We start from the raw sequence: 57,244 nt of genomic DNA, 5'->3' as shown, positions 1-57,244 counted from the left end.
CTGACGCACCTGAAGAAGGTCTGGGTGTCCGGCCAGCAGCTCAACATGCGCAAGCTGGAAGAGGGCGAGGCTGCGGCGTCGCCATCCAAGCCGCGCTTCCCGCGTAGTGGCAAGCCGGCCGGTCGCCCGAATGGGCCGAACCGTCCGATGGACCGTGCTGGTGCGCCGCATCGCAAGGGTCCGCCCAAGCCGCGCGGCGAGTAAGCGCAGCTGACAAACCGGCTGCGTGTGGCCATTTGGCCCGCGCAGTCGGTGTCTGGAGTCGATATGTTTATTGACGCATACCGATTCCCGCGTCTTGTTCTTCAATAAGCGTCCATCGCCAACCATGCTTTGTTAGTCATGCTAAGTCCGTGAGGCAGTTGTGCTCGCCGGGTGCGCATTGCCATACAGACTCGGTCGTTGCGGCCGCTACTGCCTTCAGGCGCCCACTGGGCGCCTGAATCGCATTGGGCAGCGGCGGGGGACGAGGATGGCGATGGCGCAGGCGGCACGCGGCAAAAGCGGTGGTCGGACCATGCACGTGATGCGCGGCTGGCTGACACTTCCCTTGGCATTGCTGATCGGTGTGGCTGTCGGCATGGCAATGCTCTCGGCGCTGATGATCGAGGTCCAGTCCGGCGCCACCGCCTGGATCGTCGGCCAAAGCCATTGGTCCAACGCCCAGCAGGAGTCGGTGTACTGGTTGGAGCGCTATCTGGTGAGCGGTGATCCGGCCGACCTGCAGGCCGCCTGTCGCGCACTGGAGGTACCGCTGGGCGATCGTGCGGCGCGTCAGGCGGTCGAACAGCCGGTGATCGACTGGGACGCGGTGTACGCCGGTCTCGCCGCAGGGCGTAATGCCCGCCAGGACATGCCGCAAATGGTACGGCTGTACCGCTACGGCCAGGTGTTTCCGTATCTGAGCGAGGCGATCGCGCTGTGGAAACACACCGACGCCGACATCCTGCAGCTGAGCGTACTGGCCGACAGGGCGGCATCGGCGCAAGCCACCAGCCGGCCCGATCCGCGCGCGCTGCAGAACCTGCGCGAGGACCTGCATCTGCTGGATGCGCGCATGCGCGGCGATGCCGAAAAATTTCAGGCCTTGCTGATCCGCTGCGCGCGACTGCTGCACGATGTGATGGTGTTCTGCAGCGTAGCCACCTTGCTGCTGGTGCTGACCACCTGCGTGCTGGCGATGCGCCGCATCCGCGATTATCTGCTTTCGCATGAGGGCCGCTTCCGCACTGCGTTTCAGCAGGCGGCGCTGGGCATGGTCAAGTTCGACCTGCGCGGTCGCGTGCTCGATGCAAACACCTCGATGGCCAATATCCTGCGCTACCGGCCCGAAGAACTGCAGGCCTGCACGCTGGCCGAGGTGATGCATCCGGACGATATCGCGCTGGACAGCCGCGGCATGATCGATTGGCCCAGATTGATGCAGTCCGGCGAACTGCGCTTTCTGCGCGCCGACGGCGGGGTGATGTGGGGGCGCTGGAGCGCCTCGCTGGTGGAGCCGGGCCCGGAAGAACCGACGCTGGTGCTGGCGGTGATCGAAGATGTCTCGCATGCGCACGAGCTGGCCGACGAAGTGTCTTTCCACGCGCGCCACGATGCCTTGACCGGCTTGATCAATCGCCATGAGATCGAACGCCGGCTGCTGCGCCTGATCGAACCACCGCAATCGCCGCAGCTATGCCACGCGCTGTGCTTTGTCGACCTGGATCATTTCAAACTGGTCAACGACACCTTCGGGCATGCGGTCGGCGACAAATTCCTGTGCCACTTCGCCGACGTGATCACCATGCAGCTGCGGCCCGGCGATTGGCTGGGGCGGCTGGGCGGCGACGAGTTCGCTATCCTGCTGGCCAATACCGATCTGCTGCAGGCGCAGGCCTTGCTTACCCATATGCACGGTGTGCTCGGGCAGCCGTGGAGCCATCAGGGCGGCAAGCCGTTGACGCCCAGTTGCAGCTTTGGCGTGGTGGAAATCCGCCAGGGCGCCAGTGATCTCAACGCCTTGATGACCGCCGCCGATCTGGCCTGTTATGCGGCCAAGGAAGAAGGGCGCAACCGCATTCGCTGTTTCGACGAAAACGATCTGGCGCTGGCGCGGCGCCGCCACGACGGTGGCTGGATCAGCGCGGTGCAGCAGTCCATCGCCGAACAGCGTTTGCTGCTGTATGCGCAGAAAATCCAGGTGCTGAGCGACCCGGGACGCCTGCAGTACGAAGTGCTGGTACGCATGCGCGCGCGCGACGGCCGCGTGCTGAGCCCAGGCGAATTTCTGCCTGCGGTGGAGCGCTATGGCCTGGGTCGCATGGTCGATGTGCATGTGCTGGAAACCTTGTGCGCACAATTGGCGGCCAACCCGCTGCATGTGGCGAGACTGGATCTGTGCCATGTGAATCTGTCGGCGCAATCGATCGCGCAGCCGGATTTTCTCGACTTCGTGTGCGCGCTGTTCGAGCGCTACCCCACGCTGGTGCCCAAGCTGTGCATGGAGATCACCGAGACCGCAGTCATCGGCAATCTGGAACAGGCGCAGCGCTTCGTGCAGAGCGTGCGGGCGCATGGGTGCCATGTGGCGCTGGACGATTTCGGCAGCGGTCTGGCCTCGTTCGGCTATCTCAAACAGTTCACCGTGGACGTGCTCAAGATCGATTGCGGCTTCGTGCGCAATTACGCGCACGACGCGGTGGATCGCGCCGCAGTGCATTCGATCGCGCAGGTCGGCCTGGCGCTGGGGATCGAAGTGGTGGCCGAAGGGGTGGAGTCGGAAGCCGATATCGCCGGCCTGCGCGAGGCCGGCGTGGGCCAGGTGCAGGGTTTCAGCCTGCATCGCCCATGCCCGCTGGACGAACTGGTGCAGGCCTCCATGCCGTTGATGGCGGTGCCCGGATAGCGGCAACGGCTCACGATTGCCGATAAATCGCCGATAATCGGCAGATGACAACTCGACTCAACAAATACATCGCCGAAACCGGCTTCTGCTCCCGCCGTGAGGCCGATCGGCTGATCGGCGAACGCCGCGTCACCGTCAACGGCGTGCCTGCCGGCACCGGTGCGGTGGTGGGTGAGGAAGACAGCGTGCTGGTGGACGGCCAGCCGCTGCGCACCCGCGCTGCCAGCAAGCCCGGTGGCCGCAAGCATGTCTATATCGCGCTCAACAAGCCGGTCGGCATCACCTGCACCACCGAGAGCTCGGTCAAGGGCAATATCGTCGAATTCGTCGGCCACGAGCAGCGCATCTTCCCGGTCGGCCGGCTCGACAAGGAGTCCGAGGGGCTGATCCTGATGACCAGTAACGGCAACATCGTCAACGAGATCCTGCGTGCGGAAAATCGTCACCAGAAGGAATATCTGGTGGCGGTCAACAAGCCGGTCACCGACGAATTCCTGCGTGGCATGGCACGCGGCGTGCGCATCCACAACGAGACCACGTTGCCGTGCCGCACCGCGCGCATCGCCAAGTTCGGCTTCCGCATCGTGCTGGAGCAGGGCTTGAATCGGCAGATCCGCCTGATGGCCTCCGAATTCGGCTACCGCGTCACCCAGCTGCGTCGGGTGCGCATCGACAACATCAAGCTGGCTGCGCTCAAGCCGGGGCAGTGGCGCAACCTCAGCGATGCGGAACTGCGCGGCTTGCTGCCGCAGCGCACCGAGTGGTGACGCCGCAAGGCATGGGCTGAACGGAAGCGACACGGTGTCTCGGGTAGTCCGGCGCACCCCGATAGTCGAGCTTGACGCGCTCGGTCATACTTTCGCCGCAAATAGCCAGCTGGGGAGCGGGCAGGTGATCAAACCGGAATTGCCGGACAACGAGGCCGAGCGGCTCGCAGCGCTACGCCAGTACGAGGTGCTGGATTCGCCGCCTGAGCGCGCGTTCGACGATCTCACCATGATCGCGTCCACGCTGTGCGAGACGCAGATGGCGGCCGTGGTGTTGGTGGACGAAGACCGCCAGTGGTTCAAGTCTGCGCATGGCGCGCCACGCGGCGAAGCGCCGCGCGACATCTCGTTTTGTGCGCACGCGATCCTGCGCCCGGATGAAGTGTTGATGGTCGACGACACCTTGCTCGACCCACGCTTCCACGACAACCCGATGGTGACCGGCACTTCTGCGGTGCGCTTCTACGCCGGTGCACCGTTGGTGACCAGCGAAGGGATGGCGCTGGGCTCTCTGTGCGTCTTCGACCAGAGCCCGACGCATCTGCGCGATGAGCAGCGTAACGCCTTGCAGGCGTTATCGCGCCAGGCCTCGTATCTGCTGGAGTTGCGCCTGGCCGGCAAGCGCCTGCGTCAGCAGTTGCATGAGCGCGAATGGTACGAGCAGCAGATGGCCGGTTATTACGCGCAGATGGATGCGTTGAACGCGGACCTGGTCGAACAGACCCGTACCGATCCATTGACCGGCTTGCCCAACCGGCGTGCCTTTGCGGCTGCATTGGCGGCGGCGACCGAGCAGACGCGTGCGGCAGGCCAGCCGTTGTCGGTGGCGTTACTGGACGTGGACCACTTCAAGACCGTCAACGACGTGCATGGGCACGACCAGGGCGATGTGGTGCTGCGTGAGCTCTCGGCGTTGTTGCGCGCGCATGTCGCCGGTGCCGGCACCATCGCCCGTTACGGCGGCGAGGAATTCGTGTTGCTGCTACCCAATGTGGATCTGCTGCAGGCGCGCGTGCAATGCGAATATCTGCGCCAAAGCGTGGCGGTGATGACGATCGCGCTGCCGGTGACGGTAAGCATCGGCGTGGCAACGCTGCATCCGCAGGAAAACGTGGAAGCGGTGATCAAGCGCGCCGACCAGGCCTTGTATGCGGCCAAGCGCGGCGGGCGCGATCAGGTGGTGGCGTTGGGGTAGGGCGCTGCTGCTGCGCGCGCGCCGATGCTTCATCGATAATGCCTGTCGCGGCCTGGGCCGCTCCTACGATGGGGTTCGATGGGAGTTGTCGACGCTCGGATGCACTGCGCTGCGCAGTCACTCGACGATGTTCTTCGCTTCTGCGGTGCCGAGCAGTTCCGGGTGCACGATCTTGCGCCGGCGTTCCAGCATGGGATGCAGGAACACCGCGCCGAGAATGATGGCCACGCCCAGATAGAACTGCAGGGTCAGCTCGCGCTGTTCGCCCAGCAGCGCGATTGCCAGCACGATGGCGTAGACCGGTTCCAGGTTGGTCACCAGCTGCACCGAGTAGGCGCTGAGATGGCGCAAGGCCACCAGTGCCAGTGCAAACGGCAGCAAGGTGCAGGCCAGCGACAGCACGAGCAGCAGCACGCCATCGTGCAGGCTGGGAATAATCAGCAAATTGCCATGCAACGACGGCAACAGCAGCGGCATTGCCGGTGCCAGCAAGGTCAAGGTCAACGTGCCGGCGCCGAGTTCCAAGGCAGTGACGGTGAGCGGGTCGGCATGCGTCACCATGCGCTTGTTGAGCGAGCCGAATAACCCGACAAATACCGCCGAAATCGCGCCAACCACCACGCCGGCACGCATGCCATCCGGCACGCCGCCGACCACCAGCGCCACGCCCGGCAACACCGCCAGCCCGAACAGCAATTCGCGCGGGCGGAACGGCCGCTGCGTCACCCACGGCTCGATCACTGCGGTAAACACCGGCGCCAGCGCAATGCAGGTCGCTGCCACCGATGCATTGGCCAACTTGATCGCGCCGTAGAAGGTCAGCCAGTGCAAGGCCACCAGCGCGCCGATGCCGCAATAGCCCAGGATCACCCGCGCGGACAGGCCGCGCAGTCCGCGCCAGACGCGCGGCAACAGCGCCAGCGCCACCACCACGATCAACATCCGCCACCACACCAACGGCAACGCCGGCAGCGTGATCAGCTTGCCCAGGATCGCGGTGATGCCCCAGAGCAGGACGCAGAAATGGATTTGCAGTTGCGCCTTGCGCAGATCGGTCGTGGGCATGCGCCATTGTCGCCTAATTCGTCATGCCGCCAAACACGCGCCGCTTGCGCGCCAACCACGTCGAGCGGCCATGCACGCGGGTTGCTGACGGCGGCACGCGCTGGCGGGACTAGCGCGAACCCAGCGTCTGCAACAACGCCATTGCCGCAGCCGGATTGCGCTCCTTCGCAGCACTGATGAAAAACACGAACACCTCGCGCGGTGTGGCTTTGGCTTGAGACTCGGCATCAATGTGCGGTAGATCCGCCGGATCCTCGCCACGCCGCCAGGCCTGGATGCGCTCGGCCCAGCGCGCCAACGCCGGCGCCGGATAACCTGTGGTGAGACGCGCCTGGCTGCGCATCAAGCGCGCATAGACAAAATCGGTGGACAGGTCGGCAAAGGACGGATGCTCCTCCGAATCGGTGAACACCGTGGCCACGCCGTGCCGGCGCACCAATGCCAGTAGCGAGGCGTCCACCGCGTCGTGATCGCGGATTTCCAGCACATGCCGCAGCACGCGCTTGCCGGCGCGTTTGGGCAGCAGCGACAGAAAACCATCCAGATCCTCGGCCTGCAGGCGATGCCCCTGCTCGAACTGCCACACCAACGGGCCGAGCGTGGCGCCAAGCTCGGCAATGCCACCGATGAAGTCTTCCACCTGCGCCTTGGTGCCCGCCAGCTTGCGCGATTGGGTGATACGGCGCGGGGCCTTTGCGGAGAACACGAATCCCGGCGGCACCTCATCGCGCCACTTCGCGTACGTCGCCGGCTTTTGCGCGCCGTAGTAAGTGCCGTTGATTTCGATCGCAGTGACGTGGCGGCTTGCGTATTCCAGCTCGCGCCGTTGCACCAACCCTTGTGGATAGAACATGCCGGCACGCCACGGCGCATACACCCAACCGCCAATGCCGACATGGATGCCATCGAGCGCGGGCGGGGGTGCGTCAAATAGGTCGGTCATGGCGGGCTCCACAGTGGCGTAATGACAGCCACGTGTGCCCAGCTGCGGGCAGATCGAGGCATGCCTGGCTGGATGATAGCGTCGCTGGGCTTGCAGGGATGAAGGCCGCTGCGGCCAGGGACTGTTGGGCGCGCATGTGGCATGCACGGGTGATCAAGTTGGTCGGGTGACGTCATGCATCGTTGTGGCCATTCAAAAAAACGGCGCCGCGCACTTGCAAGGCGTAAGCGCCGCAGACACACCCTTCTGCCTTCCAGCCGACCATCGGCTTACACGGACGCTGCCATGCCGCTACCATCGGATATCGCCGCTTGAGATCGCACCGATGACCTGGACCACGCCCGATCTGTGTGACCGCTTCCCCGAGGTGCATGTCGCCGAGCCGCTGTTCCGCCACTTCGGTGGGCGTGCGGCGTTTTCCGGGCCAATTGCGACGGTGCGCTGTTTCGAGGACAACTCGCGCGTGCGCGAATTTGCCGCCACGCCTGGCGATGGGCGGGTGCTGGTGGTGGATGGGCAGGGCTCGTTGAAGCACGCGTTGCTGGGCGACCAGATCGCCGCGCAGGCGGTGGCCAATGGCTGGGCCGGCGTGTTGATCCATGGCTGCGTGCGCGATGTGGAGATTCTCGCCACGCTGCCGCTGGGCGTGCTGGCGTTGGGCGCCTGCCCACGCCGCACCGAGCGACGCGATCTGGGCGATGTGGAGGTGCCGGTGAATTTCGCCGGGGTGGCATTCGTGCCGGGGCATTGGCTGTACGCCGATGCCAACGGCGTGTTGGTGGCACCGCTGCCGCTGTCGCTGGACAGTGCAAGCGGATCGATCTGAATCAGAACAATGGGAACGTAGCAGTGACCTTGAACCGATGGCTGAGTGGAGGCGTGCTGATGCTGGCAGGCGTGATGACGACAACGCAGGCAGCCGAGCTTCCGGCCGGCATGCAACAGTTCGATGCGCAGATGGAGCGCGTGCGCAAACAGTTCGATGTGCCCGGGATTGCGGTGGCCATCGTCAAGGATGGACAGGTGGTACTGGAGCGCGGCTACGGCGTGCGCGAGATCGGCAAGCCCGCGCCGGTGCAGGCCGATACCTTGTTCGCCATCGCATCCAACACCAAGGCGTTCACTGCGGCCTCGTTGTCGATGCTGGCCGACGAGGGCAAGCTGTCGCTCGACGACAAGGTCATCGAGCATTTGCCGTGGTTTCGCATGTCCGACCCGTATGTCAGCGGCGAGATGCGCGTGCGCGATCTGCTTGCGCACCGCAGTGGGTTGAGCCTGGGCGCGGGCGATTTGTTGTTCTGGCCAACCACCAGCTACAGCACCGAAGAAGTCGTGCAGCGCCTGGCCAAGGTGCCGTTGAAAGGCGGTTTTCGCGACCGCTACGCCTACGACAACATTCTTTACGCAGTCGCGCAAAAGGTGATCGAGCAAGTTTCCGGGCAGAGCTATGCGGCGTTTCTGCAGCAACGCATCTTCGCGCCGGTCGGCATGCGTGGTACGCGCTTCAATGCCGACCATCTGCAGCCCGGCGACAACGCGGCGGTGGGTCATGCCAAATACGACTTCACCGAGCTGCGCACGGTCGCGCCGTTGACCTGGTCCAATAACTCCGGTGCCGGCGGCGTCTATTCCAGCGCGCACGACATGGCGCTGTGGATGAAGCTGCAACTGGCCGGGGGCGCGTTGCCCGATGGCACCGCGTTGTTCAGTGCCAAGCGGCAGCAGGACATGTGGTCGATGATCACGCCGATTGCGATCGCCGAGCCGGCGGTACCGGAGCTGGCCGCGGTGCGCCCCAATTTTGCCGGCTACGGTGAAGGCTGGAGCCTGAGCGATTATCGCGGGCATCGGCTGGTGTGGCACACCGGTGGCTGGCCGGGCATGGTGTCGCGGCTGACCCTGGTGCCCGATCAACACCTGGGCGTGGTGGTGCTGACCAATCAGGAAGTCGGTGCCGCGTTCAATGCGGTGACCTTGCAGGTGCTGGATGCGTTCTTGCAGGTGCCGGCCACCGACTGGACGGCTGCCTATGCCAAGGCGGTGGACAAGGCCGACAGCGATGCCGACACCAGCTGGAAGAAGCATCTGGACGCACGCGCGGCGCGCTCCACGCCGTCGTTGCCGTTGCGCAGTTACGCAGCGACCTATCGCGACCCGTGGTACGGCGATGTGGTGATTCGCCAGGACGGCAAGCGCTTGCGTCTGCAGTTTTCCAAGACCGCGCAGCTGATCGGCACGCTGGAGCACTGGCAGCACGATAGCTTCATCGTGCGCTGGGACGACCGCAGCTTGAATGCCGATGCCTTCGTCAATTTCGCATTGAGTCCGGATGGCGCGGTGCGCGAAATGCGCATGGAGGCGATCTCGCCGTTGACCGATTTCAGCTTCGATTTCCAGGACCTGGTGTTGACGCCGGTTGCAGAAGGGCAGCCGACGCAGAAGTAATGCGCCGTTGGTTGCGAAGGCGGGCACAGTCACTGCACGGAGCGTGTAGTGGCTGGCGGCCACGGCAGCCTGGGCGCATCGTCCAGTGCTCCCCCCCAAACGACTGCACCGCATCGGGATCACCATCTGCTCTGCAGCACGGGCGTCAGCAAGGCATTGATCACGGCGCGTGCGGGTAACCGGGCTCGGCGCGCCTGCACCACGTCGCTTGGCTTGCCGGTGCAGCACAGCCTTGCCGACCCTGGGCGATGCCTGCGTGCCAGCTGCACGATGGCTATCGCCCGCTGGCACGGCTCGATATGATCCGCGCACCCTCAACGATGTTGCCTTGCGCATGACCACTCCGCAGATGTCGGTGTATTTCTTCTTGCAGGCTGCAGTGATCTTGCTGATCTGCCGTCTGGTGGGTTTGTTGGCCAAGCGGGTGGGGCAGCCGCAAGTGGTGGGCGAGATGATTGCCGGCGTGGCGTTGGGCCCTTCGTTGTTCGGCATGTTGCTGCCGGATGTGCAGGCGGCGCTGTTTCCCAAGCAGACGCTGGACGTGCTCTACGTGCTGGCCCAGTTCGGCGTGGGGCTGTACATGTTCCTGGTCGGTACCGACTTCCGCAGCGATCATTTCCGCGCGCGCTATCGCAGCGCGATGAGCGTGTCGTTAGCCGGAATTGCGGTGCCGTTCGCGCTGGCCTTTGCTATGTGTCCGTGGCTGATCAACGTGGATGGCTTGTTTTCGGAAAAAGCCAAGTTGACGGAAGCTTCGCTGTTTTTGGGCGCGGCGATTGCCATTACCGCCTTCCCGATGCTGGCGCGCATCATCCACGAGCGCGGTCTGACCAATAGCCCGTTGGGCACGCTGGCGTTGACGGCCGGCGCGTTCGACGATGCGGCGGCGTGGTGCATTCTGGCGATCGTGTTGGCCAGTTTCGGCGGCAGTTGGGGGGGCGCGTATCTGGCCATCGGCGGTGGCGTGGCCTACGCGTTGTTCATGATTTTTGTCGGCCGCCATCTGCTGCGGCGGCTCGAGAATTACGTGGTGGCGGACCAGCCGCTGAGCAATGGCGTGTTGGCGGTGATCCTGATGCTGTTCTGCCTCAGCGCCTGGGCGATGGATGCGATCGGCATCCACGCAGTGTTCGGCGGCTTCCTGCTCGGCGTTTGCCTGCCCAGGGGCGCGTTGACCGAAAAGCTGCGCGAGATGATGCAGCCGTTCGTGGTGGTCTTTCTGCTGCCGATGTTCTTCACCTATTCCGGTCTCAAGACCCAGCTCAGCGTGCTGCTGCAGCCGCAGATCATGCTGGCCGGCGTGGCGATTCTGGCGGCATCGTTCATTGGCAAGGGATTGGCCTGCTGGGCCGCTGCGCGGATTACCGGCGAGAACAATCGCGATGCGATGGCGATCGGGTCGCTGATGAATGCACGCGGTTTGATGGAGCTGATCATCATCAATATCGGCTTGCAGGCCGGCGTGATCGAGCAAGGCCTGTTCTCGGTGCTGGTGCTGATGGCGATCCTGTCCACGCTGATGGCCACGCCGTTGTTCAACTGGATCATGCGCCGCCATGCGCACGTGACCGACGCGGTGCCGAGTCTGCAGCAGCGATGAGGTTTCTTCGCAGATTTTGTAGATGCAGGGACAAACTGGCGTTGCGCTGCGGTGGAATTACTTGATGCCGCCACTCCACGCTGCGAGGTACTGAAAGCGCGTCTGCCATCTGGGTGCGCTTGCTTGCGTCCTTGCATGCGTCATCGATATTGGCCGCCTGCAATTGGGCGGCTGCAAGTATGCAGCGATGCAGTCGGTGGCGCATCGCTGCATACTTGCACCGCAAACAGGTAGCCAAGACACGATGAGCAAGGCCAAAAAAAAGAAAGCCGCACAGCAGGTGGTGCAAACGCCTGTGCCGATCTATCAGTTGCATCTCGCCCTGGTGGGCAGCACGCCGCTGGTGTGGCGCCGATTGCTGGTGGCCGGGTCGCTGCGCCTGGCAACGCTGCATCGCGTGCTGCAGCCGGCGATGGGCTGGAATAACGCGCATCCGTACGAGTTCGACCTGGGTGGCGGCCGCTACGGCGAGTCCGGGCTGGATGTTCCCGACCGCCCACGGCTCAAGCATGCCGCCCGGGTCACGTTGGAAAGCGCGGTCGGCGAGCTGGAGTGGTTCGATTATTTCTACGGCAGCGGCGCGGGCTGGCAGCATCGCCTGCAGGTGGAGGCGATCCTGCCGCCGGATACAGGCCTGCGTGGCGCCCGTTGCGTGGACGGCGCCAATGCCTGCCCGCCGGAAAACAGCGAAGGCATCGAGCACTACCTGGAGTTTCTGCAGATCATCGCCGACCCGGGCCATGCGCAACACGTGCAAGTGCTGGCGACGCTGGGTGGACGCTTCGATCCGGCGCATTTCGATCTGGACGAGGTCAACCGGTTGCTTGCGCGTGTGCGCGACTAAGCGCGGCTGACAACACCTGAACGCCACTGCGGCTTGACGCGCGATCGGCTAGCCTGACGTCCCGGTGTCAGTGACGTGGTTGCAATGTTCCGCTGGTTCGAATCCCTGATCGATGTCTTCCCGCCGATCGAGCGGGAAATGCCGCCACGTAGCGTATGGCGGTTCTATCTGCATTATCTGCGGCCGTTGTGGCCGATCCTGCTGGCTACGCTGATCGCCGGGTTGCTGCTGGCGCTGGTGGAAGTGGCGATGTTCGACTTCCTCGGTCGCATCGTCGACATGCTCGCCGAGCGGCCGGGGCCGGCGTTCTTCCGTCGCCATGCCGGCGAGCTGGTGTGGATGGCGCTGATCACGCTGGTGGCGCGGCCGTTGTTCACCGGCCTGCATAACCTGCTGGTCAATCAGGCGATCGTGCCGGGCCTGAGCAACCGCTCGCGTTGGCTGATGCATAACTACGTGGTGCGGCAGAGCCTGGGGTTCTTCCACAACGATTTTGCCGGGCGCATCGCCAATCGCGTGATGCAGACCGGCATCTCACTGCGCGAATCGGCGGTGCAGATGGTGGACGCGCTCTGGTACATCGTGGTCTATACCGGCAGCGCGTTGTGGCTGTTTGCGCAGGCCGATCCGTGGTTGATGCTGCCGTTGTCGCTCTGGCTGGTGGTGTATGTGGCGCTGATGGCGTTCTTCGTGCCGCGCATGAAGGCGCGTGCCTGGATCGCATCGGATGCACGTTCCAAGGCGACCGGGCGCATCGTCGATGGCTATACCAATATCTCCACGCTCAAGCTGTTTGCACATGCCGGCCGCGAGCAGGCGTATGTGCGCGATGCGATCGATGAATTGACGGTCAAGCATCGCGGCCAGACGCGCGTGACCACCGTCATGGATACCGCCATTGCGGTGGCCAATGGCTTTCTGATCGTGGGCACCTGCGGGCTGGCGTTGTGGCTGTGGAGCCGCGGCCAGATCAGCGTGGGCGCGATCACGCTGGCGACCGGCCTGGTGATCCGCATCCACAACATGTCCGGCTGGATCATGTGGACGGTCAACGGCATCTTCGAAGATATCGGCAGCGTGCAGGACGGCATGCAGACCATTTCGCAGCCGGTGCTGGTGCAGGACGTGCCCGATGCAGTGCCGCTGCAGGTGACGCAGGGACAGGTGCAGTTCGAACACATCCATTTCCATTACGGCAAACGTGGCGGCGTGATTGCCGGGCTGGATCTGCAGGTGCGTGCGGGCGAGAAGATCGGCCTGGTCGGGCCGTCCGGTGCCGGCAAATCGACGCTGGTCAATGTGCTGCTGCGGCTGTACGACCTGGAGCAGGGGCGCATCCTGATCGATGGGCAGGACATCGCGCAGGTGACGCAGGAAAGCCTGCGCGGGCAGATCGGCCTGGTCACGCAGGACACCTCGTTACTGCATCGTTCGATTCGCGACAACCTGTTGTACGGGCGGCCGCACGCCACCGAAGCGCAGATGCTGGAGGCTGTGCGCAAGGCGCGCGCCGAGAGCTTCATCGACACGCTGGTGGATGGCGAAGGCCGGCGTGGTTTCGATGCGTATGTGGGCGAACGCGGGGTCAAGCTGTCGGGCGGTCAACGGCAGCGCATCGCGATTGCGCGCGTGTTGCTGAAGGACGCGCCGATCCTAATTCTGGACGAAGCCACCTCTGCACTGGATTCGGAAGTGGAAGCGGCGATCCAGGACAGTCTGGACGCGTTGATGGGCAACAAGACGGTCATCGCAATTGCGCACCGGCTTTCGACCATCGCGCGCATGGACCGGCTGGTGGTGATGGACGCGGGCCGCATCGTCGAAACTGGCACGCATGCGGAATTGATCGCGCAGGGCGGGCTGTGGGCGCGGCAGACGGGAGGGTTTGTTGCGGCGGATGGGTGATGTAGTTGGTTGGTAGATTGCTTAAAACGCGCAACAACGGCACTGGCAAGCCCCTCTCCGTCGGGAGAGGGGTTGGGGTGAGGGTACCGAGCGAAGCCACTCGCTAGTTGGGCCACACGAAGCTTCGCCCGTAGCCTCATCCGCCCCTGCGGGGCACCTTCTCCCGAGGGGAGAAGGGATGTAGGCAGCTCTTCATTAAGCCCCTCTCCCGTCGGGAGAGGGGTTGGGGTGAGGGTACGGAGCGAAGCTACTCGCTAGTTGGGCCACACGAAGCTTCGCCCGTAGCCTCATCCGCCCCTGCGGGGCACCTTCTCCCGAGGGGAGAAGGACGCGGTCACTCGATCGGCTGATCCAACATCAACTCGCGTGCAAAGCGCACCGGTGGGGCGCCGTACGACAGCATCTGGTCGTGGTAGGCCTTGAGATTGAAGCTGTCGCCCAGCTTGGCCTGCACTGCCTTGCGCGTATCCAGATGTTCCTGCACGCCGACGAAGTAGGTTGGCAATTGTGCGGACGACAGTTGCGCACGCACCCACTTGCCCGAGGCTTCGCTCTCTTGCTGGAAGGTGTCGTGGGTCATCAGGTGCATCGCCTTGTCGCGCTCCCAGCCGTCCACATGCACGCCCTGGTCGAGGATGGCGTTGGCAATGCTGCGCAGGTAGAACTTGAGCTGCACCAAATGGAATAACGGGTCGTTATCCAGATACCCCTGCTCCTGCATCATGCGCTCGGTGTAGACCGCCCAACCCTCGGCGAACATGCCTGAGCGCAGCACTGCACGTAGCGTGGAGGGGAATTTGCCCGAGTGCCAGCCTTCCAGGTAATGGCCAGGGGTGCCTTCGTGAATGCTGAGCAGGTGGATCATGCGGCTGTTGTATTCGCGCAGGAAGGAATCGACCTGCTTCTCGTTCCAGTCGTCGGGAATCGGCGACACCGCATAGAAGGTCTTGAGATTCTTGTCGAGCGGGCCGGGCGAATCGCAGTACGCCACCGCCACGCCGCGCTGGAATTCCGGCATCAGGATGATGTCCACCGGCGAATCGGGCAGCGTCATCAAATCCTTCTGGCGCACGAATTCGGTGGACTGCGCCAGTGCGGCCTTGGCTGCGTCCACTACCTTGTCGCGGGCCGGCTTGTCGGCATAGGCCAGTTCCAGCGCTGCTTCGATCGCGGCCTGCTGCTGATCGTCGCTGGGGGCAGCGGGCAGTTTCGGTGCGCCGGGCTTGTCCTTGAGCACCGTGCGGGCGATGCCGTACATCTCGCTGCGCACACGCTTGAGTTCGGACTCGGCGCGCTGCTTGATGTCGGCACGCGACAGCGACGACAGCAGCGCGAATTTCAGCTTCTGATCGTAGAGTTGCGCGCCGACGCGGAAATCGCCCTTGGCATTGGGCACCAGCACGGTGTCCAGCCAGGTCTGCTGCTCGGCCACGGCCTTGCGCAGCTTGTCGATGGCCGCCTGCGCGCGCGCGGCTTCGATCGGGCCGAGCTGGCCGATGTTGGGTGCGATGAAGGTATCGACGATGCTGAGGATGCCCTTGTTCTGCTTGGCCACCGTCTCGGCGTGGATCTTCGGCACGCGGGCCGGGTCCAGGTTCTCGCGCGCCTGCGCAAAAATGCCGGGAATCTTCTCCATGCGCTGGGTGGCCGAGGTCAGCCGCTCGGGCAGCGGCGCGAACTCGCGCGCCATCAGGCCGTACAGCGCACTGCCGGCCAGGCCGTTGTAGACCTGCGGGTCCCAGGCCCAGCTCTGCAGCACCTCGGTGTTCCAGATTTCCGATTGCAGCTGATTGCGCAGGATCGCGGCATCGACCTGGTTCTCGCGCGACAGCTTGGCCACCTCGATGGCATCCAGCTCGGCCAGCAGTTGTTTGCCCGCATCCAGGCTGCGCTGACGACCGGCAGTGCTCAGGTCGTCGATCTGCGTGTCGAAGCGGTGATCGCCGGTCTGGGTGGCGGTGACCGGCGACAGCTGCATCCAGGTGTCGAGCGCACGCTTTGACAGTGCGGCAAAGCGCGCGTCCGGCGTCTGCGCCTCCTGGGTGCTGGCATCACTGGTGCCGGCGCGCGGTGATTCGGGCTGCTGCTGGCAGGCGCTGAGGCCGGCGAGCAGGGCGAGGACGAGCAGGCGTTGACGCATGGTGGATTCCGATCGAAGCAATCCGCCAGCATAGGCATGTGCGCGCTTGTCCGCATCCGCCATTGGTTTAGAGTGGCCTGATTCCAAGGAGGATCACCATGCACTACGCCGGTAGCTGTCATTGCGGACGCATCGCGTTCGATCTTCAGACCGATGCGCCGATCACCGAGGCGTACGACTGCAATTGTTCGTTGTGCCGTCGCCGCGGCGGCCTGCTGTGGTTCGGGACGCGCACGCAACTGCGTCTGCGGAGTGAGTCGGAGGCGCTGGGAACCTACCGCTTCAATCAGCATCACGTCGATCATCATCATTGCCCGCACTGCGGCATTGCCCCGTTCAGCGAGGGCATGAATCCCCGAACCGGCGAGGCCAGTGTGGCGGTCAATGTGCGCTGCCTTCCCACTCTGGATCTGTCCGCGTTGCGGGTACATGCGGTCGATGGAGCCAGCCGATGAGGCGCGGCGTGCAGCGTTACGCGGTCGGGTTGCTGCTGGGCTGGGCACTGAGTGGATGTGCGCGACACTCGGCGGAGATGGCCGCAGACGGTGGCGCTCCAGCGCCGGCGCCGCCCGCCGCGCAAGGCAACGCATTGGCGTATGAGCACGATGTGCGCATTGAGCTGCCCGCCGACCAGATCGGCCAACGCATCGTGGCGGTGCGCAATGCCTGCCAGACGGCGCAGTTCGGCGACTGCGCGTTGCTGGCAGTCGAACAAACGGGTGGTCGCGACCCCAGCGGCAGCGTCAGCGTGCGGCTGGCGCCAGATGGCATCGAGCCGATGGTGCAACTGGCCGGCCAGCACGGCGATGTCGCTGCGCGCAGCACGCGCGCCGAGGACCTGGCGCAGCAGATCGCCGACACCGGCCTGGCGCAGGCGCGTTTGCAGAAAGAACACGCACGCCTGCTCGAACTGCAGCAACGCCGCGATCTGGCGGTGACCGATCTGCTGGCATTGTCCAAGCGCCTGGCCGAAATCGAAGCCGAGGCGCAACAGACTCAGCAAGAAGCGGCGCAGCAACAACGCCGTGTGCGCACGCAACTGCTCACGCTCAACTTCCGCAGCACCGGCGGCGAGCAGGGCAGGGGCGAGATTGCCGAAGCGGGCGCTGAGTTCGGCCAGGTGTTCGCGTCCAGCGTGGCGTTCGTGATTCGCGCGGTTGCGGCATTGCTGCCGGTCGCCGTGGTCGCGGTGATTGCCGGCTGGTTGCTGCTGCAGGCCTGGCGCTGGCGTGCGCGGCGGCGCCGCATTGCGCGGTGACGTCGAGAAGCTGCCGGGCTCAGCGCAACATTTTCGGTCTAGTGGTCAAGCTGGTCGGCGATGCTGCACCAGCTTGCACGTGCTAGGCTTTATTTAGAAAGCGAGAGTGCGTGCGCGCGCCGCCTGCCTGACGCAGGCGGCGTTGCAGCGAACGTTGTGATGCAACCCGCTGAGCGAGGACCGCGCGTGCGCCATGTCCGCGCAGTCGTCGCTACGGCGTGCTCAGCCTTCGTCGACTTCGTATTCGACAAACACGTCCAGCTGCAGCGCCAGTTCCTGCACGGCATCGCGCACCTTCTGCGCGGTGGCTTCGTTGCCGGCTTCCACTTCGAACTCGTGGCTGCCCGGACCTTCGTCGTCGGACAGACCTGCCGAGCTGGAATCGTCGTCGTCCAGATGCGGCATCAGATCGTCCACTTCCTCCACGTGCTCGATGCCTTCGATGCTTTGCAGCAGATTGGCAATGGCACGCGCGTCGTCGTCGGTGCCGGTGATACGCATGCGAAGAGTTGGCATGGGAATGTCCTAGAGGTTGGGGAGCTAAAGCCTAGGCATCGACAGGAAAAAACGAGGTGATGGTGCGCGTTAGATGCTCCATCGACTGTGTAGCCCAACGAGCGCTTTCCCGCTCGACATGAAGCCCCTCTCCTGTGGGGTGCCAAGGCAATGCTTGTGCGCCACTGACGCGCGCGTCTTCAGATCCCCCGGCGCAACCAAAAAGCCCCTCTCCTGCGGGAGAGGGGTTGGGGTGAGGGTACGGGGCGAAGCCACACTTGCACTCAAACTCTGCCAGGCTTCGCTCGTACCCTCATCCGCCCCTTCGGGGCACCTTCTCCCGGAGGGAGAAGGGACAGCAGATCCAGACTTCGCTGCTCCTTCGGGCACCTTCTCCCATGGAGGAGGCAATGTCCCGGCGGCAGAAGGAATGCTCGCGCCGTGTTGTATGCAAAGACGATTCCTGCGCGACCTCATTCCGACGCCGACGCCTTGCGCGATCGTCGACCCACACGCGCCTCACTCAAGGTCTCGCTTTCCGGCAACGTCACCAACTCGGCCGGCAGCGCCGGCATCGGCGTGCGTTCGTCCAGTGCTTCGCGTTTGAGCCAGTCGATAAAGGCCGTCGCTGCAGGACTGGGAACGCGATGGCTGGGGTGCACGATGTAGTAGGCGTAGCGTGCCTTGAGGGTGGGGCCGGGCAGGCGCACCAGTTCGTAGCGCTGCAGATACGGTTGCGCGATGTGCTTGCGCGCCAGCACTGCGCCCAGGCCATAGACTGCGGCGCGCATGGCATCGGTGCTGTCGTTGAAGGTGTGCATCGGCGGCAACGTGGTGCCGCGCACCTGCGCGGCGCGGAACCAGTCGCGCCAGCCTTGCGGCGACATGTCGCTCAGCAGTGGCAATTGCGCGATCTGCGCCGGCGTACGCAGTGCGGCAACCTCCGGCAAGGACGGCGAGGCCACCGGGAACAACTCGTCGTCCATCAGATGATGCGAGGTCAATCCGGGCCACGCGCCCTGGCCATAGCGAATGCCCAGGTCCGGGCCACCTTCTTCGAAGCGCGAAAACGCCGCGTCCGATTGCAGGTCCATGCGGATATGCGGGTGCGCGCGACAAAAGCGCGGCAGCCGCGGCAACAGCCAGCAATACGACAGCGAACGCAGTGTGGTCACGCGCAGCGGGATGGCGTCTTCGCGTGGATGCAGGTTGCCGGCCACCGCAGCGATTTCGGCCAGCGCGGCACTGGCGGAATCGGCCAGTTGACGCCCCTCTGCGGTGAGCTTGACCCCGCGCGGCAGGCGCTGGAACAAGGTTGCGCCCAACAGTGCTTCGAGCTTGCGCACGTGGTGGCTGACCGCACTGGCAGTGAGGTGCAGTTCTTCGGCGGCATGCGCGAAGTTCTGGTGGCGCGCAGCGGCGACAAACACGCCCAGCGCAGGTAACAGGGTCGGACGCAGATTCATCGAGGCATGAGTGAGATTTGTGGCTCGCCTCGATATTACGCGCTTGTCGTGCCTGCGGTTGCAACCGATGCTGCATTACCCCTTAGCGATGATCGTGCCATGTCCGTTTGCCTGCCTGGTGTTGTTTCCTGCGGTTTCAGCACACCACGGCAGCGCCCGGAGGCACGTTCATGAGTGCGCAACCGTCGACACAGCCGGGAGCGGTAACACGCGAATGGCGCACCCCGCTGGAACTGGGTTTCCTCGGCATCGTCTGGGGCTGCTCGTTCCTGTTCATGCGCGTAGCCGCGCCCAAGTTCGGCACCGTGGTGCTGGTGGAAATTCGCCTGGCGCTGGGTGCGTTGGTGCTGTTGCCGTTTCTGTGGCTGGCGCGCGAGCGCTTTCCCCTGCATCGCTGGCCGATGCTGGCGGCGATCGGCGTGCTCAACTCGGCATTGCCGTTTTTGTTGTTCGCCTGGGGTGCGCAACACGCGCCGGCTGCGGTCGGTGCGATCTGCAATGCGATGACGGTGTTGTTCACCGCATTGATCGCGTTTCTGTTTTTCGGCGAGAAGATCGGCACGCGTCGCGCGCTGGCGTTGCTGATCGGTTTCATCGGCGTGCTGGTGTTGGCCACCGGCAAGTCGGCTGGATTGAGCGTGGGGCCTGCGGCGCTGGCTGGCGCCACCGCGTCGCTGCTGTACGGCATCGGCTACAACCTGGTGAAGCGCCATATGGGCGATCTGCCACCGGCCGCATCGGCGGCATCCACGCTGGGCTGCAGCGCCTTGCTGCTGGCACCGCTGGCGTGGTGGCAGTGGCCGACCACGCCGGTGCCGGCGGTGGCCTGGGCCTGCGCCACCGCACTCGGTGTGGTGTGCACCGGGTTGGCGTTTTTGATGTATTACCGGTTGATCCAGCGCATCGGCCCGGCGCGGGCCTCCACGGTGACCTATCTGGTGCCGGTGTTCGGCGCATTACTGGCGTGGTCGCTGCTGGGCGAGCCGTTGACCTGGACCATGCTGGTGGCCGCGGTGCTGATCCTGGGCAGCGTGGCCTTCAGTCAGCGCGCCCGCTGAGCGAGCACGCTAAGCATGCGCGCAGGTCTGAAAATAGCTGAGCCTGGCTATGCTTTCCCGAATCCCGAATCCCGAATCCCGAATCAGCCGGCCGCCGGCGGCGCGCGCACCGGCAACGGCACATTGCACAGATCGATATGCCCGGCAGGACGCTTGTAGAAATCGTCCTTGCGATTGCGGCGCGCTTCGGCCACGTCGCGGAAGGTCTGGCTATCGGTGCGCAATAACTGCAAAGGAGTGCGCTCGGGCAGCGGCACTTCGCTGGCCAGGCGAATGGCGCGGATCGGTGCGCGTTGCGCGGGGTCTTCGTAGAAACCCATCGGGTCCGGGCCGCGCGGCGTCACGCTCAATAATTCCATGCCTTTGACCACGCGGCCGACTACGGTGATGTTGCGGTCCAGCTGGCGCGGCGATTGCCCGGTGACCACATACAACTCGGCGCCGATGCTGCTGTCTTCGTCGTTGTTGCGGCCGGCGCCCAACGTGCCGTAGCAATGCGCCAGCCAGGTCTTGCCACTGGCGCTGTCACGGCCAACCGGAAAGCCATCGACAAAGCCCACCTGCGGCGCCCAGCCATCGCTGTCGGGCAGGCGCTGAAAATCCAGGCCCTGCGATGCGCGTTCGAATTCGGCCGGCAGATGCGTCTTCGCCGAGCCCAGCGACTTGGCCTTGGCCGGGGTTTCGCCATCCGGGTCGCCGAACTGCACCACGAAGTTGTCCTGCGAGCGATAGATGGTCAGCCCGTCCCAGAAGCGCTCGTGCGCCAGGGTGTGGATGTTGCCCACATGCGCGGGCGCAAATTGCGGCGCCAGTTCGATGATCACCCGGCCTCCGTCCAGTTCCATGTACAGCGTGCGGTCCGGGTCGAGCACACGCCATGCGCTGGCCGGCGAGCTGTCCAGAATCTGTTGCGGGCTGCGATAGGCCGCATTGGCGGCAGCGGGCAACAACAACGCGAGCAGGCAGGCGGAAGCTAAGGTGCGCAGGAGCATGAAGGCAGCCAAGCGGAGAAGGTGACTGATTCTTGCCGACCACGCGCCAAGACGCAAAGCACGTGCGCCACACAGCACGACGCCGGCGAGTGTGCCGGCGTCGTGTCATCGATCAGTTGCCTACTGCAATTGCGGATTGAAAGCTGCAGGCTGACAGCGACATCTCAACGCTGCATGCCGGGTGATGCACGCTTACGAATTACGCACGTGCGGGCTGGTGTGGTGATCGGTCGCGGTGTGGTCGTTGCGGAACAGCGGGACCAGCTGCCACAACGCAGAGACGCCGACCAGCGTGTAAACCACACGCGACAGCAGCGCGTCCTGCCCGCCAAACAGCGTGGCGACCAGATCCAACTGGAACAGGCCGACCAGGCCCCAGTTGATGCCGCCGACGATAAGAAGCACCAGGGTGATGACGTTGATCGTTTTCATGCAGGCAGTCCATGTGGGTTGAGAGCCCTCAGAATCTGCAGGCAGCGCGCAACAGCTCGTGAGCGTGCGCGCGGCGATGACGGTGTTACGCACGCCACGATCACATCGCGCAGACGCGCTTCGAACCGGTACGTGTGTTCGCGCCAGCCAGTGATGCGGTGGATGCGCGCTTCAGCGTGCCGGTTTGCGCTTGACGTACAACTGCTTGCGCACCCGCGCGACCACCTCGCCCGCACGGTTGTGCACGTCGTTTTCGAACCAGCGCAGATGTTTTTCGCCGCTGGCCGTGGCCTGACGCAATTCGGTGAGCATGCCGTCGTCGATGACGAAATCCGCGCTCACCGTGCCGCGCCCGGGTTTGACGAATTCAATGCTGCCGGCCTTGTCCCAGACGTAGTAGTCGCGCCCCAGGTTCTGCATGGTCAGCAGCATCCAGAACGGGTCGGTCATTGCGAACAGGCTGCCGCCGAAATGGGTGCCGACGTAGTTGCGATTCCACGGGCGCTGGCGCAGCTCCACGCGTGCATAGCGGTAATCGGCCGACAGCACGGTGACGTGGATGCCGGCGAACAGATACGGCGGCCACAGGTTGATGCCGAGCTTGAACAGTGAAGCGCGCATGCGGCCAGATTCCATGGCAAGGGCAGATGCGCAGCATAACATTCGCATGCGTATGGAGGGGTGCCGCAGGTCGACATCGAAGCGGTCGTGTTCGTGCTGCGAGCCGATCCAGACGGCGCGCCATCGCCGGTCACGCAGTCGCGCGGTGTGCCTCGCCGCTTGGTGCACACCCGGGCAAGGGCCCGCCGTTGCGGGGCAGCCTTCGTAGGAGCGGACCTGGCCGCGACGGCGCGCTACCCGGGAACACCTTATCGGCGACTGGCGGGTAACGCCTCGTCGCGGCCGGGTCCGCTCCTACGTATCCATGTGGCGCCGCAGCGCCATCGGCTGTCAGAACACCAACGACGACATCTTGCGGCGATAGCGGCCGACCAGGTCTTCGTCCTCGATCACGCGGAATGCATCGATCAGGCTGCGGCGCGGCAGGTTGTCGTCGAAGGCGCGGTCCTGCCGCAGCATTTCCAGAAACTGCTCCAGCGCAGCTTCATCGTTGCCGTCGAGCAGATGGCGTACGCCGAGCAGATGGCGCGCACGCAGGTCGGCGCCGTTGGCGGCCACGGCGGCCTGCAGCGCGTCCGCATCCGGCGCGTCTTTCAGGACGTTGGCAAAGCTCAGCCGCGCCTTGGCACGCACCGCGCGGTCGTCGGTCGCCAGGTTGGCGGGCAGGGCGTCGATCAGCTGCTCGGCCTCGGTGGTGTCGCCGGTCTTGAGCAGTGCCAGCGCCAGGTCCAGCTTGAGTTCGTCCTTGTCCGGCTCGGCGGCGATCGCCTCGCGCAGCGCGGCGGCCTGGTCCTGCGGGTCGAGCGGCGCCGGCGGGAGTTCTTCGACCACCTGCGCCTCGGCCGGCAGCACACCATGCTGGGTCAGGAATTCGCGGATCTGGCCTTCCGGCATCGCGCCGGGGAAGCCATCCACCAGTTCGCCGCCCTTGACCAGGAAGACCGTCGGCACCGAGCGGATCTGGAACGCGGCGGCGATCTGCTGTTCCTTGTCCACATCGACCTTGGCCAGCTCGAACGCACCGTTGTAGTCGGCGGCGAGCTTTTCCAGGATCGGCGTCAGCGACTTGCACGGGCCGCACCAGGTGGCCCAGAAATCCACCAGTACCGGTGTCGTCAACGATTTCTGCAGGACCTCGGTCTCGAAGGTGTCGGTGGTGGCATCGAATACGTGCGGCTTGTCGGACATGGGCTTCCTGAAAAGATGACGGCAACAGTGGGACGTAATGGTGGCAAACCCGGCCGACACAAGGCTGGCCGGGATCGGGACAACCGGAGGTTATCGCCAGGCCGGTCATGACAAGGCGGGCCGAGGCCGGTGACGACCAGGCCGCCAGCAAACGGGCCGGCCGATATCAGGCCAGCCGGGATCAGACAAGGGGTTCACGCCACCCGCCCCCGGCACCACAATGCCGCGTCATGGCGGCGCAACCTGCGCCCCGCGTTGGAGCAAGACGAATGGCGAGCATCGATGGCACGCAGCGCTACCTGGGCCTGATCGCGGCAACCGTGTTCGTGCTGGCGGTGGCCGGCTTCGGGCTGGCATTGCCCGGCTATCTGCAGGCCAGCCATCCGGTGGCGTTATTGGGCGCAGACGGCGTTCCGCACGCGCTGGGCTTCAACCTGCTGGCGTTCGCGTTGGTGGGTGGGTTGGGCATGGCAACCGGCATCAGTCTGCTGGCGCGCATGCCGGCCAAGTCCGGCTGGAGCCTGCGCGTGGGCGGGCAGTTGATCGTGCTGGCAGGTTTGGCGTTCCTGGGCATGGGCCTGCTGCCGCTGGATCCCACCGACCTGGATGGCCGCGCCAGCCAGGCCCATGCCACCGCCTGGCTGCTATGGGCGGTGGCGTTCGTGCCGGCCATGCTGTTGATCGCCGCCGCGCTGCTCAACCAGTCCGATACCCGCGCGCTGGCGTTGCTGAGTCTGGGCGCCGGGCTGCTGGTGGCGGTGCTGGCATTCGGGCCGCCGGGGTTGCTGCGCCAGGCAATCGCCCAGCGTGTGGCGTTCCTGGCCTGGGTAGGCTGGCTGGCCGTTGCCGGCTGGAGCTGGCCGGCCAAACCCGCCTTCTGACGCGCGCGTTTGGAGCGCCTGCTGCACTGCGGTACCCTGTGCCGCTTTGCACCGCCCGAGCATCCGCTCCCAATGTCCACCGTCGAACCGAACGTCTACGACCCGCAGCAGGTCGAAACCTCCGCCCAGCAGTTCTGGGATGCCACCCGCGCCTTTCAGGTCGATGAGAACTCGGACAAACCGAAGTTCTATTGCCTGTCGATGCTGCCGTACCCGTCCGGTGCGCTGCATATGGGCCATGTGCGCAACTACACCATTTCCGATGTGGTCAGCCGCTACAAGCGCATGACCGGCCACAACGTGATGCAGCCGATGGGCTGGGATGCGTTCGGGTTGCCGGCGGAAAACGCCGCGATCAAGAACAAGACCGCGCCGGCCAAGTGGACCTACGCCAACATCGAGCACATGCGCGGGCAGCTAAAGTCGCTGGGCTACGCGATCGACTGGTCGCGCGAGTTCGCCACCTGCTCGCCGGACTATTACGTGCACGAGCAGCGCATGTTCACCCGGCTGATGCGCAAGGGCCTGGCCTACCGTCGCAACGCGGTGGTGAACTGGGACCCGATCGACCAGACCGTGCTGGCCAACGAGCAGGTGATCGACGGCCGCGGCTGGCGCTCCGGCGCATTGGTGGAAAAACGCGAGATTCCGCAGTGGTTCCTGCGCATCACCGATTACGCGCAGGAACTGCTCGACGGCCTGGATCAGCTTGACGGCTGGCCGGACTCGGTCAAGACCATGCAGCGCAACTGGATCGGCCGCTCGGAAGGGCTGGAGATCCAGTTCGACGTGCGCGACACCAATGGCGCTGCGCTGGATCCGCTGCGTGTGTTCACCACCCGCCCGGACACGCTGATGGGCGTGACCTTCGTGTCGATCGCCGCCGAGCACCCGCTGGCGTTGCACGCGGCCAAATCCAATCCGGAACTGGCCGCGCTGCTGGAAACGCTCAAGCACGGCGGCGTCTCCGAAGCCGAACTGGAAACCCAGGAAAAACGCGGCATGGCCACTGGCCTGACCGCCGTGCATCCGATCAGCGGCGAGCAGGTGCCGGTGTGGGTGGCAAACTTCGTGCTGATGGGCTACGGCACCGGTGCGGTGATGGCGGTGCCGGGCCATGACCAGCGCGATTTCGAATTCGCCAACAAGTACGCCCTGCCGATCGTGCAGGTGGTCAAGCTGCGCGAGCCGCGCAATGAAGACGAGCAGACCTGGGACGCCACCCAGTGGCGCGACTGGTACACCGACAAGAGCCGCGAGCTGGAGTTGATCAATTCGGCCGAATTCGACGGGCTGGATTTCGGCGGGGCCTTCGAAGCCTTGGCCGAGCGCTTCGAGCGCAAGGGCCAGGGCCAGCGTCGGGTCAACTACCGCCTGCGCGACTGGGGCGTGAGCCGCCAGCGTTACTGGGGCTGCCCGATTCCGGTGATCTATTGCGCCAAGTGCGGCGCGGTGCCGGTGCCGGAAGACCAGCTGCCGGTGGTGCTGCCGGAGAACGTGGAGTTTGCCGGCACCGGTTCGCCGATCAAGACCGACCCCACCTGGCGCCAGACCACCTGCCCGGAGTGCGGCGGCCCGGCCGAGCGCGAGACCGACACCTTCGACACCTTCATGGAGTCGAGCTGGTACGTGGCGCGCTACACCAGCCCCAACGCACGCGACATGGTCGACCGCCGCGCCAATTACTGGATGCCGGCCGACCTGTATGTGGGCGGCATCGAGCACGCGATCCTGCACCTGATGTATTTCCGCTTCTATCACAAGCTCATGCGCGACGCGCGGCTGGTGGACAGCGACGAGCCAGTGACCAACCTGCTCACCCAGGGCATGGTCATCGCCGACACGTTCTATCGCGATGCCGACAACGGCGGCAAGGATTGGATCAACCCGGCCGACGTCGAAATCCAGCGCGATGAGCGCGGCCGCGTCACCGGCGCGGTGTTGATCGCCGATGGCCAGCCGGTGCATATCGGCGGCACCGAGAAGATGTCCAAGTCCAAGAACAACGGCGTGGACCCGCAGTCGATGGTGGCCAAGTACGGCGCCGACACCGTGCGCCTGTTCTCGATGTTCGCCGCACCGCCGGAGCAATCGCTGGAATGGAACGAGGCCGGCGTCGACGGCATGGCGCGCTTCATGCGCCGGCTGTGGGTGCAGGTACACAAGCATGTGGGCGAGGGCGCTGCCGCTGCATTGGATGTCGCCAGCCTGAGCGCCGAGCAGAAGGCGATCCGCCGCAAGACCCACGAAACCATCGGCAAGGTCAGCGACGACTACGGCCGCCGCCACAGCTTCAATACCGCCATTGCGGCGGTGATGGAGTTGTCCAACGCGCTGGCCAAGTTCGACGACGCCAGCGACCAGGGCAGGGCGGTGCGGCAGGAAGCGCTGGAAGCGATGGTGCTGCTGCTCAACCCGATCACGCCGCACGCCAGCCACGCGCTGTGGCAGGTGCTGGGCCGCGGCGAGACGCTGCTGGAAGATGTGGCGTTTCCGCAGGTCGATGCCGCCGCGCTGGTACGCGACGCGCTGACCCTGGCGGTGCAGATCAACGGCAAGCTGCGCGGCACCATCGACGTCGCCGCCGACACCGGGCGCGAGCAACTCGAAGCGCTGGCGCAGGCCGAGCCGAACGCGGCCAAGTTCCTGGAAGGGATGAGCGTGCGCAAGATCATCATCGTGCCCGGCAAGATCGTGAACATCGTGGCGGGGTGATGGGTTCTGATTGGTCGGGTCGCAGGCGCCGTTCCGGGGAGTTCGCCGGATCGGCGTGGCGGCGCGTAGGTTAGGTTGATGCGGCGGTTTCAGGTAATTCCTGCACTGGCGCGCAGGCAAGGGGGCTGCGGTCGTTCTTGCCGATTCATTTCACTGGCGCGTGGCGACGCGTTTGTCATTACCGGCCGCCGCAGTTTTACTGCGGCGCTCTCAAGCCCCATTCACGCGGTGTCGGTCAGGCTAGCCGCCTGTTGCCGCCGCCGGGGCGCTCATCCAGACTGTGCCCATGATTCGATTTCCTACTGCCTTCGCTGCGTCCCTCGTGCTCGTCTCGAGCCTCACCGCCTGCGGCTTCCATCTGCGCAATTCGCTGGCGTTGCCGCCGGACACGCCAGCGGTCAAGGTGCAGTCTGCAGTGCAGTACAGCGAGCTGGCCAAGTTGCTGCGGCGTGGCCTCAAGGCTGCCGGCGCCACCCTGGCCGACGAAGACGCCAAGACCGGCTTTGCGCAGGTGCAGGTGTTGTCCGAGCGCTGGGGCGATCTGCCGATCGCCATCGACAGCCAGGGCCGTGCGCAGGAATACAGCCTGCGCTACGCCGCCATCTTCACCGTCACCACCGCCAATGGCGCGGTGCTGGTGCCGCAGCAGGTGATCGAGCTGTCGCGCGACTACGTGTCGCCGCCGGTAGATGCCACCGGTACCGCGACCGAGCGCGAGATCCTTGCCGACGAATTGCGCAAGGACATGTCGGCCTCGATCCTGCGTCGCATCGACAGCGTGGTGCGCGCGCGCGTGCAGCGTGGCGAGACGCTGGAAAGCACGCCGACCGCGCCGCTGCCGCAGGCTCCCACGCCGCCAGTGCAGCCGACCACGCCTGAGTCGAGCGTACCGGCGGCGTTGCCGCCTGCGTCGAACAACTAAGCGTCGCGCGCGCTCGCAGTCATGGAACTCCGCCCCGAGCAGCTTGCCGGCCAGTCCAACCAGCCGTTGCAGCCGGTCTATCTGATCGCCGGCCCCGAGACGCTGCGCGTGCTGGAGGCGGCCGATGCGGTGCGCGCCCGAGCGCGCGCCGAAGGCATTGGCGAACGCGAAGTCTTCGACGCCGATGGCCGCGAGTTCGACTGGAACCAGCTGGATGCGACCTTCAACGCGCCCAGCCTGTTCAGTCCGCGCCGGCTGGTGGAAATACGCCTGCCCAGCGGCAAGCCGGGCAAGGACGGTGCCGATGTCATTACCCGCTTCTGCGCCAATCCGCCGCCGGACGTGGTGTTGCTGATCACCGCCAACGACTGGAGCAAGGCGCACCAGGGCAAGTGGGCCGATGCGGTCGGCCGCATCGGCACCATCTCGGTGGCCTGGGCGATCAAGCCGCACGAATTGTCCGACTGGATCGAGCGCCGCCTGCGCAGCCACGGCCTGCGTGCGGACGCTGCCGCGGTGCAGCGCCTGAGCGAGCGGGTGGAGGGCAATCTGCTCGCCGCCGCGCAGGAAATCGACAAGCTGGTACTGCTGGCCGATGGCAAGGTACTGGACCTGGAGGCGATGGAGTCGCTGGTCGCCGATGCCGCCCGCTACGACGTGTTCCGGCTGGCCGAAACCACCTTCTCCGGGCAGCCGGCGGCGGTGATCCGCATGCTCGCCGGCCTGCGCGCCGAGGGTGAAGCGGTGGCCGCACTGATGCCGATCCTGATCAAGGAACTGCTGCGTACCGCATCGCTGGCGAAAGTGCAGGCAAATGGCGGCAATCTCGCCGCCGAAATGAAGGCGCAAGGCCTGTGGGAGTCGCGCCAGGCCCCGTTCAAGCGCGCGCTGCAACGGCACCCCGAACCGCGTCGCTGGGAACGCTTCGTCGCCGAAGCCGGGCTGGTCGATCGCATGGCCAAGGGCCGCGCCGACGGCGACGCCTGGGTCGGCCTGGAACGCCTGCTGGTGGCCGTGGCCGAAGCGCGTGCGGTGAGATTGCTGGTGTGAAAGCGGTGGATGTGGGGACTGGAGGCCAGAAGGTGAAGACCGGGACCCGGAAGCCTCAGAACAGCGCAATCCCGGACCACGATGTGCAGACAACTGCCACTGAGGCCGCCGCTGTTCCCATCTCCCCAGATGCCGATCCCCAGTCCGCAGCGCTGGAACCTCGCGCTGCCGAATCCCCAATCCCCAATCCCCAATCCCAGCTCCACCTCTACTACGGCGGCACCTTCGACCCGATCCACCTGGGCCATCTGGCCATCGCCTGCGCCGCGCGCGACGAACTGGGCGCGCTCGTGCATCTGGTGCCAGCCGCCGACCCGCCGCATCGCCCCGCACCCGGCGCCACTGCCGCGCAGCGCGCACGCATGCTGGAACTGGCGCTCGCCGACACGCCCGGGCTGGTGCTGGACACCCGCGAGCTACGCCGCGCCAGCCAGGGCGGCGCACCGTCCTACACCGTCGATACCTTGCGCGAACTGCGCGCCGAACTCGGCCCTGCGACGCCGATCGCCTGGTTGCTGGGCGCCGATGCCTTTGTCGGCCTGAGCAGCTGGCATCGGTGGGAGGCGCTGTTCGAGCTGGCGCATTTCGTCGTTGCCGAGCGTCCAGGCGTCCCGCTGGATCTGGCCGATGTGCCGCAGCTTGCCCAGGCAGTGCAGGGCAGATGGGCTGCCAGCGCCAGCGAACTGGGCACCACCCCGGCCGGCCGCCTGTGGCGGTTGCATCAACCGTTGCGCGGCGAATCGGCCAGCGCGGTGCGTTCGCGCATCGCCACCGGCGGCGACTGGCAGGCACTGGTGCCGCCGTCGGTGGCAGCGTTTATCGTGCGCGAATGCCTTTACGGCAGCGCGCAGCCGTCTAGCTGAACACGCATCCGGCCGGACCGGCCTATAATTCACGCTAATTCCATCGAGTTGCCCGCTTTGACCACCCAAGCCCAAGTCATCAAGACCTCCATTCCGAACCCGCCGCCGTCCGTGCCGGCCCTGTTGGCCACCGTGCGCGAGGCCGTGGAGGAGCTGAAAGCCAAGGACGTGGTCGAAATCGATGTGCGCGGCAAGTCCAGCGTCTGCGATTACATGGTGGTCGCCTCGGGCACCTCGACCCGCCACGTCAAGTCGATCGCCGAAGAAGTGGTCAAGTTCGCCAAGCGTCTGGACGTGATGCCGCTGGGCGTGGAAGGCGAGCGCGAAGCAGAATGGGTGCTGGTCGACCTGGGCGATGTGGTGGTGCACGTGATGCTGCCGCGCGTGCGCGAGTTCTACGCGTTGGAGCGCCTGTGGACCGTAGGCGACCAGCGTCCGGACGATGTGGATGCCGACCCCGAGGCGTAACTGACCCACGGCATGGCGAGAAAATCCCAAGCCCAGACGGAGACACCCGCCTCGCCGGCGCTGCAGCAACTGCGCAGCCAGCCGGCGCAGGCCGCCGCGCAGCCGTTGTCGCCGGCGCGCAAACGCTTCGACCGCTTGCTGCGCGATCTGGAGCGTCATCGCAACGAACTGCAGGCCTGGCAAACGGCGCTCACGCGTTGGCGCGAGCGCTATCACACCGAGCTGCAGCCCTTGCTCGATCATCGGCGCGCGGCCGATGTGGCGCTGGTCGAAGAACTCGATCGCGCGCATGCCACGGTCAAGCTGAGCAAGGCCGACCGTGCGTTTCTGTCAGAGCTGCTGTGCGATATCGCCGGCCCGCTGATCGAATCGGGACATGAAGCATTGCGGCCGATCTACGATCGCCACAGTGTCATGGGCTACGACCAGGAAGTCTCCGAATCCGATGCACTGATGAAGCAGATTCTCGGCCAGGCCTATGGGCTGGATGCCGACGAACTGGACGGCATCGACTCGCCCGAAGAACTCTTCGAACGCGTCAGCGAGCGTCTCGAGCAGGAACACGCGCAACAACAGCAGCGCAACGCGCAGCGCCGCAAGCGTGCCGAGAAAAAAGCGGTTGCCGGGAATGCCGAGCCGCCACCGTTGCGCGAGTTGTATCGCAAGCTGGCCGGCAATCTGCATCCGGACCGCGCCAAGGATCCCGACGACCACGCCTCGCGCACCATCCTGATGCAACGGCTCAATGCGGCTTACAAGGCCGGCGATCTGCTCGGCCTGCTCGAACTGCAGGCCGAGATCGGCCTGCTGGACGCGCAAGGGGTGGATGCGATGAGCGCGGCGCGGTTGCAGGACTACAACCGCGAACTGGACCGGCAGTGCAAGGAGTTGCAGCAGCAGGTCCTGCAGCAGTCGGAGGACTTTTGCGCGGAATATGGTCTGGACCTGCCGTCGCGGCTCAAGCCCGAGCGGCTGAGCAAATTGATGGCGCAACTCAAGCGCGACGTCGAAGACGATCTGATGGATGCGCGCCAGGGCCTGCGTGAACTGGCCGACCCGCAATCGCTCAAGCGCTGGCTGAAATTGCAGCGTGCCATGTCTGGCGGACCAGACGCACCCTGGTTCTGACACGCAGGCCCACGACTCGCGCGCTGCCTGCACGCTCGACTGAAAACGAATGCCGCTGAGCGGAGCGGTTCATTAGGCGGTGGTGCCAACCGTGCACGTGGAGCGAGCGGCTGCAGTCGTCGCGTTTGCGTCGCAGCGACCGCTAGTGGTGAGTGCGCAGCTGTCCTGCAGCTAGGAGTGGTGCTTCGAACGCCCGTATTCCCCGCAGATCTGCATTAGCGCAGGTTGTCCCTGCCGGCCGCGTGAGGCCTGCTCCGGCATTATGGAAAACTGCCGAGCGAACGACGGTCCGTCCGGCAGGTGCGGCGTCGGCCGTTTGCCTGGCAAAGACCGCCTACAACGGACCGCGTTCCCATGGCCCGGTGATCGCCAGCGTAATCCCCGGTGTCTGGATGTTGACGAACAAGGTGCGCGACAGCGGATCCCAGCAGGCGCCGCAGAATTCGGTGTCGCGGTAATCGCCCTCGGCAATGGTCTTGCCGGCATCGGCGATCTGCTGCGACGTCAGCTGTACGTTGTTCTTGGCCAGATAGAACGATTCGCCGCCACGGGTGAGGCCGAGCAGGCGCGCGCCGGGACCGTATTCGTCCGGACTCTCCCCACCGTCTTCGCACAGCACCACGCCACCGCGCGCGCTGACGGTGACGTTGTCCGGGTTGTGCGCGGCCAGCTGGTTGCCGCTGACGAACAGTGCGCTCAAGCGTTGCGTGAAAAGATCAAGCACCCATACAGCGCCGTTGCCGTAACCGCGGCGGCCCTGCGCATCCACGCCGGTGCTGGTGTCGACGATGAACAGTTTGCCGTAGCTGTACCAGATGCCTTCGCCACGGCTCATGCGCAGCGCGCCGTCGGCCCAAGCCTGCGCAAACGGACCGCTCAGGGTGTCGTTGGCGCCGATGTCGGGGAAGCCGGCCGGTGCGGCAATGCCATCCAGATCGGGCTCGGAAATATCCACCCATTCCAGCTGGAACTGCTGGCCGATGCTGGCGACGGTGAGGTCGGCATTGCGCCGCCCACGCACGCGTGCGGCCTGCAGCCGGCCGCCATTTTCCAGTGAGCCATTGCGGCCGCGACGTTCGTTGGGGGTGAAGCGATACAGGCCGGCCTTGTTGCGGTCGTCTTCGGTGAGATAGACGATGCCGGTGCGCGGATCGATCGCCACCGCTTCATGGCTGAAGCGGCCCAGCCCGACCAGCGGCCGGCCGGTGGTGCGCTGGCTGTCCGGGTCCACTTCGAACACGTAGCCGTGCTTGCGGCCGGTGCTGGAGACCGCATTGGTCTTGATCTCTTCGCAGCTCAGCCAGGTGCCCCACGGCGTGGGGCCGCCGGCGCAGTTGACCAGCGTGCCGCCCAGGCTCGGCTCCAGGCTGCCCCAACCGCGGCGGCCGTAACTCAGCGTGGTGGTGCCGCCACCGGCCAGTTGGGTGCCGCTGACGATGCCGGTGTCGTACATCGCCGGTGCGCGGAACGGGGTGGTCGCACCGCGCTCGTGGTTGCGGATCAGCACATATTCCAGACCGCGCAGCGGATCGCTCCCCGGGCGCCAGTCGGGCCGACGCAGGCCGACCACGGCCATGCCGTCGTGACGGTCGGGGCAGGGCTGGCCATCGTCCATGCGATCGCCGCTCCAGCCGAACGAGCGGTAGCTGAAACCGCGCGGCAGCTGCAGCAGCGGCAGCCCGGTGCTCTGGTCGGCGACCGGGGCGAGCGGGCCATAACGGCTGGGCACGGGTGCCAGCTGCAGCGGTGGCGAGGTGCTGGTGGCGGCCTGGGCCTGGCGCGATTGCAGCGCGCTCAAGCTGCCAAGCGCACCGGCGGCCATCACGGCGGCGCTGCCTTTGAGCACCTGGCGGCGGGCGGGATCGAAAATCGGCATCGAACGACTCCTGCTGGCTGGGTAGTCCGCCGACGCTAGATGCCTGCTGTAACCGCACCATGACACCGCTGTGATCGACCTGGTTCCGATGCCCGAGCTGTGACGCGGATATCATGTCGCGATGAAATGCCGACTCATCGCTACCGGCGAGCGCGCACCGGCCTGGGTGGCGCAGGGCTTTGCCGAATATCAGAAACGTCTTTCGCACTGGATGCCATTGGAGCTGGTCGAGATCGAACCCGGCCTGCGCGGCAAGGGCCGCGACGCGCAACGCGCCACCGACGACGAAGGCCGCCGCGTGCTAGCCGCGCTGCCCAAGAACGCCTACGTGGTGGCGCTCGATATCCCGGGTCGCCCGCTCAGTTCGGAGCAGCTCGCCCAACGCATGGAACATTGGCGCGGGCAGGGCCGCGATCTGGCGTTTCTGATCGGCGGCCCCGAAGGTCACTCCGCCGATGTGCTGAAAACCGCCAGCGAGAGCTGGTCGATCGGCCCGTTGACCCTGCCGCACATGCTGGTGCGCCTGATCGTCGCCGAGCAGCTGTATCGCGCTGCGGCGATGTTGGCCAATCATCCGTATCACCGCGCGTGACTGGTGACCAAGGTTTTGCGGTGTGCCAATAGCCGCTGCTGTTGCCTGTCGTGGTGACCCGCCGGTCACCGCTGCATTGGATCGTGTGTGCTGCTGACGTTGCATCGCGAGCACTCGTCAGGAGGCTGTGCCCGACAATTGGAAATCCACTGCACGAGCACCTGCTCCCAGAGCGCTTCATGCCGGTCTGATGTGGCGCACTGCTCGTATGCGGCGACTCGAAGGCCGAGTCGCCGCATTCCAGACTCACTCAATTCAACGAAAAACTCACCGGTACCAGACCGTAGGCCTGCACGGCCTGACCGTTCTGCATCGCCGGCTGGAAACGCCAGCTGCGCAACACCTGGCTACGCGCCGCCAGATCGAGTGCGCGATGACCGCTGCTGGTCTGCACGCTCACTTCGGTCGGGCGCCCATCGGTACCGACCAACACGCGTAGCAGCACCGTGCCTTGCTGCCCGGCACGCAAGGCGGCCACCGGGTAACTCGGTGCCGGTGAACTCAGATACTGCAGTTGGCCTGCCTCGACCGGGCCGCTGGGCGCGGCAATGGCTGGCGCGCTCTCAGCTATCGCTTCGGAGACAGCGGACAAGGCAAGCGCTGCGCTGTCGACCAACGGTGCCTGATTCACCACTGGTGTTTGCACCTGTACCTGCACCGGCACGGTGGTCGGCGGTGTCTGCGTCGCCTGTGGCTTGAACTTCACTTCGATCGGGAACACCGCTGGCGGGGCGGGTGGCGTTGGGATCGTCATCGGCATGACCCAACGTTCTTTGGGCGTGGGCTGCTGCGGAATCGCCCGGTACGAGAGCGGAATCAACAACAGCCCGCCGGCCAGCAAATGCAACGCCACGGCCGTGCTCATCGCCAGAACGCGCGAGGTGTCGATGCCTGTGGATCGGGAAGAAACCTGCGATTGCGTGAGAACCATCATCCACCTCCTCAACGGAACTGCGGAACGGACCAGCGCGACCCGGACGCACACCACCATCCGGTGACGTAGGTTTACCGCGACCTTTGTGTGGACACAAGTGATTTCGCAGCGCCGGCGATGGCTCGCCGATTGACTCCAGGCGTATCGATTCGGGCTGCCTGGCTGGTGCGGCAGACTCGCGTACGACTAGAGGCGGTCGCAGATGACATGCCAGGGCGAGGCACCAGAATTTCCGGCTTTCCCAATAAAAACTGCCCTCAGGAGAGGGCAGTCAGAAAAATCAGATCACGCTCGGTTTCGATCCGATCAACGCCCCAATTCGAACGTCACATCCAGGTTGATCGACAGCGTGCTTTCGCCCGGTGCGACCGGGGTGTCCATCTCGACCTTGGCCGAGCGCATCGAGGCCGCCATCATCATCGGGCGCACGCCGCCACCGCTGCGGCCTTCGGAGATGCTGACGATGCGGCGCACCTTCAGGCCGAGCGACTTGGCGTAGGTGTCGGCGCGGGCCTGGGCCTTCTTCAGTGCGGCCACGCGTGCTTCGTCGTAGACCGGCTCGGGCTGGTCGATCGAGAAGCTGGGGCCATTGATGTCGTTGGCGCCCTGGGCGACCAGGGCGTCGAGCACCTTGCCCAGGCGGGTGATGTCGCGGACCTTGAGGTTGACCGTGTTGCTGGCCTGGTAGCCGTTGATCTTGGGCGCTTCGTTTTCTTTGTAGGTGTACTGCGGGCTGAGATTGATGCCGCTGGTCTGCACATCCTTGTCGGCGATGCCGGCGGCCTTGACGGCGGCCAGCACCTTGTTCATCTGCTCGGCGTTCTGGCGCATGGCGGCGTTGCCGTCGGCAGCCTGGGTGACCACGCCGGCAGACAGTGTGGCGATGTCCGGCACGCGCTTGGCTTCCGCTTCGGCCGACACGTTGAGCAAGGTGCCGTCGTTGGGAATGGTGTAACTCGACGCAGGTTGAGCATGGGCGGTCATGGCGGTTCCGGCAGCGATCGAGAGGGCCAGCAACAACGGCTTGAAGGTGGTACGCATGAGATCTCCTTGTCTGTCTGCAGAGCGTGTTGTGAGTTCGATGAACATGTTGTGAGTCGAACGCGACCACTGTGTGCCATGCAAGCAAGCGGGCGAGCATGGGCAACAGGTATGCTGGAAGGATGCTTTATCTCGCCTCCCGGTCGCCGCGCCGACAAGAACTCCTGCAACGCCTGGATGTGCCGTTCCAGACCTTGCAACTGGACGTGCCCGAGCTGCGCGCGCCCGACGAATCGCCCGCGCACTACGTGCAACGCGTTGCGCTGGACAAGGCGCGCGCCGGGCTGGCGCAGGTGCAGGCCAGCGACCCCGCTGCGATCGTGCTGGGCTCCGATACCGAGGTGGTGTTGGGCGAGCGGGTGTTCGGCAAGCCGGTCGATGTGGCCGATGCGATCGCGATGTTGAGCTTGCTGTCAGGGCGCACCCACCAGGTACTCACAGCGGTGGTTCTAGTCTGCGCACAACGCGCCCCGGCGCAGGCGTTGGTGGTATCGGAGGTCACGTTCGACACGCTCGATGCTGCGCAGATCGCTGCCTATGCGGCCTGCGGCGAGCCGATGGGCAAGGCCGGTGCGTACGCAATCCAGGGACGCGCCGAACGTTTTATCAGCCATCTGTCCGGGAGCTATTCCGGCGTGATGGGATTGCCCTTATTTCACACCTCGCAGTTGCTCACAGCCTTCGGAGCGCATTGATGTCGGAAGAGATTTTGGTCAACGTCACCCCGCGCGAGACCCGCGTGGCGGTGATCGAGAACGGCATGCTGCAGGAACTGCATATCGAGCGCGGTTGGCGCCGTGGCGTGGTCGGCAATATCTACAAGGGCAAGGTGCAGCGGGTGATGCCCGGCATGCAGGCGGCGTTCGTCGAACTGGGCCTGGAGCGCGCCGCGTTCCTGCACGCCAACGACGTGATCCGCCCGGCGCCCGCGCCGGCCAGCGTGGTCGATACCGAAGAAACCCCGATTCCGCCGCCGCCGGCGGCCTCGGTGCCGATCGTGGAGCTGTTGCGCGACGGCCAGGACATCGTGGTGCAGGTGGTCAAGGACCCGATCGGCACCAAGGGCGCGCGGCTGACTACCCAGATCAGCATTCCCTCGCGCTATCTGGTGCTGCTGCCGCAGTCCAAGATCGTCGGGGTGTCGGCGCGGATCGAAGACGAGGCCGAGCGGCTGCGTTTGAAGACCATCGTCAGCGAGGTCTCGGCCCAGCACGGCGGCTTCGGTTACATCATCCGCACCAATGCCGAAGGCCAGCCGGCCGAGGCGCTGGCCGAGGACATCGCCTATCTGTCGCGGGTCTGGAACGTGGTGGAGCGGCGCGGCCGCGAAGCGCCGCCGTGCAGCATCATCTACGAAGACCTGAGCCTGCCGCTGCGTGCGGTGCGCGACCTGATCCGCCGCGACGTGGAGAAGGTCAAGGTCGACTCCAACGAGACCTTCGTGCAGCTGCAGGCGTTCGTGGCCAAGTACATGCCGGTGCTGGCCGAGCGGCTGGAGCTGTACACCGGCGACCGGCCGATCTTCGATCTGTACGGGGTCGAGGACGAGATCGGGCGCGCGCTGAACAAACAGGTGCCGCTCAAGTCCGGCGGCTATCTGGTGATCGACCAGACCGAGGCGATGACCACCATCGACGTCAACACCGGTTCGTTCGTCGGCCAGCGCAATCTCGAAGAAACCGTGTTCCGCACCAACCTGGAGGCCGCGCAAGCGGTGGCGCGGCAGCTGCGGCTGCGCAACCTGGGCGGGATCATCATCATCGACTTCATCGACATGGACGATGCCGAGCATCGCCGCCAGGTACTGCGCACGCTGGAAAAGGCGCTGGCACGCGATCACGCCAAGACCACCGTGTACGAATTCTCGCCGCTGGGCCTGGTCGAAATGACCCGAAAGCGCACCGTCGAAAGCCTGGAGCGGCAGCTGTCGGAAACCTGCGGCCAGTGCAGCGGGCGCGGCACCATCAAGACCGCCGAGACGGTGACCTACGAGATCTTTCGCGAGATCACCCGTGCGGTGCGCCAGTTCGACGCGGCGCGGCTGCTGGTGATTGCCTCGTCCAAAGTGGTGGCCCGCATCACCGACGAAGAGTCGGCGGCCGTGGCCGAGCTGGAGGAATTCCTCGGCAAGAGCATCCGCTTCCAGTCCGACGACCAGTATCTGCAGGAGCAGTTCGATGTGGTGTTGCTGTGAGGCTGGGAATGGAGAGTCGGGAATCGGGAATCGGGAATGGGGATGGAGCGAAAGGCGCTCTGCGGGTTACTGCCGACATCTTTAGAATGGCGGCGCGCGCAAGTGGATGATCGTGCGTGTGGCGCGTTTTCTGCTCCTGCGATTCCCCATTTCCCACTCCCCATTCCCGGCCGTTAATGCCCACCCCGCTGCGCCGCCGTCTGCGTCTGTTTCGCCGCTATGCGATCACCGCCACCGCACTCGTGCTGGTGGCGATCGCATTGCTGGTGGGTGCGGCCAGCCAGGCGTTGCCGCTTGCCGAGCAGCGGCCGCAGCAGATCGCCGCGTGGTTGAGTCAGCGCGCCGGCCAGCCCATTGCCTTCGATCGCCTGCAGACCGAGTGGACCCGACGCGGTCCGCTGTTGCGGCTGGATGGGTTGCGGATCGGTCCGCATGGCGAAGTGCGCGTGGGCCAGGCCGAAATCCTGCTGGCGATGTACGCCGGCCTGTTGCCCGGCCATTCGCTGACCGAAGTCCGCCTGCGTGGTCTGGCACTGACGCTGCAGCGTAGCGATGACGGCGTGTGGTCGGTGCAGGGCTTGCCGGCCGCGCGACGTGCCGACCCCTTGGAAGCCTTGCGTCGCCTCGGCGAAATCCAGGTAGCCGAGGCGCGTTTGCATGTGACCGCGCCTTCGATCGGCCTGGACACCACGTTGCCGCGCATCGATCTGCGTCTGCGTGTCAGCGGTTCGACGGTGAAAGTCGGCAGCCACGCATGGATCGATGTGCAGCGCGCACCGTTGACCACCGTGCTGGAGTTCGATCGCAACAGCGGCGACGGCAGCGCTTACGCGCAAGCCGACCCCGCAGATCTGGCCGCGTGGGCCTCGTTGCTGCACGTCGGCGGCATGCGCGTGGATGGCGGCAGCGGACGGCTGCAGGCGTGGGCACAACTGCGTGCGCGCCGCATCACCGGTGTCACCGTGGATGCCGATCTTCAACAGGTGCGCTTGTCCGGTGCCGCACTGCCGGATGAAACCGCACGCCGCACGCTGGTGTGGGAGCGGCTGCAGGCACGCGCGCGCTGGCAGACCATCGAAGGCGGCTGGCGGGTGGATGCGCCACTGCTGCGGCTGGGCCAGGCGGCCAAATTGCAGCAGTTGGATGGGCTGAGCATCGCTGGAGGGCGCCGTTACGCGGTGGTCGGCAAACATGTGGATGTCTCCGGTCTGATCACAGCGGCGGCATTGAGCGACAACCTGTCGCCCACCTTGCGGCGCTGGTTGAGTTTGTCCAAACCGCAGCTGCGCGTGACCGACCTACAGGTCGCAGGCGAGCAGGGCGGTGCCCTGCGCGCGCAGGGCCGGATCGACGAATTGGCGTTCCTACCGGTGGGCAACGCGCCAGGCATCAGCGGTTTGCGCGGGCAGATCGATGGCGATGCGCAGGCGGTCGAGCTGGATACCGCGCCCGATGCCACGGTGCGTTTCGACTGGCCGACCGGCTTTGGGGTGGTGCATGAGATCCAGCTGGCCGGCAAGCTCGTCGGCTGGCGCGACGGCGCCGGCTGGCAGGTCGCCACGCCGGCCTTGCGGGTGCAGGCCAAGGATTACGGCGCCAATGTGCGCGGCGGGCTGTGGTTCCAGAACGATGGCAGCCGCCCGCGCATCCAGCTGGCAACGCAACTGGACGATGTTGCCTTGCCGGTGGCGCGCAAATTCTGGATCCGCTCGAAGATGAGCAAGCCCGCCATCGACTGGCTGGACAAGGCGGTGGCCGGCGGTGTGATCACCGGCGGCACCGGCCTGGTCAGCGGCGATCTGGACGACTGGCCGTTCGAAGGCAACGACGGGCGCTTCGAAGCGTTCGGCCATATCCGCGACGGCGTGATCCCCTTCAATCCCGAGTGGCCGGCGATGGAGCAGGTGCAGGCCGATCTGAGCTTCCTCGGTAACGGCTTCTCCCTGCATGGAAGTGGCGAGCTGGCTGGCGCGCCGATCACCCAGCTTGAGGCCGGCATTCCCGATTTCGCCACCTCCGAACTCTACGTGCGCGCCTCCACCCAGGCCGACGCCACGCAGCTGCTGAGCATGCTGCGCAAAAGTCCGTTGGAGCGTCGCTACGGCGACACCTTGCGCAATCTCACGGTGTCGGGCCCGGCAACGGTGAGCTTCGATCTGCTGCGCCCGTTACGCAGCAAGGGTGTGGGCGGGCATCTGCAGGGCACGGTCGCGCTGCAGGGTGCCAAGCTGGCCGATGCGCGCTGGAATCTGGCCTTCGACCAGGTCAGCGGCCAGGCCGACTACCGCGACACCGGCTTTGCCGCCGAGCAGTTGAGCGTGCAGCACCAGGGCCGCAGTGGCGAGTTGTCCTTGCGTGCCGGCGGCTTCGTGCAGGACCCGAAGCAGGCGTTCGAAGCGCGCTTCGCCGCCACTCTGGATGCCAAGGAATTGTTCGACCGCGCGCCGCAGATGGAATGGCTGCGCCCGTACGTGCACGGCAGCGCGCCCTGGCAGGTGGGCGTGGATGTGCCGCTGCCGCCGCCGGGCCAGACCGATGCGAAGGCGATGTTGAGCCTGCGCTCGGACCTGGTCGGCACCACCCTGGATCTGCCCGCGCCGCTGGACAAGGCGGCCACCCAGCCGTTGGACACCCAGGTCAAGGTGGCCTTGCCGGTCGGCGATGGCGATATCGATGTGGCGTTCGGCAAGCTGGTGGCGCTCAAGGCCAGCAGCCAGGGCAACCAGACCGGCGTGCGCGTGGTGATGGGCACCGACACGGTCAGCGAGCGCCCACCGGCCAACGGGTTGATCGTCACCGGCCGCACCGCCTCGCTGGATGCGATCGACTGGATCAGTCTGGCGCGCGGCAGCAGCGAGCCAGAGATGCCGCCGCTGCCGGGCCAGCCGGAGACCAAAAAAAGCACGGTGCCGCTGCAGCAGGTGGACGTGCAGGCAGACAGACTGCTGATGATCGGCGGCGTGTTCCCGCAGACCCGGTTACGGCTGCGGCCTACCCGCGACGCGGTGGCGGTAACGCTGGACGGGCCGTCGCTGGCCGGCCAGCTCACGGTGCCCAATGCCGACGGCGCCGCCGTGCAGGGCAAGCTGCGCACCGTACACTGGCAGCCGGTAGTGGCGGCTGCCGAACCGGCCGCGCCCGAGCCGGGCGACCCGCTGGCCGGCGCCTTGCCCGAGCCGGCGCGCCGCGCGGTGGCCGAGTTCGACCCGGTGTCGATTCCGCCGTTGTCGCTGGATATCGACGATCTGCAGGTTGGCAAGATGACCCTGGGCGCGGCCATCCTGCGCAGCAGCCGGCTCAGCGACGGCATGCAGGTGGATCAGCTGCAACTGCGCTCCAACGACCAGAGCATCGGTCTGACCGGCGCCTGGCGCGGCAAGGGCGAATCCGCCAGCACCCGGTTATCAGCGCGCGTGGACAGCCGCAATCTCGGCAATCTGCTGCAAAACCTCACCCTGGGCGGTCAGCTGCGCGGTGGCGAAGGCCAGCTTGAGCTCAACGCCGGCTGGCAGGGCTCGCCGACCGGCTTTGCGCTCGGTTCGCTGGACGGCGATCTCAAGATCGACGTACGCAACGGCCAATTGCTGGAAGTGGATCCCGGCGCCGGCCGCGTGCTCGGCCTGCTCAGCGTGGCGCAGTTGCCGCGCCGGCTGATGTTCGACTTCCGCGACTTCTTCTCCAAGGGGCTGGCGTTCAACAAGCTGGCCGGCGAGGTGCGCTTCGGCGATGGTTTCGCGCGCACCGACGCCATCCGCATCGAAGGCCCGGCCGCCGACATCGCCATCCGCGGGCTGACCGACCTGCGTGCGCAGACCTTCGACCAGACCGTGGACGTGAATCCCAAGGCCGGCAATCTGCTGGCCGTGGTCGGCGCAGTGGCCGGTGGCCCGGTCGGCGCGGCGGTGGGCGCGGCCGCCAATGCGGTGTTGAGCAAGCCGCTGGGCGCGATCGGTGCCAAGACCTATCACGTCACCGGCCCGTGGAAGGAGCCGCAGGTGGACGTGGTGGAACGCGAAGCGCGCGAGCGTGTGCCAAGCAAACCGAGTTCTTCAAGTGCGCCAGGTGTCAGTTCCAGCAAGCCTGGTGCAGCGCCGCGCTGAGGCGCCCAAACGTGCGGCGCCCGCCGGATTAGTCGAATGCGCCAAGCCCACGCAATGCATCGGGCCAGTCCGCACACCGTCGCGCTGAGGTGTTGAAGCGCCCGCCGGGCACATCGAATACACCTAGCGCCTTCCAGCCAGCTCTGCACGTGGCAAGCCGCGCCCAGACGCTGACATGCTCAGTCTGCTGGCGTCCCGTTATCCGCCTCGTCTTCGCTGGCAGCACGCGCGAACATCGGCAGGCGCAGCCGCGAACGGTGGCCCGGCGCTGGCGCTTGATCCGCGCCAGCCACGCCACGGAAATAGCCGCGCTGCCACTTCTCGCGTGCGGCGGCCGATTGCGCATCCGGCAGTTCATCCAGAAACCGCGTGCGGCTGTGGGTCCAGTCGGCGTGCTGCCGCGCCAGTTCCGGCGCCTCGGACAGCGGCTGCCACTGCGGTTGCACTTGCTCGATCAGCCGGCGTGGCAGCGGAAACAGATGGCAGAACGGCTCGCCGGCGTCGAAGCGCACCCGCCCGGGCCGGGTGAACTTCCAGTTCATGGTGAAGGTGTACGGGCTCCAGTCGGTTTCGACCATGCCGCTCAAGGCACCGATGCCGTCCTTGGGCCGGTTCAATGGCCCGGTGACGAACAGATCGATGCCTTCTTCGGTGCGGAACAGGCAGGGCACGTGGAAGGTCAGCACGCCATAGCCGAAGTGGCTGATCGCCGGTGATGCGCTGCCGCCATCGGCAACGATCTGAATGGCGTCCAGGCCATCGCCGCCGTTCCAGCTGGCCGCGAAACCGGCCTGGCACAGCAGCTCCCAGCCATGCGCATTGGCGATCGCCAGCGGCAGGCAACGGTAGGCATAGCGCTGGTCGGTGGCGTCCATCCAGTCGCGCTCGTGCGGGGCGGGGCGGATGTCCAGCGTGTGGCCATCCAGGACGTGGGCAGTGAGCTTCATGCGCGGGCGTCGGCAGGGCAGCAGGCCTGCGATGATAGCCGCGCCGCACGTTCAGCCGAACGACTTGTCTCCCCGGCGTGCGGGCCCCATCCTGATCGCATGACCGATAACGCTCTCACTCTGGCCGAAACCCGGCTGCTGCTTCCTTCCGGCCTGGACACCGGCCATCTCGACCGCACCTTCGGCGCTCTGTTGGGCCCGGGCATCGACTTCGGCGACCTGTATTTCCAGCATTCGCGACGCGAGAGCTGGAGCGTGGAAGACGGCATCGTCAAGGACGGTGCGCATTCCATCGAACAAGGCGTGGGCGTGCGTGCGATTTCCGGCGAAAAGACCGGCTTCGCCTACTCCGACGACATCCAGCGCGAGGCGCTGCTGGAAGCGGCGCAGTCGGCACGTGCGATCTCGCGCGACGGCGGTGCGCAATCCACTCGCACGCTGGTGCGCGGCAGTGGCCGTGCGCTGTACCCGGCCACCGACCCGATCGACGACATGGACAGCGCGACCAAGGTCGAGTTGTTGCGTCGCATCGACCAGTACGTGCGCGCGGCCGACCCGCGCGTCAAACAGGTGATGGTGAGCCTGTCCGGTGGCGTGGACACGGTACTGATCGCGCGCAGCGACGGCGTGCTGGCTGCCGATGTGCGCCCGCTGGTGCGCATGAACGTGCAGGTGATCGTCGAACACGGCGGGCGCCGCGAATCCGGCTATTCCGGCGGCGGCGGGCGTTACGGCTATGCCGAGCTGTTCGCCGACGGCCGCCCGGAAGGCTTTGCGCGCGAAGCGCTGCGCCAGGCCCTGGTCAATCTGGATGCGATTCCGGCACCGGCCGGCGTGATGCAGGTGGTGCTCGGCCCGGGCTGGCCCGGCGTGCTGCTGCACGAGGCGGTCGGGCATGGCCTGGAAGGCGACTTCAACCGCAAGGGCACCAGCGTCTACGCCGGCCGCATCGGCGAGCGCGTGGCCTCGCCGGGCGTGACCATCGTCGATGACGGCACCCTGGATGGCCGTCGCGGCTCGCTCAATATCGACGACGAAGGCACGCCCACCCAGTGCACCACGCTGATCGAAGACGGCGTGCTGGTCGGCTACATGCAGGACACCCATAACGCGCGCCTGATGGGCGTGGCACCGACCGGCAACGGCCGCCGCGAGTCGTTTGCGCACCTGACCATGCCGCGCATGACCAACACCTACATGCGCGCCGGGCAGCACGATCCGCAGGAGATGATCCGCTCGGTGAAGAAGGGCATCTACGCGGTCAACTTCGGCGGCGGTCAGGTCGACATCACCAGCGGCAAGTACGTGTTCTCGGCCACCGAGGCCTACCTGATCGAAGACGGCAAGGTCACCGCGCCGGTCAAGGGCGCCACGCTGATCGGCAACGGCCCGGAGACCATGCAGAAGGTGCGCATGATCGGCAATGACCTGGCGCTGGACGAAGGCGTGGGCGTATGCGGCAAGGACGGGCAGAGCGTGCCGGTCGGCGTCGGCCAGCCGTCGTTGCTGATCGACGGCATCACCGTTGGCGGAACGCAGGCCTGAGATGCGGGGATTCGGGAATGGAGATTCGGGAATCGCAACAGCGGGGGCGGTGGGGCGTGATGCGTCCCGCCTGTGTGGTTCCTCAGTCCTCGGTCCGCGTTTCTTCGCTGTCGGCGTCGTCGCTCTCGTCGAGATCGATGTCGTCGTCGCCGGCATTCACTTCTTCGCCCGCCTGCGTGGACAACTCGCGCAGCACCTGGAACAGCTCGCGGTAGGCGCGCGGCGGCTTGTTCTTGGCCCGCTCGCTGATGGCGTTGCGCACCAGCTGACGCAGTTGCTGCCGGTCGGCGGCCGGGTAGGCTTCCAGCAGTTCGGCCAGCGCCACGTCGCTCTCGGCCAGCAGCCGTTCGCGCCAACGCTCGACCCGGTGGATCGCAGCCACTTCGCGGCGCGCGGTGTCGCTGTTGGCATCCAGCGCATCGCGCAGCGCGTTCAGCGTGGTGTCGTCCTCGCGGCGCATGTGCTTGGCCAGAAACGCCAGCTGCCGCTTGTGCGCGATATGCGAGGTGATGCGCTTGCTCTCTTCGATATGCGGAATCAGCGATTCGGGCACCGGCAACTTGGCCAGCTGCGCCGGGGTGAGCGCCACCAGCTTTTCGCCCAGGTCGAAAATTTCCAGCGCCTCGCGCCGTTGCTGGCTGCGGCTGGCGCCGCGAAATTCACCAGTGTCTTCGTCGCGTCCGCGCATTGCCACTACATCCCGAAACTTGGTTGATAAAAAATTTCCGGCCTTGAACGGCCGGGCGCCGGCGGAACACTCCGCACTGAATTCAGACACTCCGGCCAACGATGGCCGAGCTTTTGCGGAAGGATCCGCGTTCCTAAGGATAAAGCATTGAACGCACTCTCCTCCGAAACACGTGTCCACGACGACAGCCTGCAGCGCCTGGACGCGCTCACCGACATCTCGCAGCGCCTGCTCGAGCGCGCCCGTGCGGCCGGCGCCACCCAGGCCGAAGTGAGCTGCAGCGAAGAGCGCGGGCTGGACGTCAACGTGCGGCTGGGCGATGTGGAAACGGTGGAATCCACCCGCGACCGTGGCATTGCGGTCACCGTCTACTTCGGCAAGCGCAAGGGCAGTGCCAGCACCGCCGATCTGCAGGATTCCAGCCTGGAATCCACCGTGGCCCAGGCCTGTGCGATCGCCCGCTACACCGAAGACGACGTGGCCGCCGGCCTGGCCGACCCGGAACTGATGGCGCGCGAGTTCCCCGAACTGGACAGCTGGCACCCGTGGGCGCTGGACGCCGACACCGCGGTGGACCTGGCGCTGGCCTGCGAAACCGCCGGGCGCGATGCCGATGCGCGGATCAGCAATTCCGATGGCGCCTCGGCCAGCACCGGGCTCAGCCTGTCGGTGTATGCCAACTCGCATGGCTTCATCGGCCGCGAGCGCGGCACCCATCATTCGATCAGCTGCGCGCTGATCGCCGGGCAGGGCGACGGTATGCAGCGCGATGGCTGGTACAGCAGCGCGCTGGCACGTGAAGACCTGGAAGCGCCCGAGGCGATCGGCCGCCACGCTGCCGAGCGCACCCTGGCGCGGCTGCAACCGCGTTCGCTCCCCACCGGCCAGCTGCCGGTGCTGTTTGCGCCGGAAGTGGCGCGCTCGCTGGTCGGCCATCTGCTTGGCGCGGTCTCCGGTGGCGCGCTGTATCGGCGTGCCAGCTTCTTGCTCGACAGTGTCGGCAGCAAACTGTTCCCGGACTGGTTCAACATCGAAGAACTGCCGCATCTGCGCCGCGGGCTGCGCTCGGCCGCCTTCGATGGCGAGGGCGTGGCGACGCGACGTTCGGCGCTGATCACCGACGGCGTGCTGCAGCGGTATGTGCTCGGTAGCTATTCGGCACGCAAGTTGGGCCTGCAGACCACCGCCAACGCCGGCGGCGTCCACAACCTCCAGGTCACTGCGAATGCGGGCGATCTGGCCTCGATGATGTCCGGCATGTCGCGCGGTCTGCTGGTCACCGAACTGATGGGCAACGGGGTCAATCCAGTGACCGGCGATTACTCGCGCGGCGCCGGTGGTTTCTGGATCGAGAACGGCGTGATCGCCTATCCGGTCGATGGTCTGACCATCGCCGGCAACCTGCGCGAGATGTTCGCCGGCATCGAGGCGGTAGGCAACGATGTGGATCCGCGTTCGCACGTCAAGATCGGTGCGGTGCTGCTCAACCGCATGACGGTGGCAGGCGACAGCTGAGCGTGCCGATCGCGACGACTGTGCTCACCGCTCCCGGCCACTGCCGCGGAGCATCGCGAACGAGACCATGTCTTCCCGCACTGGTGGCTGGCTGACGGGTTGCTATAGTCCGCCGCACCACAACCATGCATGGGGAGACATGATGAGCGACTTCGAGTCACACGCTGCACCGCCGCCACCGCCGATCGGCACCAGCTCGCCGTCGGAGGAGCGCACCCTGGCGCTGGCCGCGCATCTGCTCGGCATCCTCACGTCCTTCATCGGCGCGCTGGTGATCTGGCTGATCAGTAAGGACGCCAGCCCGTCCAAGCCGTTCGCCACCGACCAGGCCAAGGAAGCGTTGAACTTCCAGATCACCGTGATCATCGCCTATGTGGCTGCGGTGATCCTGACCATCGTGTCGTTCGGCATTCTGTTCTTCGTGCCGACGCTGGTGTGGATCGCCAACCTGGTGCTGTGCATCCTGGCCGCGGTCAAGGCCAACAACGGCGAGCATTACCGTTATCCGTTCACGCTGCGCCTGATCAAGTAATCCGGCACGGTGCGAACAACAAAGGCCCGGCAGCGATGCCGGGCCTTTGGCGTTTCGAACGATGGCGGGATCAGTTCTGCGCCGGGGTGTTTTCGGCGAAGTACTCGTGGCTGTCGGCGTTGGTGATCGCCTGGGCCGGGTTGCTGATCGCCAGGCTACGCGCGCCGGACTGACCGTAGACGCGGTCCTGCGTGCCGGCCACCACAGTGAAGTGGCTGGTCTCGTGCACCAGCGTGCCGGCCTTGGAGTCGGTGCCGGTTGTCGATGCACTCCAGAACGCGTTGCACACATGGATCTCGTACGGCTGGTTCGGATAGACGTAGGCGAAGGCGTCTGCCAGATCCGCTTCGCAGCTGCAGTTGATCGTCAGCTGGCCGTTGTTCTGGTCCAGCGCGTTGTCGATGTTGACGAAGTTCGAGCTGACCCGGCTATAGCGTGAGGCGTTGTAGGCGCCGAACCAGGTGGTGTAACGCGCGCCGGTGCTGCCGCCGTTGAGGTAGGTGCGCGCGTTCTGCGAGTAGTTGCGCGCGGCAGTGACGGCACTGGCGGCCTGGTTGGTGCGGGTGGTGCTGCAGTTGAGATAGTTGATGCCGTTGACCACGGCGGTCGGGCCGACTGCGAGCTGGCGCTGCACGCCACGCCGTGCGCCGTCCAGCCAGACGGTGAGCGGGGTGCTGGTGGCCACGGCCGGCTCGCCGTTGGCCGCTTTCATCAGGCTGCCGTCGGACAGTGAGGCGTATTGCAGCGACGAGCGGACCTGGATGGTGTAGTTGCCGCTGGTGGACAGATCGTAGGCGCCCGCCAGATCGACCTCGCCCTGCACGCTCTGGCCGGGCTTGAGGATGGTGAAGTCGGCCGCCTTGGGCAGGCCGCGCTTGACCAGGCGCCCGGTGTAGTTCACCGGCGTACCATCGCGGCTGACGTCCAGAATGCCGTTATCCAGTGACTTCAGCGGCAGCTGATAGGTCGGGACGCGCGCGATCTGGCTGCCGTTGTTGGTAACGGTGACGGCGATCTTGCCTTGGTGCCGACCAGCCTGATCGGCGACCGGCGCTAGTTCGATGGTCAACGGAACCGGGCCGCGCACGGACTGCGCCTGCGCCGATCCGAGCACGCCGACAACGGCCAACGTGCCTGCTGCAAACGATGCGAGAAAAACATTCTTCACCAGCAACTCTCCATGTGATCGGGGGGATGTCCGCTGAACGCGGGCAGACCAACCTAGGCAGGGCGAGCGGGCACGACAAGACAATCGATTCGTGCTGTTTTTGGCCTACTGATGGCGCTGGAATGGCAAATATGGACAGCGATGGCGACAATTTGGCTCCAAGGTGTGCGTCCATCCACATTTTTAACGCGCACCGCATAAATTCCCTTGTGAAAATCTATGAAAAGAGAATTTACGTTTTGTGACGCACAACCCCGGTTATTCGAGGACGCTCCACGTCTCCACCGTGCGCTGGCGCACGGTGTGCGCAGATGGCGGCGCGATCGCATGATCGATGCATGCATCGCTGCCGCTGGCGAGTGACCACGCAGCGACGTCCGCGTTTGATCGCGTGGGCCGTTTGTATGGGTGCGTGGTCGTTTTGAGCGTCGCGCTAGTGCGCGCGGTCCACCGCAAACCGGCCCAGCGTCGCCAGCGTTTCGCCGGGCTGGCCGTAGGGCTGCAGGATGTCGTGCATGCGCGTGGCCAGCTCTGCCAGCTTGGCCTTGGCGCCGTCCATCCCGAGCAGGGCGGGATAGGTGGACTTGGATTGCGCAGCGTCCTTGCCGGCGGTCTTGCCCAACTGCGCCGAGCTCGATTCCACGTCCAGGATGTCGTCGCGCACCTGGAACGCCAGGCCCAGCGCATCGGCAAACGCGTCCAGGCGCTGCTGGTCGGCCTGCGCGGCACCACCGGTCAACGCGCCCATGCGCACCGCCGCGCGGATCAGCGCGCCGGTCTTGAGTGCGTGCATGCGTTCCAGGTCGCTTAGCGATTGCAGTTGGCCGGTGGCATCGATATCCAGTGCCTGGCCTCCGCACATGCCGGCAGCGCCTGCAGCGCTGGCCAGGCTCTGTAGCCAGCCGACCCGCAGGTCGGCACTCACCGATGCCGCAGCCAATAGTTCGAACGCGCGCGTCTGCAGCGCATCGCCAGCCAGAATCGCCGTGGCTTCATCGAAGGCGATATGTACGGTGGGCTGGCCGCGGCGCAGCGCGTCGTCGTCCATCGCCGGCAGATCGTCGTGCACCAGCGAATAGGCATGGATCAGCTCCACCGCCACGGCAGGGGTGTCCAGGCTGTCTTCGTCGGCGCCGAACAGGGCGCCGGTCGCATACACCAGCAACGGACGCATGCGCTTGCCGCCGCCCAGTACCGCATGCCGCATGGCGGCGTGCAGGCGTTGCGGGGCAAGCGCTGGGCTTGGCAGGCATGCCTCCAGGCTGCGTTCGGTGCGGGCGATCCAGTGATCGAACGACGCCGAACTCACCTCAGCCGCCGTCCGACGACGGCGGTTCGAAGGTTTCGGCCAGATCGGGGCGGGCGGGGTCGGTCAGCATGCGGACGCGCAGTTCGGCGTGTTCCAGTGCCTGCTGGCAATCGCGGTACAAGCCGATGCCACGCTCATAGGCCATGAGCGATTGCTCCAGGCTCTGGTCGCCGACTTCCATCTTCTGCACCAGTTGCTCGAGTTCTTCCAGCGACTGTTCGAAGCGGGCAACCGGGGATGTTTCGTTCAAGGACTTCTTGGCCATCGGTAAAGTGTGCGGCGCGCGCGCAGGCGGGTCAATTCGCAGCTGTGTTGCTGTGCCATCGCAACGCTGCGTTATTGGCCTGCAGCCAGTTGTTCAATGCGGCCGAGATGATGCGATCGCCGGCTGCGAGTACCTGGTCGCCATCCCACAGGATCGGCAGGCGTTCGCGTTCCCAGGGTGGTAGATCCAGTTCCTGCAGCAGGTGCTTGAGGCGATGCGAGTGCGCACGTTGCGGCAACACGATGCGCTCGCCACCGTGGCGTACGCGCACCAGTAGCGGTTGCGCGAAGCGCAGGCCGGGTGCGCCGTGTAACTGCAACTGCGCGCCATCGGGCAGCTGCAGCGCCGCCTGGCCATCCCAGTGCGTCTGCCACTGCGGCGGGCATGCGGTGTGTGGGCGAAGTAAATACAGACACTGGCGCCAGCGACGCACTTCGACCTGTTGCCAGGCAAAGCGCGCTTGCCGGTCCGGTGCGTGGTTGTCGATTTCCTGTTCCAGCGCGGTGATGCCATGTGCGGGCAGCGGCGGGGCGTGTGCCGCACTCACCCAGGCGCGTAGCAGGCGCGGCCGACGTGTCGCCGGCTGCGCACGCAACCGCTGCAGATCCAGCGCGCCGGTTGCGGTCAGCATGCCGGGCAGCAGCGCGATGTCCTCTTGCAGCAGCAACGCGCTGGCATCGGCGCTCAGGTGCGCACTGCGCGCCAACGCCTCGGCGGCCTGTGGCCAGCGTTGCTGCAGCAGAGGCATGAGCTGGGTGCGCAGGAAGTTGCGGTCGTACCGTGTGTCGGCATTGCTGGGGTCTTCGATCCATTCCAGCCCATGTGCCTGCGCATAGGCCAGCAAGTCGGTGCGTGCATGGTGCAGCAGTGGACGCCACAGCATGCCGCCTGCGAATGGACGCTGCGCGCGCATGGCAGCCAAGCCGTCCGGGCCGGAAGCGCGCAGGGCGCACAGCAGGAAGGTTTCGGCCTGATCGTCGCGATGGTGCGCCAGCGCTAGCCATTCGCCGGGCGTGAGTGTTTCGGCAAACGCGGCGTGGCGCGCATTGCGTGCCGCCGCTTCCAGACCCAGGCCGCTGTCGCGCGCAACCTGCACGCGCGCGATCTGCAAGGGAATCTGCACTGCATCGCATTGGCGCTGGCAATGCGCAGCCCATGCATCGGCGTCGGCGTGCAAGCCGTGATGCACGTGCACCGCGCGCAAGCCGATGTCGCGATAGCGCGGCGCGGCTGCCAGCAGCTGCAGCAACACGCTCGAATCCATGCCGCCGCTGTAGGCGACAAGGACCGGGCCCGGCGGCGTCGCAGGCAGTGCCAGGGCAGTCATCTGTGCATGCCGATCAAGACAGCGCTGCGGCACGGTGCGACCGGTAGCGGATTGCCACCGCCTGCCAATCGCAACGGCGCAGCGCTGCACATCAACGCTTGGTCGCAGTCTCGAACGCGGCCGATGCCGGCAACTCCACCGGCACGCCGGCGCTGTCGCAGGTGCCGGCCTTGCACAGGCGCTCGCGCAGGCGCGGGGTGGCCTGCACGATGACGTGGTAGATCACGTTCTCTTCCAGCGTGCCGCGAAACGCCGCACTGCCCGGGCCGGTGGCCCAGATGCCGACGTCTTCGCCACCATGGCTTTCGGATTTGGTCGGCACCAGCGATTCCTGCATGTAGCTGGGGGCTTCGGTGTCGACGTGGGTCAGATCCGGGCGTCCGGAAGCAGGCTCGCTGCTGCTGGGTTCGTGCGGGTACTTCTTCGGTCCGGCCGGCTGCGCGTTGCTGGCGCCGGTGTGGCCGGGGCCGTTGGCGTAGCTCAGTGTGGTGTAGGGCTGGCCGGCCAGGTCGGTGGCCAGCTGGGTGCGGTCGCCTTCTTCGCCGCCGGTGCCGCGCACCTTGCCCAGGATCGGATTGCCGCGCACTGGGTAGCCGACGAAGTTGAGCGTGTGCGAGTGGTCGGCGGTGACGATGATCAGCGTGTCCGGTGGCGCGGTCTGCACGGCGGTGCGCACCGCATCGGACAGCGACACGGTTTCGTCGAGCGCGCGGTAGGCATTGCCGGCATGGTTGGCGTGATCGATACGGCCGCCTTCGACCATCAGCACAAAGCCGTTCGGGTCGCGCGACAGCGACTGGATCGCGGTGCGGGTCATCTCGGTCAGGCTGGGCTCGCCTTGCGGGGTGCGATTGCGGTCGTGGTCGAACTGCATGTGATCCGGTTCGAACAGGCCCAGCAGCGCAGGCGCGCCGGCCGCCGCCTTCAATTGCTGTTCGTTCCAGACATAGGCGCCTTGCGGATGCGCCTGTTTCCATTCGGCGACCAGATTGCGGCCGTCCAGGCGCAGGCCCACCTTGTCGTCGTATTCCGGATCGCGCTCCTGCACGGTCTGGAACTGGCTGCGTCCGCCGCCCAGCACCACTTGCGGGCCGCGTCCGAAGCGCGCGGTGGACAGCAGTTGCTGAGCGATGTCCTGGCAGCCGGCGGTGCGCGCGGACTCGGGCAGGTCGGTGTCGTTTTCCCAGTTGCGGTCCGGCGAATGCGCGTAGGTGGCCGCCGGGGTGGCGTGGGTCAGCCGGGTGGTGGTGACGATGCCGGTGGCCATGCCGGCGCTGTCGGCCAGTTGCAGCCAGCTCAGCAGTCCCTTGCCCAGGCTGTCGCCGCAGTCGCTGCGGTTGCCGCTGCTGACGCCGATCGCGCCCATATGCGTTTTCACGCCAGTGGTGATCGCGGTCATGGTGCCGGCCGAATCGGGCGTTTGCGAATCGGTGTTGTAGGTCTTGCTGAAAGCGGTCGCCGGGAATTGCTCCCACGACAGCAGGTTCTCTTCACCGGGCCCGCCCTTGCGCTGGCCATCCAGAATGCGCGCGGCAGCCACCGTGGTCAGGCTCATGCCATCGCCCAGGAACAGGATCACGTTGCGCGCCCGCCCGGCCATCGCGCCATTGCCGGCTGCACGCGCTGCGCCCGAGCGGTACCACCATTGCGGCGTCTCGCCGGCGGGATGCGTCACCTGCGGCACCTCCACGCGCACGGCGGCAGGCGTGGACGCACTGGTGCCAGTGGTGGAAGCGCAGGCGGCGACACACAAGGTGGTCAGGGCGGCGAGGGCAGGCAGGCGGTAACGCATCGGCATCGAACTCGTGACTGAATCAGCGCGCATTATGCCGGGATGCCTGGCGTCACACAGATGACACACCGCTGTTCCAGTCGTGGTCTCGCGGCCAGCGCGGGCCTGAGCTATCGTGCATGCACTCTCCCCCCCGGATGATTCGACGCATGACATTGGTCTCGGCCTGGTTGCGCATTCCGTTCTGGCAACGCGTGGTGGCCGGCTTCGTGCTGGGTGCGATCGCCGGAGCGGCCATGGGCCCTGCGGCCGATGTGTGGTTCGGCCCACTCGGCGATCTGTACGTCACCCTGATCAAGATGATCGCGATCCCGCTGGTGTTCTTCGCGGTGATCAATGCGATCTCGTCGCTGCACGGGCAAAAATCCGTCGCCGCACTTGGCGGGCGTACCTTTCTGTGGTTTGTCATCACCGCCGCGCTGGCGGTGGGCGTGGGCCTGGCGGTGGGCACGCTCATGCAACCCGGCGCCGGCCATTTCAGTTTGAGCGTGGATTCGGCCTGGAAGCCGCGCGATGTGCCCAGCCCGATCAAGGTGCTGCTGGATGTGGTGCCCTCCAACCCGTTCTACGCACTGACCGGCATCGGCACCAAGACCAATGCGGCCGGCGAGACGGTCTTGGCGGCCGGGCGTGGTTCGATCCTGCCGGTGATCTTCTTCGCCGCGCTGCTGGGCTTTGCGATGGTCAAGCTCGGCGAGCGGGTGGCCGAGGCGCGCAAGCTCACCGCGCAGCTGAGCGACATCATGATCCAGGTCACCCGCTTCGTGCTGGAGATGACCCCGCTCGGCACCTTCGGCCTGATCGCCAGTCTGGTGGGCAGCTACGGCTTTGCGAAGCTGTTGCCGTTCGGCAATTTCGTGCTGGCGCTGTATGTCGCCTGCGCGATCCACATCGTGGTGGTCTACAGCAGCTTGTTGTTGTTGCATGGATTGAATCCGTGGAAGTTCTTCCGTGGTGCGGCGCCGGGCATGCAGGTGGCATTCGTCAGTTCGTCCAGCTTTGCCGCGATGCCGGTGGCGATGCGCTCGATCACGCATAACCTGGGCGTCAGCAAGGATTACGCCGCATTCGCGGTGCCGCTGGGTGCCAGCATCAAGATGGATGGCTGCGGCGCGATTTTTCCGGCCTTGTGCGCAGTGTTCATTGCGCAATACACCGGTGTGCCACTGACCGCCAATCAATACTTCGTGGTGTTGATCGCTTCTGTGCTCGGAAGCTTCGGCACGGCCGGTGTGCCCGGCACTGCGGTGATCATGGCCACGGTGGTCCTCAGTGCGGCCAACCTGCCGCTGGAAGTCATCGGCTACCTGTATGCGATCGACCGCATTCTCGACATGATGCGCACCATGACCAACGTGACCGGGCAGATGCTGGTGCCGGTGCTGGTGGCCAAGGAAACCGGTCTGCTCGATAAAGCGGTCTACGAGTCGGCATCGACCAATGTGGGGCTGGAAGATCCGCTGACCGATCGCGCCAGCTCGCAGCGCTGACCGCGACCGACCGATGAGTGTTGGATTTCCCGCGCTGCGCGATCGGCTGCAGCAGTTGTCCGAGCTGGAGAGCATCGACGGCGTGTTCGTGCAGCGCTTGTTGGCCGATGATCCGTTCGAACAGCAGTATCTGGAGATTCGGCGCAAGGAGGGCCGGCTCTACACCGATGCGCAGGTGCGTAGCCTGCCAATGCCCAGCGGCAAGCTCGGCACGACGCTGGAATGGCGGGTGCGCGCGCTGTCCAGCGCGTTGCTGGTGCAGCATCTACAGGCGCGTGCAGGCGAGGGCGCCATTCTCGAACTGGGTTGCGGCAACGGCTGGCTGTCGCAGTTGCTGGCGCAATCGCTGCAACGCGACGTCTGCGGTATCGACGTCAATCGCACCGAACTGACCCAGGCCGCACGCGTATTCGGCCACGACCAGCGGCTGAGTTTCATCGCTGCCGACATCCAGACCCTGGCGCTGCCACGCGATCTCTTCGACGTCATCGTGGTCCCGGCCTGCATCCAGTATTTCGCCGATCCTGCCGCGTTAGTCACCCGTTTGCTCGCCCAGCTGCGCGACGGCGGCGAACTGCACATCCTCGACAGCCCGCTGTACGCAGACCCGCAACGCGCCAGCGAAAGCGCCGCGCGCAGCCTGCGCTATTTCACCGAGCTGGGTGTGCCCGCACTGGCCGCGCACTACCATCAACACACTTACGCCACGTTCGATCGGTTTGCAGTGCAATGGCTATTCGACCCGCGACGGCCGAGTGCGCGCCTGCGGCGGATGTTCAAGTTGAAACAGCTGCATTTCCCTTGGTTGTGTTTGCGCAAGCAGGACAACATTGAAGCGATACGCGGTTGATCGAATACACGCCGGAACGCCGAATGTCCCTGCGCGCTTCTGTCGCACCTGCATGGCACACTGCCAGCTCATCCATTGACGAGGGCGGGCGGTGATTGGCGAACAGCGTGATCTGACATTTCGTTTTCTGGCCGAACCCAGCGACGTCAACTTCGGCGGCAAGGTGCATGGCGGCGTGGTGATGAAGTGGATCGACCAGGTCGGCTTTGCCGCGGCCAGTGGCTGGAGCGGGCATTACTGCGTCACCGTGGCAGTGGGCGGCATTCGCTTCGTGGCGCCAGTGCGGATCGGGGATCTGGTCGCGGTGTCGGCCAAGCTGGTCTACACCGGGCGCACCAGCATGCATTTCGCCATCGATGTGCGTGCGCGCAGCCCAATGGGCGGCGACTCGCGGCTGTGCACGCATTGCATCATCGTGTTCGTGGCGATGGATCCGGACGGGATCACACCGGTGGCAGTGCCCTCGTGGCAGCCGGACACGCCTGAGGATCAGCGTCTGGCCGAATATGCGCTCAAGGTAATGGAACTGAGCAAGGGCATCGAGGACACCATGTCGCATTACAAGGCGGATGCTGCGCACTGACCGAGTGGCTGCGCACCCGGTGACCCGCGCAGGATCCACGTGCTTGCGCGGTGTTGCGGTCGATTGGTTCACTGCGGTTGAAGTACGAACCTAAAAAACCACCGCCACGAAAAAGGCCGCGGGATCGCCGCAGCCTTCGTCTGTCATGCAGTGGATCAGGCGCCGAGAATCACAGCACCCGACGCGCCTGGATGAACTTCTCGCTCCAGTAACCGCTGGCCAGCGAATCCACGCGCACGTCCTTGCCGCGGCTGGGCGCATGCAGGAACTTGCCGTCGCCGACCACCAGGCCCACATGGTCGATGCGGCCACGCCGGCCGAAGAACACCAGATCGCCCGCCTTGAGCGCGGAGGGGTCCTTGATCAGTTCGGCCGATTCGTCTCGGGCGATATCGCGCGAGACGCGCGGCAGGTCGATGCCCAGGGCGGTCTTGAACACATAGCCGACCAGGCCGCTGCAGTCGAAGCCTTCGGTGGACTCGCCGCCCCAGACGTACGGGGTGCCGAGCAGGGCCATGGCGCGCTGCAGGATCACTTGGACACGGCTGTCGGCCACGGCGTTCTGGGCGGCGTTGGCCGCGCTCTGCGAAACGTCGTAATTGGCCAACAGGCGGCTGAGGTCGCCGGCGAACATCGCCGAACGGTCCATCAGCGGAATGGCGTCATTGGCGGCCAGATGCGGAAGCAGGGCGGCCAGCGTTGCGGTGGCAGCGGCATCGGCGCGGCTGCGGGTTGCGGCTTTCTCGGCGGCGACGGCGCTGTCTGGCGTGGTCGTCTGCGGAACGGATGAAGAAGTGTTGGCGGTCTGTGCCAGAGCGGGAAGGGCTGCGAGCCAAAGAGCGGTGGCGCACAACAGGCGGAGCGGTTTCCGGGGCGGAAGCGGTGCGGCGCCAGGATTGATCTGTTCGTCGTTCGTCACGCGGGAATCACATTTCTGCTGTCGATGCGCGATGATGCCTTGGTGAAAGAATCGTTACGTTCAAAAAAGGTTAAATTTCCGTTCTGTGACTTGTGATGCACGTCACGTTTCAATGTAAAACACGCTTTGAACCTGAATAATGGTCACGCCAGTAGGCTCCATCCAGGAAATCCAAGCGGACTGTACCGCCGGTGCTGGGCGCATGCACAAAGCGGCCTTCACCGACATAAATCCCGACATGGGTGACGT

General features: G+C 65.6%; 49 protein-coding genes and 1 pseudogene (2 of these 50 running past the window's edge). 29 read left to right on the top strand and 21 right to left on the bottom strand.

Annotated elements, in window-relative coordinates; all coding sequences use genetic code 11:
* The 4 genes from NMB96_RS21160 to NMB96_RS21145 form a co-directional block, all read left to right on the top strand.
* Positions 1-204 carry the 3' end of a DEAD/DEAH box helicase gene (locus NMB96_RS21160; RefSeq protein ID WP_104549681.1) on the top strand. The gene continues 1,737 nt to the left of window position 1, outside the view, so the window shows 204 of its 1,941 coding nt (coding positions 1,738-1,941); the start codon falls outside the window, past its left edge; it ends in the stop codon at positions 202-204.
* 274 nt (positions 205-478) lie between these two features.
* Positions 479-2,887, top strand: coding sequence for a putative bifunctional diguanylate cyclase/phosphodiesterase (locus NMB96_RS21155; protein ID WP_255085591.1), 2,409 nt, complete (start codon positions 479-481; stop codon positions 2,885-2,887).
* Positions 2,888-2,931: 44 nt separating this feature from the next.
* Positions 2,932-3,654, top strand: a complete 723-nt coding sequence (locus NMB96_RS21150; RefSeq protein ID WP_104549680.1) for a pseudouridine synthase — start codon at positions 2,932-2,934, stop codon at positions 3,652-3,654.
* Between the two features lie 61 nt (positions 3,655-3,715).
* The gene (locus NMB96_RS21145; protein WP_205394804.1) at positions 3,716-4,849 is read left to right on the top strand and encodes a GGDEF domain-containing protein; all 1,134 of its coding nucleotides are present in this window, start codon (positions 3,716-3,718) and stop codon (positions 4,847-4,849) included.
* Positions 4,850-4,966: 117 nt separating this feature from the next.
* On the opposite strand, the gene NMB96_RS21140 is transcribed toward NMB96_RS21145, so the two are convergent.
* Together NMB96_RS21140 and NMB96_RS21135 are read right to left on the bottom strand one after the other, a co-directional pair.
* On the bottom strand, positions 4,967-5,914 hold the full coding sequence (locus NMB96_RS21140; protein ID WP_104591569.1) for a DMT family transporter: 948 nt from the start codon (positions 5,912-5,914) through the stop codon (positions 4,967-4,969).
* A 109-nt stretch (positions 5,915-6,023) separates the two neighbouring features.
* Positions 6,024-6,857: a DUF72 domain-containing protein gene (locus NMB96_RS21135; protein WP_255085589.1), complete on the bottom strand. Its 834-nt coding sequence runs from the start codon at positions 6,855-6,857 to the stop codon at positions 6,024-6,026.
* Between the two features lie 325 nt (positions 6,858-7,182).
* Here NMB96_RS21135 and rraA point away from each other — a divergent pair, with 325 nt between their 5' ends.
* From rraA to NMB96_RS21110, 5 genes are all read left to right on the top strand, one after another.
* Positions 7,183-7,683, top strand: coding sequence for a ribonuclease E activity regulator RraA (gene rraA, locus NMB96_RS21130; protein WP_255085587.1), 501 nt, complete (start codon positions 7,183-7,185; stop codon positions 7,681-7,683).
* A gap of 23 nt (positions 7,684-7,706) precedes the next feature.
* The gene (locus tag NMB96_RS21125; protein ID WP_255085585.1) at positions 7,707-9,302 is read left to right on the top strand and encodes a serine hydrolase; all 1,596 of its coding nucleotides are present in this window, start codon (positions 7,707-7,709) and stop codon (positions 9,300-9,302) included.
* 334 nt (positions 9,303-9,636) lie between these two features.
* Complete coding sequence (locus NMB96_RS21120; RefSeq protein WP_043889313.1) at positions 9,637-10,902, top strand: cation:proton antiporter; 1,266 nt, start codon at positions 9,637-9,639, stop codon at positions 10,900-10,902.
* A 244-nt stretch (positions 10,903-11,146) separates the two neighbouring features.
* On the top strand, positions 11,147-11,746 hold the full coding sequence (locus tag NMB96_RS21115; RefSeq protein WP_255085583.1) for a plasmid pRiA4b ORF-3 family protein: 600 nt from the start codon (positions 11,147-11,149) through the stop codon (positions 11,744-11,746).
* An 84-nt stretch (positions 11,747-11,830) separates the two neighbouring features.
* The gene (locus NMB96_RS21110) at positions 11,831-13,651 is read left to right on the top strand and encodes an ABC transporter ATP-binding protein (RefSeq protein ID WP_255085582.1); all 1,821 of its coding nucleotides are present in this window, start codon (positions 11,831-11,833) and stop codon (positions 13,649-13,651) included.
* Between the two features lie 334 nt (positions 13,652-13,985).
* On the opposite strand, the gene NMB96_RS21105 is transcribed toward NMB96_RS21110, so the two are convergent.
* Positions 13,986-15,791, bottom strand: coding sequence for a DUF885 domain-containing protein (locus NMB96_RS21105; RefSeq protein ID WP_043889732.1), 1,806 nt, complete (start codon positions 15,789-15,791; stop codon positions 13,986-13,988).
* 98 nt (positions 15,792-15,889) lie between these two features.
* Between NMB96_RS21105 and NMB96_RS21100 the strand changes: the two genes are divergently transcribed.
* Entirely contained in the window at positions 15,890-16,246 is a 357-nt protein-coding gene (locus NMB96_RS21100) for a GFA family protein (RefSeq protein ID WP_023903348.1), read from the top strand.
* Positions 16,243-17,049 carry a DUF4349 domain-containing protein gene (locus NMB96_RS21095; RefSeq protein ID WP_023903349.1) on the top strand — a complete coding sequence of 269 codons (807 nt, stop codon included), beginning with the start codon at positions 16,243-16,245 and terminating at the stop codon, positions 17,047-17,049. The genes NMB96_RS21100 and NMB96_RS21095 overlap by 4 nt, the downstream gene beginning before the upstream one ends.
* Positions 17,050-17,271: 222 nt before the next feature.
* On the opposite strand, the gene NMB96_RS21090 is transcribed toward NMB96_RS21095, so the two are convergent.
* Both NMB96_RS21090 and NMB96_RS21085 read right to left on the bottom strand, forming a co-directional pair.
* Positions 17,272-17,565: a hypothetical protein gene (locus NMB96_RS21090; protein ID WP_023903350.1), complete on the bottom strand. Its 294-nt coding sequence runs from the start codon at positions 17,563-17,565 to the stop codon at positions 17,272-17,274.
* Between the two features lie 452 nt (positions 17,566-18,017).
* On the bottom strand, positions 18,018-19,010 hold the full coding sequence (locus NMB96_RS21085) for a LysR substrate-binding domain-containing protein (RefSeq protein WP_255085581.1): 993 nt from the start codon (positions 19,008-19,010) through the stop codon (positions 18,018-18,020).
* A gap of 170 nt (positions 19,011-19,180) precedes the next feature.
* Here NMB96_RS21085 and NMB96_RS21080 point away from each other — a divergent pair, with 170 nt between their 5' ends.
* On the top strand, positions 19,181-20,068 hold the full coding sequence (locus tag NMB96_RS21080) for a DMT family transporter (protein WP_023903352.1): 888 nt from the start codon (positions 19,181-19,183) through the stop codon (positions 20,066-20,068).
* Between the two features lie 83 nt (positions 20,069-20,151).
* Here the strand turns inward: NMB96_RS21080 and NMB96_RS21075 are convergent, their stop codons facing one another.
* The 4 genes from NMB96_RS21075 to trxA all read right to left on the bottom strand — a co-directional run bounded on the left by NMB96_RS21075 (position 20,152) and on the right by trxA (position 23,301).
* Complete coding sequence (locus NMB96_RS21075) at positions 20,152-21,060, bottom strand: peptidylprolyl isomerase (protein WP_043889074.1); 909 nt, start codon at positions 21,058-21,060, stop codon at positions 20,152-20,154.
* Between the two features lie 192 nt (positions 21,061-21,252).
* Entirely contained in the window at positions 21,253-21,492 is a 240-nt protein-coding gene (locus NMB96_RS21070; protein ID WP_043889075.1) for a DUF378 domain-containing protein, read from the bottom strand.
* 171 nt (positions 21,493-21,663) lie between these two features.
* The gene (locus NMB96_RS21065; protein ID WP_255085579.1) at positions 21,664-22,113 is read right to left on the bottom strand and encodes a DUF4442 domain-containing protein; all 450 of its coding nucleotides are present in this window, start codon (positions 22,111-22,113) and stop codon (positions 21,664-21,666) included.
* A 330-nt stretch (positions 22,114-22,443) separates the two neighbouring features.
* Positions 22,444-23,301: a thioredoxin gene (gene trxA / locus NMB96_RS21060; protein WP_255085578.1), complete on the bottom strand. Its 858-nt coding sequence runs from the start codon at positions 23,299-23,301 to the stop codon at positions 22,444-22,446.
* 269 nt (positions 23,302-23,570) lie between these two features.
* Between trxA and NMB96_RS21055 the strand changes: the two genes are divergently transcribed.
* From NMB96_RS21055 to NMB96_RS21025, 7 genes are all read left to right on the top strand, one after another.
* Complete coding sequence (locus NMB96_RS21055) at positions 23,571-24,182, top strand: DUF998 domain-containing protein (protein WP_023903359.1); 612 nt, start codon at positions 23,571-23,573, stop codon at positions 24,180-24,182.
* A gap of 72 nt (positions 24,183-24,254) precedes the next feature.
* The gene (gene leuS, locus NMB96_RS21050) at positions 24,255-26,897 is read left to right on the top strand and encodes a leucine--tRNA ligase (protein WP_183086712.1); all 2,643 of its coding nucleotides are present in this window, start codon (positions 24,255-24,257) and stop codon (positions 26,895-26,897) included.
* 286 nt (positions 26,898-27,183) lie between these two features.
* Positions 27,184-27,819 (top strand): LPS-assembly lipoprotein LptE, encoded by a 636-nt coding sequence (locus NMB96_RS21045; RefSeq protein WP_023903361.1) that lies wholly within the window; start codon positions 27,184-27,186, stop codon positions 27,817-27,819.
* Between the two features lie 21 nt (positions 27,820-27,840).
* Positions 27,841-28,869, top strand: coding sequence for a DNA polymerase III subunit delta (gene holA, locus NMB96_RS21040; RefSeq protein ID WP_023903362.1), 1,029 nt, complete (start codon positions 27,841-27,843; stop codon positions 28,867-28,869).
* 119 nt (positions 28,870-28,988) lie between these two features.
* Positions 28,989-29,732 carry a nicotinate-nucleotide adenylyltransferase gene (gene nadD, locus NMB96_RS21035; RefSeq protein WP_343237637.1) on the top strand — a complete coding sequence of 248 codons (744 nt, stop codon included), beginning with the start codon at positions 28,989-28,991 and terminating at the stop codon, positions 29,730-29,732.
* A 57-nt stretch (positions 29,733-29,789) separates the two neighbouring features.
* Positions 29,790-30,200, top strand: a complete 411-nt coding sequence (gene rsfS, locus NMB96_RS21030; RefSeq protein ID WP_023903364.1) for a ribosome silencing factor — start codon at positions 29,790-29,792, stop codon at positions 30,198-30,200.
* Between the two features lie 12 nt (positions 30,201-30,212).
* Positions 30,213-31,328: a J domain-containing protein gene (locus NMB96_RS21025; RefSeq protein ID WP_255085574.1), complete on the top strand. Its 1,116-nt coding sequence runs from the start codon at positions 30,213-30,215 to the stop codon at positions 31,326-31,328.
* A gap of 334 nt (positions 31,329-31,662) precedes the next feature.
* Here the strand turns inward: NMB96_RS21025 and NMB96_RS21020 are convergent, their stop codons facing one another.
* Positions 31,663-33,204 carry an alkaline phosphatase PhoX gene (locus NMB96_RS21020; protein WP_255085573.1) on the bottom strand — a complete coding sequence of 514 codons (1,542 nt, stop codon included), beginning with the start codon at positions 33,202-33,204 and terminating at the stop codon, positions 31,663-31,665.
* 121 nt (positions 33,205-33,325) lie between these two features.
* Between NMB96_RS21020 and rlmH the strand changes: the two genes are divergently transcribed.
* Positions 33,326-33,796 carry a 23S rRNA (pseudouridine(1915)-N(3))-methyltransferase RlmH gene (gene rlmH / locus NMB96_RS21015; protein WP_168957765.1) on the top strand — a complete coding sequence of 157 codons (471 nt, stop codon included), beginning with the start codon at positions 33,326-33,328 and terminating at the stop codon, positions 33,794-33,796.
* 250 nt (positions 33,797-34,046) lie between these two features.
* Here rlmH and NMB96_RS21010 read toward each other — a convergent pair whose 3' ends face one another.
* Both NMB96_RS21010 and NMB96_RS21005 read right to left on the bottom strand, forming a co-directional pair.
* Positions 34,047-34,730 (bottom strand): energy transducer TonB, encoded by a 684-nt coding sequence (locus tag NMB96_RS21010; protein WP_255085572.1) that lies wholly within the window; start codon positions 34,728-34,730, stop codon positions 34,047-34,049.
* A gap of 306 nt (positions 34,731-35,036) precedes the next feature.
* Complete coding sequence (locus tag NMB96_RS21005; protein WP_006449949.1) at positions 35,037-35,771, bottom strand: SIMPL domain-containing protein; 735 nt, start codon at positions 35,769-35,771, stop codon at positions 35,037-35,039.
* Positions 35,772-35,893: 122 nt separating this feature from the next.
* Here NMB96_RS21005 and NMB96_RS21000 point away from each other — a divergent pair, with 122 nt between their 5' ends.
* From NMB96_RS21000 to NMB96_RS20990, 3 genes are all read left to right on the top strand, one after another.
* A complete protein-coding gene (locus tag NMB96_RS21000) occupies positions 35,894-36,466 on the top strand; it encodes a Maf-like protein (protein ID WP_255085570.1) in 573 nt (190 codons plus the stop codon).
* A complete protein-coding gene (gene rng, locus NMB96_RS20995) occupies positions 36,466-37,965 on the top strand; it encodes a ribonuclease G (RefSeq protein WP_006449951.1) in 1,500 nt (499 codons plus the stop codon). Before NMB96_RS21000 ends, rng begins: the two co-directional genes overlap by 1 nt.
* Before the next feature lie 176 nt (positions 37,966-38,141).
* Positions 38,142-42,065 carry a YhdP family protein gene (locus NMB96_RS20990; RefSeq protein ID WP_255085565.1) on the top strand — a complete coding sequence of 1,308 codons (3,924 nt, stop codon included), beginning with the start codon at positions 38,142-38,144 and terminating at the stop codon, positions 42,063-42,065.
* Between the two features lie 179 nt (positions 42,066-42,244).
* Here NMB96_RS20990 and NMB96_RS20985 read toward each other — a convergent pair whose 3' ends face one another.
* Positions 42,245-43,012: a DUF6065 family protein gene (locus NMB96_RS20985; protein WP_255085563.1), complete on the bottom strand. Its 768-nt coding sequence runs from the start codon at positions 43,010-43,012 to the stop codon at positions 42,245-42,247.
* 99 nt (positions 43,013-43,111) lie between these two features.
* On the opposite strand from NMB96_RS20985, the gene tldD reads away from it, so the two are divergent.
* Complete coding sequence (gene tldD / locus NMB96_RS20980) at positions 43,112-44,557, top strand: metalloprotease TldD (protein WP_043889082.1); 1,446 nt, start codon at positions 43,112-43,114, stop codon at positions 44,555-44,557.
* An 82-nt stretch (positions 44,558-44,639) separates the two neighbouring features.
* On the opposite strand, the gene yjgA is transcribed toward tldD, so the two are convergent.
* Positions 44,640-45,245, bottom strand: a complete 606-nt coding sequence (yjgA, locus tag NMB96_RS20975; protein ID WP_255085560.1) for a ribosome biogenesis factor YjgA — start codon at positions 45,243-45,245, stop codon at positions 44,640-44,642.
* Between the two features lie 147 nt (positions 45,246-45,392).
* Between yjgA and pmbA the strand changes: the two genes are divergently transcribed.
* Positions 45,393-46,760 (top strand): metalloprotease PmbA, encoded by a 1,368-nt coding sequence (pmbA, locus tag NMB96_RS20970; protein ID WP_255085558.1) that lies wholly within the window; start codon positions 45,393-45,395, stop codon positions 46,758-46,760.
* Between the two features lie 67 nt (positions 46,761-46,827).
* The gene (locus NMB96_RS20965; RefSeq protein ID WP_170118405.1) at positions 46,828-47,292 is read left to right on the top strand and encodes a DUF4870 domain-containing protein; all 465 of its coding nucleotides are present in this window, start codon (positions 46,828-46,830) and stop codon (positions 47,290-47,292) included.
* A gap of 70 nt (positions 47,293-47,362) precedes the next feature.
* Here NMB96_RS20965 and NMB96_RS20960 read toward each other — a convergent pair whose 3' ends face one another.
* The 5 genes from NMB96_RS20960 to NMB96_RS20940 all read right to left on the bottom strand — a co-directional run bounded on the left by NMB96_RS20960 (position 47,363) and on the right by NMB96_RS20940 (position 53,159).
* On the bottom strand, positions 47,363-48,460 hold the full coding sequence (locus NMB96_RS20960; RefSeq protein ID WP_255085555.1) for a M35 family metalloendopeptidase: 1,098 nt from the start codon (positions 48,458-48,460) through the stop codon (positions 47,363-47,365).
* Positions 48,461-48,893: 433 nt separating this feature from the next.
* On the bottom strand, positions 48,894-49,769 hold the full coding sequence (locus NMB96_RS20955) for a polyprenyl synthetase family protein (RefSeq protein ID WP_023903380.1): 876 nt from the start codon (positions 49,767-49,769) through the stop codon (positions 48,894-48,896).
* Position 49,770: 1 nt separating this feature from the next.
* Positions 49,771-50,034, bottom strand: coding sequence for an exodeoxyribonuclease VII small subunit (locus NMB96_RS20950; RefSeq protein WP_023903381.1), 264 nt, complete (start codon positions 50,032-50,034; stop codon positions 49,771-49,773).
* 31 nt (positions 50,035-50,065) lie between these two features.
* Positions 50,066-51,361 (bottom strand): tRNA lysidine(34) synthetase TilS, encoded by a 1,296-nt coding sequence (gene tilS, locus NMB96_RS20945; RefSeq protein WP_043889085.1) that lies wholly within the window; start codon positions 51,359-51,361, stop codon positions 50,066-50,068.
* Between the two features lie 91 nt (positions 51,362-51,452).
* Entirely contained in the window at positions 51,453-53,159 is a 1,707-nt protein-coding gene (locus NMB96_RS20940) for an alkaline phosphatase (protein ID WP_043889086.1), read from the bottom strand.
* 143 nt (positions 53,160-53,302) lie between these two features.
* Between NMB96_RS20940 and NMB96_RS20935 the strand changes: the two genes are divergently transcribed.
* The 3 genes from NMB96_RS20935 to NMB96_RS20925 all read left to right on the top strand — a co-directional run bounded on the left by NMB96_RS20935 (position 53,303) and on the right by NMB96_RS20925 (position 56,076).
* Positions 53,303-54,643: a dicarboxylate/amino acid:cation symporter gene (locus NMB96_RS20935; RefSeq protein ID WP_023903384.1), complete on the top strand. Its 1,341-nt coding sequence runs from the start codon at positions 53,303-53,305 to the stop codon at positions 54,641-54,643.
* 13 nt (positions 54,644-54,656) lie between these two features.
* Positions 54,657-55,493: a class I SAM-dependent methyltransferase gene (locus tag NMB96_RS20930; RefSeq protein WP_023903385.1), complete on the top strand. Its 837-nt coding sequence runs from the start codon at positions 54,657-54,659 to the stop codon at positions 55,491-55,493.
* Between the two features lie 91 nt (positions 55,494-55,584).
* On the top strand, positions 55,585-56,076 hold the full coding sequence (locus tag NMB96_RS20925) for an acyl-CoA thioesterase (protein ID WP_006449965.1): 492 nt from the start codon (positions 55,585-55,587) through the stop codon (positions 56,074-56,076).
* A gap of 169 nt (positions 56,077-56,245) precedes the next feature.
* Here NMB96_RS20925 and NMB96_RS20920 read toward each other — a convergent pair whose 3' ends face one another.
* The gene (locus NMB96_RS20920; protein ID WP_023903386.1) at positions 56,246-56,995 is read right to left on the bottom strand and encodes a C40 family peptidase; all 750 of its coding nucleotides are present in this window, start codon (positions 56,993-56,995) and stop codon (positions 56,246-56,248) included.
* 109 nt (positions 56,996-57,104) lie between these two features.
* Positions 57,105-57,244, bottom strand: a pseudogene (locus NMB96_RS20915) (C40 family peptidase); it runs 518 nt beyond the window's last position.

This window comes from Xanthomonas hortorum (assembly GCF_024339125.1).
In the GTDB taxonomy this organism is placed as follows: Bacteria; Pseudomonadota; Gammaproteobacteria; order Xanthomonadales; family Xanthomonadaceae; genus Xanthomonas; species Xanthomonas hortorum.
Note: the sequence above shows the minus strand (reverse complement) of the source record. Positions and strands in the feature narration are given on the sequence as shown.

Coding starts and splice junctions, on each gene's coding strand:
- NMB96_RS21000 (WP_255085570.1), top strand. CDS start 35,894: ATGCTTTATCTCGCCTCCCGGTCGCCGCGCCGACAAGAACTCCTGCAA.
- NMB96_RS21065 (WP_255085579.1), bottom strand. CDS start 22,113: ATGCGCGCTTCACTGTTCAAGCTCGGCATCAACCTGTGGCCGCCGTAT.
- yjgA (WP_255085560.1), bottom strand. CDS start 45,245: ATGCGCGGACGCGACGAAGACACTGGTGAATTTCGCGGCGCCAGCCGC.
- NMB96_RS20990 (WP_255085565.1), top strand. CDS start 38,142: ATGCCCACCCCGCTGCGCCGCCGTCTGCGTCTGTTTCGCCGCTATGCG.
- NMB96_RS21085 (WP_255085581.1), bottom strand. CDS start 19,010: ATGAATCTGCGTCCGACCCTGTTACCTGCGCTGGGCGTGTTTGTCGCC.
- NMB96_RS21025 (WP_255085574.1), top strand. CDS start 30,213: ATGGCGAGAAAATCCCAAGCCCAGACGGAGACACCCGCCTCGCCGGCG.
- NMB96_RS20930 (WP_023903385.1), top strand. CDS start 54,657: ATGAGTGTTGGATTTCCCGCGCTGCGCGATCGGCTGCAGCAGTTGTCC.
- holA (WP_023903362.1), top strand. CDS start 27,841: ATGGAACTCCGCCCCGAGCAGCTTGCCGGCCAGTCCAACCAGCCGTTG.
- NMB96_RS20940 (WP_043889086.1), bottom strand. CDS start 53,159: ATGCCGATGCGTTACCGCCTGCCTGCCCTCGCCGCCCTGACCACCTTG.
- NMB96_RS21115 (WP_255085583.1), top strand. CDS start 11,147: ATGAGCAAGGCCAAAAAAAAGAAAGCCGCACAGCAGGTGGTGCAAACG.
- NMB96_RS21020 (WP_255085573.1), bottom strand. CDS start 33,204: ATGCCGATTTTCGATCCCGCCCGCCGCCAGGTGCTCAAAGGCAGCGCC.
- NMB96_RS21010 (WP_255085572.1), bottom strand. CDS start 34,730: ATGATGGTTCTCACGCAATCGCAGGTTTCTTCCCGATCCACAGGCATC.
- NMB96_RS21120 (WP_043889313.1), top strand. CDS start 9,637: ATGACCACTCCGCAGATGTCGGTGTATTTCTTCTTGCAGGCTGCAGTG.
- NMB96_RS20985 (WP_255085563.1), bottom strand. CDS start 43,012: ATGAAGCTCACTGCCCACGTCCTGGATGGCCACACGCTGGACATCCGC.
- leuS (WP_183086712.1), top strand. CDS start 24,255: ATGTCCACCGTCGAACCGAACGTCTACGACCCGCAGCAGGTCGAAACC.
- rlmH (WP_168957765.1), top strand. CDS start 33,326: ATGAAATGCCGACTCATCGCTACCGGCGAGCGCGCACCGGCCTGGGTG.
- NMB96_RS21140 (WP_104591569.1), bottom strand. CDS start 5,914: ATGCCCACGACCGATCTGCGCAAGGCGCAACTGCAAATCCATTTCTGC.
- tldD (WP_043889082.1), top strand. CDS start 43,112: ATGACCGATAACGCTCTCACTCTGGCCGAAACCCGGCTGCTGCTTCCT.
- NMB96_RS21095 (WP_023903349.1), top strand. CDS start 16,243: ATGAGGCGCGGCGTGCAGCGTTACGCGGTCGGGTTGCTGCTGGGCTGG.
- NMB96_RS21135 (WP_255085589.1), bottom strand. CDS start 6,857: ATGACCGACCTATTTGACGCACCCCCGCCCGCGCTCGATGGCATCCAT.
- NMB96_RS21075 (WP_043889074.1), bottom strand. CDS start 21,060: ATGCTCCTGCGCACCTTAGCTTCCGCCTGCCTGCTCGCGTTGTTGTTG.
- rng (WP_006449951.1), top strand. CDS start 36,466: ATGTCGGAAGAGATTTTGGTCAACGTCACCCCGCGCGAGACCCGCGTG.
- NMB96_RS21150 (WP_104549680.1), top strand. CDS start 2,932: ATGACAACTCGACTCAACAAATACATCGCCGAAACCGGCTTCTGCTCC.
- NMB96_RS21045 (WP_023903361.1), top strand. CDS start 27,184: ATGATTCGATTTCCTACTGCCTTCGCTGCGTCCCTCGTGCTCGTCTCG.
- NMB96_RS20950 (WP_023903381.1), bottom strand. CDS start 50,034: ATGGCCAAGAAGTCCTTGAACGAAACATCCCCGGTTGCCCGCTTCGAA.
- NMB96_RS21090 (WP_023903350.1), bottom strand. CDS start 17,565: ATGCCAACTCTTCGCATGCGTATCACCGGCACCGACGACGACGCGCGT.
- NMB96_RS21070 (WP_043889075.1), bottom strand. CDS start 21,492: ATGAAAACGATCAACGTCATCACCCTGGTGCTTCTTATCGTCGGCGGC.
- trxA (WP_255085578.1), bottom strand. CDS start 23,301: ATGTCCGACAAGCCGCACGTATTCGATGCCACCACCGACACCTTCGAG.
- NMB96_RS21005 (WP_006449949.1), bottom strand. CDS start 35,771: ATGCGTACCACCTTCAAGCCGTTGTTGCTGGCCCTCTCGATCGCTGCC.
- NMB96_RS21155 (WP_255085591.1), top strand. CDS start 479: ATGGCGCAGGCGGCACGCGGCAAAAGCGGTGGTCGGACCATGCACGTG.
- NMB96_RS21100 (WP_023903348.1), top strand. CDS start 15,890: ATGCACTACGCCGGTAGCTGTCATTGCGGACGCATCGCGTTCGATCTT.
- NMB96_RS21055 (WP_023903359.1), top strand. CDS start 23,571: ATGGCGAGCATCGATGGCACGCAGCGCTACCTGGGCCTGATCGCGGCA.
- NMB96_RS21080 (WP_023903352.1), top strand. CDS start 19,181: ATGAGTGCGCAACCGTCGACACAGCCGGGAGCGGTAACACGCGAATGG.
- NMB96_RS20935 (WP_023903384.1), top strand. CDS start 53,303: ATGACATTGGTCTCGGCCTGGTTGCGCATTCCGTTCTGGCAACGCGTG.
- rraA (WP_255085587.1), top strand. CDS start 7,183: ATGACCTGGACCACGCCCGATCTGTGTGACCGCTTCCCCGAGGTGCAT.
- NMB96_RS21110 (WP_255085582.1), top strand. CDS start 11,831: ATGTTCCGCTGGTTCGAATCCCTGATCGATGTCTTCCCGCCGATCGAG.
- NMB96_RS21105 (WP_043889732.1), bottom strand. CDS start 15,791: ATGCGTCAACGCCTGCTCGTCCTCGCCCTGCTCGCCGGCCTCAGCGCC.
- NMB96_RS20965 (WP_170118405.1), top strand. CDS start 46,828: ATGTCTTCCCGCACTGGTGGCTGGCTGACGGGTTGCTATAGTCCGCCG.
- tilS (WP_043889085.1), bottom strand. CDS start 51,361: ATGACTGCCCTGGCACTGCCTGCGACGCCGCCGGGCCCGGTCCTTGTC.